At 68.4% G+C, this 47,586-nt stretch carries 37 protein-coding genes and 6 pseudogenes; 20 read left to right on the forward strand and 23 right to left on the reverse strand.

Annotation, left to right across the window (positions count from 1 at the left end):
• Window positions 1-419: 419 nt before the first annotated feature.
• The gene (locus tag ABZ725_RS50320) at window positions 420-947 is read right to left on the reverse strand and encodes a hypothetical protein (RefSeq protein WP_358809095.1); all 528 of its coding nucleotides are present in this window, start codon (window positions 945-947) and stop codon (window positions 420-422) included.
• 44 nt (window positions 948-991) lie between these two features.
• Window positions 992-2,113 (reverse strand): HD domain-containing protein, encoded by a 1,122-nt coding sequence (locus tag ABZ725_RS50325; RefSeq protein WP_358809096.1) that lies wholly within the window; start codon window positions 2,111-2,113, stop codon window positions 992-994.
• A 1,298-nt stretch (window positions 2,114-3,411) separates the two neighbouring features.
• On the opposite strand from ABZ725_RS50325, the gene mauJ reads away from it, so the two are divergent.
• On the forward strand, window positions 3,412-4,284 hold the full coding sequence (gene mauJ, locus ABZ725_RS50330) for a methylamine utilization protein MauJ (RefSeq protein WP_358809097.1): 873 nt from the start codon (window positions 3,412-3,414) through the stop codon (window positions 4,282-4,284).
• A 1,057-nt stretch (window positions 4,285-5,341) separates the two neighbouring features.
• Here the strand turns inward: mauJ and ABZ725_RS50335 are convergent.
• From ABZ725_RS50335 to ABZ725_RS50360, 6 genes are all read right to left on the reverse strand, one after another.
• Window positions 5,342-6,031: a hypothetical protein gene (locus tag ABZ725_RS50335; RefSeq protein WP_358809098.1), complete on the reverse strand. Its 690-nt coding sequence runs from the start codon at window positions 6,029-6,031 to the stop codon at window positions 5,342-5,344.
• 37 nt (window positions 6,032-6,068) lie between these two features.
• Window positions 6,069-8,498 (reverse strand): hypothetical protein, encoded by a 2,430-nt coding sequence (locus ABZ725_RS50340; RefSeq protein WP_358809099.1) that lies wholly within the window; start codon window positions 8,496-8,498, stop codon window positions 6,069-6,071.
• A 61-nt stretch (window positions 8,499-8,559) separates the two neighbouring features.
• On the reverse strand, window positions 8,560-9,105 hold the full coding sequence (locus tag ABZ725_RS50345) for a hypothetical protein (protein WP_358809100.1): 546 nt from the start codon (window positions 9,103-9,105) through the stop codon (window positions 8,560-8,562).
• Window positions 9,106-9,833: 728 nt separating this feature from the next.
• Window positions 9,834-10,016 (reverse strand): hypothetical protein, encoded by a 183-nt coding sequence (locus ABZ725_RS50350; protein WP_358809101.1) that lies wholly within the window; start codon window positions 10,014-10,016, stop codon window positions 9,834-9,836.
• Window positions 10,017-10,953: 937 nt separating this feature from the next.
• On the reverse strand, window positions 10,954-11,286 hold the full coding sequence (locus ABZ725_RS50355) for a hypothetical protein (protein WP_358809102.1): 333 nt from the start codon (window positions 11,284-11,286) through the stop codon (window positions 10,954-10,956).
• A 409-nt stretch (window positions 11,287-11,695) separates the two neighbouring features.
• A complete protein-coding gene (locus ABZ725_RS50360; protein WP_358809103.1) occupies window positions 11,696-11,911 on the reverse strand; it encodes a hypothetical protein in 216 nt (71 codons plus the stop codon).
• Between the two features lie 144 nt (window positions 11,912-12,055).
• On the opposite strand from ABZ725_RS50360, the gene ABZ725_RS50365 reads away from it, so the two are divergent.
• The 4 genes and pseudogenes from ABZ725_RS50365 to ABZ725_RS50380 all read left to right on the forward strand — a co-directional run bounded on the left by ABZ725_RS50365 (window position 12,056) and on the right by ABZ725_RS50380 (window position 18,113).
• Window positions 12,056-12,598, forward strand: a complete 543-nt coding sequence (locus ABZ725_RS50365; protein ID WP_358809104.1) for an SLOG family protein — start codon at window positions 12,056-12,058, stop codon at window positions 12,596-12,598.
• Window positions 12,599-13,605: 1,007 nt separating this feature from the next.
• Window positions 13,606-14,661 carry a hypothetical protein gene (locus tag ABZ725_RS50370; protein WP_358809105.1) on the forward strand — a complete coding sequence of 352 codons (1,056 nt, stop codon included), beginning with the start codon at window positions 13,606-13,608 and terminating at the stop codon, window positions 14,659-14,661.
• Between the two features lie 564 nt (window positions 14,662-15,225).
• Window positions 15,226-17,238 carry a hypothetical protein gene (locus ABZ725_RS50375; RefSeq protein WP_358809106.1) on the forward strand — a complete coding sequence of 671 codons (2,013 nt, stop codon included), beginning with the start codon at window positions 15,226-15,228 and terminating at the stop codon, window positions 17,236-17,238.
• Between the two features lie 324 nt (window positions 17,239-17,562).
• Window positions 17,563-18,113, forward strand: a pseudogene (locus ABZ725_RS50380) (winged helix-turn-helix domain-containing protein).
• Between the two features lie 508 nt (window positions 18,114-18,621).
• Here ABZ725_RS50380 and ABZ725_RS50385 read toward each other — a convergent pair.
• Both ABZ725_RS50385 and ABZ725_RS50390 read right to left on the reverse strand, forming a co-directional pair.
• Entirely contained in the window at window positions 18,622-18,981 is a 360-nt protein-coding gene (locus tag ABZ725_RS50385; RefSeq protein ID WP_358809107.1) for an extradiol dioxygenase, read from the reverse strand.
• A 359-nt stretch (window positions 18,982-19,340) separates the two neighbouring features.
• Window positions 19,341-20,255: a helix-turn-helix transcriptional regulator gene (locus ABZ725_RS50390; protein WP_358809108.1), complete on the reverse strand. Its 915-nt coding sequence runs from the start codon at window positions 20,253-20,255 to the stop codon at window positions 19,341-19,343.
• A 171-nt stretch (window positions 20,256-20,426) separates the two neighbouring features.
• On the opposite strand from ABZ725_RS50390, the pseudogene ABZ725_RS50395 reads away from it, so the two are divergent.
• Window positions 20,427-21,335: pseudogene (locus ABZ725_RS50395) on the forward strand (alpha/beta hydrolase); the annotation flags it as partial.
• Window positions 21,336-21,584: 249 nt separating this feature from the next.
• On the opposite strand, the pseudogene ABZ725_RS50400 reads toward ABZ725_RS50395, so the two are convergent.
• Window positions 21,585-21,939 (reverse strand): annotated as a pseudogene (locus ABZ725_RS50400) (transposase family protein); the annotation flags it as partial.
• Window positions 21,940-22,824: 885 nt separating this feature from the next.
• Between ABZ725_RS50400 and ABZ725_RS50405 the strand changes: the two are divergent.
• Window positions 22,825-23,424 (forward strand): hypothetical protein, encoded by a 600-nt coding sequence (locus ABZ725_RS50405; RefSeq protein ID WP_358809109.1) that lies wholly within the window; start codon window positions 22,825-22,827, stop codon window positions 23,422-23,424.
• A 105-nt stretch (window positions 23,425-23,529) separates the two neighbouring features.
• Here the strand turns inward: ABZ725_RS50405 and ABZ725_RS50410 are convergent, their stop codons facing one another.
• Window positions 23,530-24,243: a TIGR02391 family protein gene (locus tag ABZ725_RS50410; protein ID WP_358809110.1), complete on the reverse strand. Its 714-nt coding sequence runs from the start codon at window positions 24,241-24,243 to the stop codon at window positions 23,530-23,532.
• A gap of 163 nt (window positions 24,244-24,406) precedes the next feature.
• Between ABZ725_RS50410 and ABZ725_RS50415 the strand changes: the two genes are divergently transcribed.
• Window positions 24,407-24,853: a TIGR03618 family F420-dependent PPOX class oxidoreductase gene (locus ABZ725_RS50415; protein ID WP_358809111.1), complete on the forward strand. Its 447-nt coding sequence runs from the start codon at window positions 24,407-24,409 to the stop codon at window positions 24,851-24,853.
• 258 nt (window positions 24,854-25,111) lie between these two features.
• On the opposite strand, the gene ABZ725_RS50420 is transcribed toward ABZ725_RS50415, so the two are convergent.
• The 5 genes from ABZ725_RS50420 to ABZ725_RS50440 form a co-directional block, all read right to left on the reverse strand.
• Window positions 25,112-25,636 carry a hypothetical protein gene (locus ABZ725_RS50420; protein WP_358809112.1) on the reverse strand — a complete coding sequence of 175 codons (525 nt, stop codon included), beginning with the start codon at window positions 25,634-25,636 and terminating at the stop codon, window positions 25,112-25,114.
• A 632-nt stretch (window positions 25,637-26,268) separates the two neighbouring features.
• On the reverse strand, window positions 26,269-27,420 hold the full coding sequence (locus tag ABZ725_RS50425) for a GDSL-type esterase/lipase family protein (RefSeq protein ID WP_358809113.1): 1,152 nt from the start codon (window positions 27,418-27,420) through the stop codon (window positions 26,269-26,271).
• A 58-nt stretch (window positions 27,421-27,478) separates the two neighbouring features.
• Window positions 27,479-28,027 carry a YciI family protein gene (locus ABZ725_RS50430; RefSeq protein WP_358809114.1) on the reverse strand — a complete coding sequence of 183 codons (549 nt, stop codon included), beginning with the start codon at window positions 28,025-28,027 and terminating at the stop codon, window positions 27,479-27,481.
• A 198-nt stretch (window positions 28,028-28,225) separates the two neighbouring features.
• A complete protein-coding gene (locus tag ABZ725_RS50435; RefSeq protein ID WP_358809115.1) occupies window positions 28,226-29,494 on the reverse strand; it encodes an MFS transporter in 1,269 nt (422 codons plus the stop codon).
• Between the two features lie 419 nt (window positions 29,495-29,913).
• Window positions 29,914-30,075, reverse strand: coding sequence for a hypothetical protein (locus tag ABZ725_RS50440; RefSeq protein WP_358809116.1), 162 nt, complete (start codon window positions 30,073-30,075; stop codon window positions 29,914-29,916).
• Between the two features lie 95 nt (window positions 30,076-30,170).
• On the opposite strand from ABZ725_RS50440, the gene ABZ725_RS50445 reads away from it, so the two are divergent.
• The 4 genes and pseudogenes from ABZ725_RS50445 to ABZ725_RS50460 all read left to right on the forward strand — a co-directional run bounded on the left by ABZ725_RS50445 (window position 30,171) and on the right by ABZ725_RS50460 (window position 33,030).
• Window positions 30,171-30,545: a hypothetical protein gene (locus ABZ725_RS50445; protein WP_358809117.1), complete on the forward strand. Its 375-nt coding sequence runs from the start codon at window positions 30,171-30,173 to the stop codon at window positions 30,543-30,545.
• A gap of 338 nt (window positions 30,546-30,883) precedes the next feature.
• Window positions 30,884-31,111, forward strand: a pseudogene (locus ABZ725_RS50450) (transposase family protein); the annotation flags it as partial.
• Between the two features lie 550 nt (window positions 31,112-31,661).
• Complete coding sequence (locus tag ABZ725_RS50455; protein WP_358809118.1) at window positions 31,662-31,889, forward strand: hypothetical protein; 228 nt, start codon at window positions 31,662-31,664, stop codon at window positions 31,887-31,889.
• Window positions 31,890-32,259: 370 nt separating this feature from the next.
• Window positions 32,260-33,030 (forward strand): transposase, encoded by a 771-nt coding sequence (locus ABZ725_RS50460; protein ID WP_358809119.1) that lies wholly within the window; start codon window positions 32,260-32,262, stop codon window positions 33,028-33,030.
• Window positions 33,031-33,083: 53 nt separating this feature from the next.
• Here ABZ725_RS50460 and ABZ725_RS50465 read toward each other — a convergent pair whose 3' ends face one another.
• A complete protein-coding gene (locus tag ABZ725_RS50465; RefSeq protein WP_358809128.1) occupies window positions 33,084-33,509 on the reverse strand; it encodes a helix-turn-helix domain-containing protein in 426 nt (141 codons plus the stop codon).
• Window positions 33,510-33,647: 138 nt separating this feature from the next.
• On the opposite strand from ABZ725_RS50465, the gene ABZ725_RS50470 reads away from it, so the two are divergent.
• Window positions 33,648-34,523, forward strand: coding sequence for an aldo/keto reductase family oxidoreductase (locus tag ABZ725_RS50470; RefSeq protein ID WP_358809120.1), 876 nt, complete (start codon window positions 33,648-33,650; stop codon window positions 34,521-34,523).
• Between the two features lie 916 nt (window positions 34,524-35,439).
• Here ABZ725_RS50470 and arsM read toward each other — a convergent pair.
• Window positions 35,440-36,240 (reverse strand): annotated as a pseudogene (gene arsM / locus ABZ725_RS50475) (arsenite methyltransferase); the annotation flags it as partial.
• 151 nt (window positions 36,241-36,391) lie between these two features.
• Between arsM and ABZ725_RS50480 the strand changes: the two are divergent.
• From ABZ725_RS50480 to ABZ725_RS50495, 4 genes and pseudogenes are all read left to right on the forward strand, one after another.
• A complete protein-coding gene (locus ABZ725_RS50480; protein WP_358809129.1) occupies window positions 36,392-36,754 on the forward strand; it encodes a MarR family transcriptional regulator in 363 nt (120 codons plus the stop codon).
• A complete protein-coding gene (locus ABZ725_RS50485; RefSeq protein ID WP_358809121.1) occupies window positions 36,751-38,184 on the forward strand; it encodes an MFS transporter in 1,434 nt (477 codons plus the stop codon). The genes ABZ725_RS50480 and ABZ725_RS50485 overlap by 4 nt, the downstream gene beginning before the upstream one ends.
• 33 nt (window positions 38,185-38,217) lie before the next feature.
• Window positions 38,218-38,511 carry a DUF1330 domain-containing protein gene (locus ABZ725_RS50490; protein ID WP_351311595.1) on the forward strand — a complete coding sequence of 98 codons (294 nt, stop codon included), beginning with the start codon at window positions 38,218-38,220 and terminating at the stop codon, window positions 38,509-38,511.
• A gap of 76 nt (window positions 38,512-38,587) precedes the next feature.
• Window positions 38,588-39,099 (forward strand): annotated as a pseudogene (locus ABZ725_RS50495) (transposase); the annotation flags it as partial.
• Window positions 39,100-39,220: 121 nt separating this feature from the next.
• Here ABZ725_RS50495 and ABZ725_RS50500 read toward each other — a convergent pair.
• On the reverse strand, window positions 39,221-39,958 hold the full coding sequence (locus ABZ725_RS50500; RefSeq protein WP_358809122.1) for a dienelactone hydrolase family protein: 738 nt from the start codon (window positions 39,956-39,958) through the stop codon (window positions 39,221-39,223).
• Between the two features lie 249 nt (window positions 39,959-40,207).
• Between ABZ725_RS50500 and ABZ725_RS50505 the strand changes: the two genes are divergently transcribed.
• Window positions 40,208-40,627, forward strand: coding sequence for an arsenate reductase ArsC (locus ABZ725_RS50505; RefSeq protein WP_358809123.1), 420 nt, complete (start codon window positions 40,208-40,210; stop codon window positions 40,625-40,627).
• A 36-nt stretch (window positions 40,628-40,663) separates the two neighbouring features.
• Here ABZ725_RS50505 and ABZ725_RS50510 read toward each other — a convergent pair whose 3' ends face one another.
• Together ABZ725_RS50510 and ABZ725_RS50515 are read right to left on the reverse strand one after the other, a co-directional pair.
• A complete protein-coding gene (locus tag ABZ725_RS50510; protein ID WP_358809130.1) occupies window positions 40,664-41,755 on the reverse strand; it encodes an IS630 family transposase in 1,092 nt (363 codons plus the stop codon).
• Between the two features lie 152 nt (window positions 41,756-41,907).
• Complete coding sequence (locus ABZ725_RS50515) at window positions 41,908-42,117, reverse strand: hypothetical protein (RefSeq protein WP_358809124.1); 210 nt, start codon at window positions 42,115-42,117, stop codon at window positions 41,908-41,910.
• A 124-nt stretch (window positions 42,118-42,241) separates the two neighbouring features.
• On the opposite strand from ABZ725_RS50515, the gene ABZ725_RS50520 reads away from it, so the two are divergent.
• Both ABZ725_RS50520 and ABZ725_RS50525 read left to right on the forward strand, forming a co-directional pair.
• A complete protein-coding gene (locus tag ABZ725_RS50520) occupies window positions 42,242-45,271 on the forward strand; it encodes a tetratricopeptide repeat protein (RefSeq protein ID WP_358809125.1) in 3,030 nt (1,009 codons plus the stop codon).
• A 309-nt stretch (window positions 45,272-45,580) separates the two neighbouring features.
• Window positions 45,581-46,300, forward strand: a complete 720-nt coding sequence (locus ABZ725_RS50525; protein WP_358809126.1) for a hypothetical protein — start codon at window positions 45,581-45,583, stop codon at window positions 46,298-46,300.
• Between the two features lie 737 nt (window positions 46,301-47,037).
• Here the strand turns inward: ABZ725_RS50525 and ABZ725_RS50530 are convergent.
• A complete protein-coding gene (locus ABZ725_RS50530) occupies window positions 47,038-47,487 on the reverse strand; it encodes an IS30 family transposase (protein WP_358809127.1) in 450 nt (149 codons plus the stop codon).
• Window positions 47,488-47,586: the final 99 nt, after the last annotated feature.

The raw sequence follows: 47,586 nt of genomic DNA on the forward strand, positions 1-47,586 counted from the left end.
CCAGGCGCTGGCCGGCCTCGGGCTTGAGTGGGCGACGGCGTGACGTCCCGGCCCGCAGCTTCGGGCGGATCCGCCCGAAGCTGCGGGCGCGCGTCCACGTGCTCGCCCGGCTGTGCCGTTCCCGGCCGCGAGCGGGGGCCTGGGGAGGACCCTGGAGGCGTGGCCAGGAAGAAGGTTCGAGGGTGCAGCCAGTGCGGTGCTCCGCTGCCCGAGGACAGTCGGCGTTCCCGTCGGTACTGCTCAGCGGCCTGCCGTACGCGGGCGTACCGGCAGAGGCTTTCCCGTTCAGAAGGCGTCACGGGGTGACGCCTTCACGTGACGCTATCGGGCTCCGGAGACGGGCGCGGTCCATGCCGTGTGTCCGGTGCCGGCGAAGGTTGTGCATGTGTCATCGAAGCTTGATCGACGATGGCAGGTCTTCACAGGTGCCGGAGATCCTGACGGATCTTGTCTCGGAGCGTGTCGACACTCTGACTGAATATCTCTCGATCTTCGGCATATCGCCTGTGATACGCCCCCACGGCTGAGTCTCCGCGCCCAGCCAGCTCCAGCCAGATGTCCACGTCGGCAATGACCTGCTTGGCCCTCGCGAGCAGGTCCGTTACGGCTTCGGCAACCTGGTTGGGCGCTTCCAAATCGACAACCTGCGCTCGTTCCAGGAGGGCCGTCTCCGCGGATCGCAGGTTTTCAGCTCCGTGCTGGACCGGTTCCAGCTGGCTCCCGCCAAGGGATGGCGACACGGAGCGCGCTTCGGCCTGGAAGCGATGAGCCGCATTGAGGAACGCCACGTAGGCATCTCGGCGCAGCTGCCGACGCCACTGTGCGTGCGTCCCGGCCAGTTGGTCTCGTGACTGTCGCCGGAGTGCTGTCGCGGAGACCAAGCCTGAGATCACGGCTCCTAAAACGCCGACACCGGCACCCGCCACGGCGGCCCATCCCTGATCCATGGCGGCATTATCGGCAGGGAAGCGACCCCGCGGTACCTGGCGCGTCAGCGCTCCACGTCGGTCAACGTTCGATGACAACGCTCAGCCTTCGCCGGCGCAGGACACCGTGCCCCGGCTGTGAGCGGCGTCAACACGCCCGCCGAACGCCATCCGGAAGGGTTAAATCCAGAGCTGTTGAAGATGCGGGCGGCCTCCTGTCCCGTGATCGTCTTGCCGGCGCCGGTGGTGTCGGTGACCACCACGATGCCCGCTCCCTGTTCCTTAACCACGGGCTCGAGCCTGCTGATGACCGAGGCCTGCAGATGGTTCGGGCCGGTGGTGTGCGGATGAGCCTGGGTGAAGGGCACGTGTGGCAGGTCGACCCGTTCGAGACCGGACTCGGTCACTACAGCGGCGGCCCATCCCTCCTCGGCGTCGGCGTCAGCGGGGCGGCGGGTGGCGATCCAGTGCTCCAGAGCGCCCGAGGCCGGCGTCATGGCCTTCGGCATCCACACATGGGGCTGGCTCACCAGCCGGTCCGCGACCATGATCAGCCCCGACAGCAGCACGGCAGCCTCGGCGGAGATCCGCGCCGGCGGGGCGGCCGCGCCCGTGAGGTAGCGGATCTGGGCGAGGTAGCGGCGGCGCAGGTCCTGCCACAACGGGCCGCCGAGATCGAGACGGACCCGCTCGGGGTCGGCCGCTCCCCGCACGTCGCACTGCAGATAGCGGCCGTGATGGGCGCCCAGGATCTGGGCCGCGCGTACTGCCGGGCTGGTGTTGCCTCCCAGCCGGTAGCCGAGATCGGCCAGAATTCCCAGGGCCGCGTGCATGGAAGCACGTTCGTGCGGCATCAGCCGCCACGGCCCGGCGTCCGCGCGCAGTTCCTCGCCGACCAGCGCCCACGCCCCCGGCTCGCAACGCTGGAACCGGCTCGCCTTGCCGATGTCGTGGCCCCCGGCCAGGAACATCGCCTCACATCGCGCGGCCGCCTCGTCCAGAGCCAGGCCGCGGCAGACCACCCGGCGCTGCGCGGGCGTGAGGCAGCGGTCCCACAACTCCCCCGTCACCGCGGCCGCGTCCAACTGATGGAACAGCATCGGGTAGGCCAGGCCGTAGCGCAGGCTGTACTTGCCCCACGGCGACAGATCCAGACCGCCCGCACGGCTGTCCTCCGCCACGCCCATCCGGCAGGCCCTCCCCGCTGTCCGAGCCAGGACAGCAGCCGGGGCAGGGTCCTGGCCATCCCCCACACCGGTGAACCGTGGTCCGTGTCCTTGTCGTGGCCCACGTCGAAACGGCGCGTGCCAGTGCTGGCCGGGGGCGCCCGTGTCTCCATCTCCTGAGAGCGCACACCGGGCGGGGGGCCGGCGGGCGGCGGGCGGCGTCTGTGGTTCAGTTTCCTTCGCTTTCGCTCATACCAACTCACAGGCCTGTGACGGGTAGTACCGTCTTCGTGCGAGGCGCTCTTTCGCACACAGCAGTCTCATGTCTCAGGATCCCAGCCACGTTCTCGTTGCTGGCCGGCCGTGGCAGTTCGTGGGGGTCGTACCGTCTTCTCCACGAGTCGGCATCACCCGCACCGTCGTCCCCACGCACAGGCCGCTGCTGAAGCGAACCCGTCCCTCGGACGGCGGACGCCGAGGCGGCACGCACAGCCATCAGAACCCTACGAAAGCGGGCAAGCGTCTCGATGTTGCGGACAGGACATTGCCTCAGCCGAACACACGCCGTAGGCAGCCGCCCGTGCCCGGCCTGCCGCATGTCGTCCTGGCGGCCGTCCGGCGTTTCCTGCATACAGGAGGTCTGCCCAGGGGCGTGGTAGCGACGTCGATGCCGGCATTGCGCTCTCCCAGACGTGGAGGTCCGTCTCCCATACAGCTCGCGCTGTGGCAGGGGCACGGGTTCTCTCTCCACATTCCGTCTGTGGGGGTGTGTCCAGTACGCCGGGCTTGATGGCGGGCAGGATGCCGTTCACTCCCCATGCAGAGCAGAAAGGCCTTCCTTCCCCGCGTGCACGGGGGTCTGTCTCACTCGCGAACCGAGCGGATCTCGATGTGCTGGCGCCATGACTTGGTATCAACCGGGCTTGGTCGTCGCTGCGCTCGGAGCCGGCATCACCGCGATCTTCCCGATGCGCGGATGCCTATCCGCCACGATGCCCATGGCGGTGCTGTGGTCCAGGTTTTCTCCACACCTGGCGTGGAGGTCTGTCCGGCGCCTACCTGTCCGTTCTGAGAACCCACCTGCCTTCCGCGCGCGTGGGGGTCTGTCCTGCGGAGAGCACCGCCGGAGGGCGGAGACTCAGTTTCTCCCTACGCGCGTAGGGGGCAGGGGCTGCGGCCGTAGGTGGCTTCACCCAGGAGTGTGCTGCATGCCGGTCAGGGCCCTGAGAGCGGGAACGCTCATGCCTGCCGCAATCGGGGAACCCCGGGTGAAGGCATCCTGTCGTCAACCGCCCGCACGGGCCGCCTATGCTGACCGCATGGTGCGGGGGGTCGACTGGACGAGACTCGCCTACGGCATTCGCATGCCCGGCATAGGCATCGAAGAGTTCGAGGCCGATGGCAAGTGGGGCATGCAAGAGCTCTCGCCGTTCGGGCTGCTGGTACCCCTTCCGCTCACCACGGAAGGCTTCTACGAGGCGTCCCTGGCAGCGCCCTCTCTCGAGGACGTGCTGTTCATCGCAGACTGCACCGCGTTCGACCACGACTCCCCCACCGCCGTCGCTCCCCTCCACGAACCGGCCGTCGCGCCTTACGCGCCGATCGGGCACGACCGACCGTGGGTCTCGGCCCATCGTACGTATGCCGACGTCCTCGAATCCGTCGCCCAGCAGGCCCACGAGATCCGCTACACCGACGCGCTCCGGCTGCGGTACAGCACGTACGACGATCCGCTGACCCGGTTCAGCCACCGGTTCGCGGGCCGCACCGAACCTCTTGCCCTGTATGCCATGGCCATCCGGCATGTCGATCTGCTCGCCGAGTACTTGGGGCTGTATCGCGTGCTGGAGGCACCGCGAAGCGACAACGGCATAAGCTTCATCAACGACCACCTCGATTCCCTCGAGCTGTACGACTTCGGGAAGCTGCTGACCATTCCGGCGTTCCTCCCGGAACACTCCGAGGAGCCCGTCGAGGTGTTCTCCGTGCTCAAGGAGCGAGCGCTCGGCCGGGTGGAGGCCCTGACCACAGCGGGCGTCGACATCGCCAAGCATCTGTACGCCATCCGCAACGGCCTCGCACATGGCAAGAAGGACCTCATCCTCAACGACTTCGGTAACACCGTCGATGCCGTGGCGGCCGACCTGCCCCTGCTGAAGCTTCTGGCCCGTATCGCCGTCGAGCAACGCTGACCGTCCCTGCCTCATGCATGTGCGCACGGGCGTGCCGCGTCGAGCCCTTCGGCGCACGTAGGCCAACAAACCAGGCCGGCTCCGTGACGGCGTGCCCTCACAATGCCCGCGGCCCCACCGACACAACAGCCGGTCATGGTGATGGTCACACATGCACCCTTCGCGGTTGGCCCGACGGGCAGAGCAAGGAAGGACAAACCCGCTCCGGCAACGGCTACAACGCCCAGTCCGAGCCGGCCCCGCAGCGACGCGACACGGCTGCCGAGGTCGACGCTCATCGAACCGGCAGTGCCGCCGTCATGCTGCACGACGGCCCGCACCCGCTTTCTGGACGGAGGAGCACTCCTCACCGCACGCGACGAGACGGTTCACCAGTTGAATGCCGGCTCGTCCCGATCCCGGAGAACCGACCCGTCTCTGCGACGCCGGAGATGGACTGGGCTGGCTCTTCCATTCCGTGGGCACCGCAGCCGCTCGCACACCTAAGCTGAGCGATAGTCAGGCGGCTCCCTTTTTGAGGCCGCACGGCAGACGCGGTCTTCCCTACAGGAGTGGGGTCTGTCTGCCTGCGCCTCAATCGTCCGGTGCTGGAAGGTGCGTTCCCTACATGCGTGGGGGTCAGTCCGTCATGACAGTACGGAGGTTGTGCGGGGCCGCGTTTCCCCTACGCAAGGGGATCTGCCCCCAGTTCGACCGCCCACCCGGTCAGGTCTTCCCCGCGCGTGGGGGGTGCGTCCTGCGCGGCGGTAAACGTGCAGCGCGTTTACGGGTCTTCCTCACAGCGCGTGGGGGTCTGTCGTCGGCCACCAGCTCGTCGAACGCCGCATCCTGTCCCGTGAGGAGTTTCCTCCCCATCGTGGGGGTCTGCCGCTCAGATGACCGGGGAGTTGAACCACCGCTGCGTCCCTCCCCACGGCCTGGGGTCCGTCCCGGCGGACGGTCTCACTGTGGCTGGCGACCCAGTCCAGCCCCGCCTGTGGGGGTCAGCCCTCCTCCCGCGCCCGCTTGGTCTGCTCGCGCACGTCCAGCCCCTGCGCGTGAGATGTCGGGGAGCGTCTCATTCTGCGGTGGCTGCGGGACTGTCGGGGATGTCCGACCGATGAGCCTTCTCGACTTGTTCGGCCAGGTATTCGCCTCCGAACTCCGCGGCCACCGTGCACAGCCGGTCGATGATGAACCGTTTGGCGTCAGGAGCCATGTCCCTGAACCAGGCGTCGAGCAGGCGCGCGGTCTGTACCCAGGTGGCGCCGGGTGCGTGCGCGGCCACTTGCTCCGCGATGCGCGGGATGAGCGAGATGGTCTGGTCGGTGACCGTCTGCGGTGCGTCGAGGAGCATCTGCGCGAGGACGAGGGTGGGGTCCTCCCGCAGCTGGTCGCGGTAGGCGACTGCCTGGGCCATGCGTAGTTGTTTCGCCTCCCACTCCGCCCGTCTGCGTGCTTCAAGGCGTGTACGGGTGTGGGCTGTGCGAGTGTCCTCGGGGTCGACGTGCACGTGGACTGTGGTCCAGTTCAGGCGTATGCCTGTTCCGGCCAGTCGCCGGGGATGCCCCAGCAGCGCGTTGACCCGATGCTGCAAGATCACCGGAGCGAGAAGGGGGCTGGCGGCCGCCAGCGGGGTGACCTCATCGATGATGTGGAGTGCGGCGACAGCGCCCGGGTCGTGGTGGCGGCCGGCGTCACGCCACTGGCCCTGCGCGCTGATGGCGAAGCAGAGGCCCTGGTCTGCGCTCGGCGCGGTGAAGTCCACTGCGAACAGCTCCTGTTGCCGCGACCAGGGCCAGCGCCTATTCACCGGCAGGCTCGTGGTCTCTTGGGCCGGGGAGACGTCGGGGGTCGGCGGACTGGGTTTGCTGCATCAGCACGGTGTGGATCTTGTTGCAGTGTTCCTGCCGGGAGGGCTGGGTTTGGATGAGCCAGCGCTCGGCGAGCCGGACGAGGTTGAGGAAGCGCAGGCCGCGCAGCCGGTCGCCGGCCGTGTCGTGCACCGCGCGGGCCAGCGTGGTGGTGATCTGCTCGGTTGTATCCGGCAGTGATGCGGCAGTGTCCAGCCAGGCGGAGCTTGCGCGGTGGGCGAGAGGGCTGGGCTGGTCGCTTTCCAGAGCGGTGCGCCATCCTCGGACCACCCAGTCGGGCACCGCGGTCTCGTCCGCCGCGAGCAGCGCGGGGGCCCCGGACGGATCCTTCTGCAGTGCCAGGTGCAGGAAGGCGCTCGATGCGGAGTGCTGAAGGCCCTGGTTGTCGCTCGCGAACCAGAGGCCGAGGGTCTCACGGACCTGGGGGCGGAGTTTGTCGTTGCTCCACAGGACGTCGATGGCTTCCCCGACGGCTTCGGCGACCTCTTCCTTTGCTGAGCGGGCGGAGGAGAGGGCGAGGCCGCCGAGGCGGCGCAGCATCTGTTCGGGGTTCACCGGTGTGAGCGTCTGGTACACCTTGGCCAGTGTCCGCAGGAGGCGGGGGCTGCTGTCGTCGTTGTCGGCCCACCGGTTGGTCGCGTTCCGGGCGAGCTGTCCGATCTGGGGGTCGAGGATGGCCGCGACCAGGATGTCGTGCGTGTGCTGCGCAAGGATGTCGTCTTGCGCCCAGTCGTCGGCCACCAGGCGCAGCAGCCTGGTGGAGCGGGCCGCCTGGGTGTGGTGGAGGATCCAGGGGGCCATGCGCTGGGCCAGCTGTGTGCGTGGGGTCGGTTTGAGTTCCAGGCACAGTCTGGCGGTCCACTTGGTGAAGGCTTCGGTGAGTTCCGGCCGGTCTCTCCAGAAGTAGCGGACGACCGCCTCGGCGTAGGCGGGGCCGGCGAAGCGCAGGGTGCCGTCGGGCAGGGGTTCGGCGTCGATCTGGCGTGCCAGCTGGATCAGTCCCGGGCCCTGCTGGCCGGTGGGCCGTGCTGATCCTTCTTCCTTCTCTTTGAAGGCCACCGCGAGTGAGGCGATCTTCTCGTGCACGTTGTCGATGGCGGCGCCGTCGTAGACGGCGGCCAGAAGGAGGTAGTTGCGGTCGTAGCTGGTGCGGCCCGGCTCGGAGTGCCAGTCGGTGAGGACGTCCATCCAGCCTGATGCTGCCCTGGTGAGGGTCGTGATGACCTTGTCGAACCCGTCGGAGCCTGGTTGTGTGCCCCGGCCGGTGGCGGCCCGGTACTGGGCCTCGGCCTGCACGAGGGTCCTGGCCCAGTCGGCGACCTGTCCGGGGCGCAGGTGGCTCAGGCCTTGGCGGAGGCGGTGGTCGTCCGCCCATGAGCGCGGGTTGTCGATTCCGGCGGAGTGCAGGTAGTGGGTGAACAGGTCGGCCGGCTCGGGGGGTTTGGGGGTGCGGGCGAGATGGCCGGCTCCGAGTCCGGTGCGCTCCCACAGGTCTGTGCCGGCGATGACTATGAGGTAGGAGCCGTCGGCGAGCAGGTCGTCGTGGTGACAGAGTTCGAGGCCGAAGTCGCAGGCGGCGGGGATGTTTTCTGCGGTGTCGCGCAGGTCCAGGATCCATCCGGTGTGCTTTTTGCCTTTGAGTCCCTCGGTGCTGAAGCTGTCACCGGGGTCTCGGCGGATCCGGCGCACGGTCAAGGATTCGCCGGGAACGGTGGTCAGCAGGCGGAGCGCGGTCGTCCAGCGTCCGCTGCCGAGGTGATCCGCGGTCAGGACGAGGACCCGGTGTTCCTCCAGGAGCGCGGCGAGGTCCTTCTCGTTGCCGACCGGCAGGTAGTTGGCCAGTTCGCGCTGCACCCATGCATCGGGCAGAGGTGCGCCGCTGTGGCGCTGCACGGCCTCGAAGAGCTGGCCGATCAGGGTGCCGTGATTGGTGTCGGCGTGGACGCTGGCGTACGGGGCGCGGACCGCCGGTGTCGGAGGCGGTGTTTCGCCGGCGCTCGGGACAACGTCACGGTCGGCGGGTGCGGAGCTGGTGGTGGCGGGGTCGGCCGTGTCCGGGGCTGGCCCGGCTTGTGGTTCTCCTGGGCCTTGTGCCGGGTGGTCATCCGGCGTGGAAGGCGGATGGGCAGTCGTCGCCTCCGTCGGCTGCTCCTCGGGTGTCGCGGTACCGGTGAGGCTGCCGGCTGCCGCTGAAGGGGCTGCATCGGGTCCGAGGTCCCGTTGCGGGCTTTCGGCAGCAGGGGCGGAAAGCGCGGAGGGCGCATATGCGGGCTGCTCGACGGCGGGTTCGCCGCTCGCGCTGTCCTCGTCTCGCGTGGCCGGGGTCGATTCGGTGGGGGCGTCGAGGGCAGGCTCGGCCATGAGGGCTCCTGTGTGTCGTGAACGGACAGATAGCCGTGGCTGAAGGGGCGGTGCCGATCCGTCAGCCGCGGTCTTCGATGACAGGCGCCTTCATGCCGGTGATCCGGCCTTGGGGTTCCACGCGTTCCGCCCTGATCCTGCTCACGACGGAACCGCGGATGGCCTCTCCTGCTGCCAGGCCGGTCACTTCGCCCGCCACCGAGCCGTACTGGTGGTCGGCCAGGGGCCCGGACTTCCCGCGAGTCTCTCCCTGGAAGGTGAAGCGCTGGCCGTAGACGTCCTCCAGTGCTGTGCGTACCCGCGCGAGGGTCTCGAGCAGCTTGGTGTTGTCGCCGGTGATCAGACTGGGCTGTTGTCCGTAGGCCGCCATCGCAAGGGCGAGGATCTCCAGTGCGGGTGCCTGGTCCGCGAGCCTGCCCGTGTCGATGCGCAGCGGCAGCTGAAGGCCGCCCACCAACTCGGCGGGGACGTCGGGCTCACGCTCCGCCTCTGGCTCGATGCCAGAACGCCAGCGATCGAGCGCCACATCCAGCCGCTGGAAGAGGAAGGTGAAAGCGGCGGGCAGAGCGCTGGTGGCGATCATGGAAAGGTCGGCCGTATCAGGCATGGAAATCCCCCGTGTCCTCGGATGGCAAACGCGTCGAGGAAACGAGATTCTTTCATACCCATGCAGGACGTCCGCCTGCCTCTTTTCAGCCGACCGCGTCCCGGTTCGAGCCTTTTCTTCTTGGTGTCCGAAATCGTGTGCGAAAGTATTCGAGCGGCTCACGGCTGATGCCGAACAAAGATGTCAGTGTGACTAGTGCGGTTCACGTGGCGGGCGGGATGCCGGCGCAGCCCGGGGTTCCTGCATACGGGGCGCACGGTGTCCGGCGTTGCGATAGCCCAGCTCATCGGGGTGGGCGGCGATGCGTGAGGCCCTCCAGGCCGCATCGAACGAAAGGGCCCAGCCCGACTTGTGCATCATGCGCACTGCTTTCCAACCGGTAACCGGAGAGAGCAGTAAGCGTATCGTCATCAAATTCACGAAGCGAGTGTGACAGTAGACCCTGAATATCCTGGAAGGGGTTTCCAGTCAACACGCTATGCACATTTAACCCCAGAGGTTTAACGGCATCACACGAGTGACGGTCCAGCATCTGGTTCAGGACACCCCATTCTTTTCCGTCCGGCTCTTCTGCACAGGCCGGTGTTCCTCATCCCGGGGCAACCGCCGCCGGCCCGGCGCGTAGGACATGGCGGCGATCTTCACTCTTCGCCCGTGGCTGTTGAGGGCCGGGGAAGATCCCGCGGGGCCTCTGCCCTGGTTGCACTGCCGTCTGTAGCGGCGGTGGCTCACAGCGGCGGGTGTTGCGCCATGCCCGCCTCAACGATGGCCGTTGCCATCGTCGGTGTGAACCCGTGCTGTTCGGTCAGCAGATGCGTCACCGCCGGGCGAAGCAGGGCCAGGAACTCGTCGGCGGTGGGTAGCTGCACCTCCGGGGTGGGCTGTCTGCTCAGAGTGCGCTGGCGGGACACTGCCTGGCTTCACGTCTCGAGTGCGTTGAGTGCGGCGGGCCGCAGAAGCTGCGTCGGCTCTGGGCGGCGCCGCCTTCGGCAATTCAGCGCCGGACGGCCGCCGCGCCGGGGCCACCCGCCCCCTGCCAGACCACAGCAGCCCCCGCACACAGTCGACGTACCCGTCAGTTCTCTCCTGCAGCCCCAGTACGTGCACAGGATGAGAGAACACCCCCTCACCCCCGCACAAACAACAGTAAAATCGCCTCCGCACGGCAATGACAGTGCGGGTCAACAAGAGTCCAGTCCCCACGCGTGGGGGTCAGTCCCTCGCCCGGTACATCAAGGACGGCACCGTCACGTCCAGTCCCTACGCGTGGGCGTCAGTCCGCCGCCTGAGCCACGCTCCGCTGCCGTACGGGGTCCAGTCCCCACTCGTGAGGGTCCGTCCGGGAAGATGATCGCCATCTGGATGGAGGTGTCGTCCAGTCCCCACGCGTGGGGGTCAGTCCAGAGCCCGGGTGGGAAACCTCCTGCTGGCCGGCTCCCTTCCCACCCCTGGGGGTCCGTCCGCCCCTCACATCCTGGCGGATACGCTCAAGCGGTCCTGACCCAACGGCCTGTCCAGCACCGTAGCGCCCATCCCCATACACGAGGGTCTCTCCAGGGTGTTGATCGAGCCGAAGGTGCACTCGACGCTCTCCCTGTCTGCTTGGGAGAGTCTCCGGGGAAAATCCGGCCTGGTCGGCAGACCGGGGTCTGTCCACGGGCACGATGATCCGCGCGACCTTGGTGGAGGCCCGTCCCCATGCGTGTGTGGGGGATCTCGCCGACTTGGCATCCGGCCTGGTGGAGCGTCGAGCGTCGTCCCCACGGATGGGTGGTGGAGTGGTGTCCTGCCGCATTCCAAGGACGTGAGCGGCAGCGTGCTGACGGTGCTGCAGATGCGGCCACGACGTCAGGCTTGAGAGGAGTCAAGAGCGGCGGCGATCCGCTGGTACAGGCGGTCCTGGGCGTGCGGATCGGCGACGGGGCTCAACGGCGTCGCAGTGAAGCCGTCGGCCGTAAGGGAGTTGAGCTGGTACGGCGCGAGAACACTGGGATCTTTGAGCTCATAGCGGGTGTGCCGGCTGCCGTATTTGCCGACCGTGAGCATGACGATCCGCTGGGCTCCGGCTGCGGTCAGCAGGATGCGGGCCCATTCCAGGGACATGCCGTGGGTCGTGGAGTCGTCGAGGACGACGACGGTCTTCGTGCCGAGTTTGCCGCGGTATCTGGGTCCCAGGTGCACGGTCTGAGCCTGGGTGGCGATGGTGACGGTCTTGGCGGGCTGCCCCTGTCCGGCTTTCCATCGCTCCAGGCTGGTGTCCGGGGCGTCGATGGCGCGGACGAGGAGGTCCTCGCGGTAGTAGCCGTGGAAAAGTTTCGCTGCCTTGTCGAGGTAGGTCTGCAGAGCCGCGACCGAGTTCGGCGGCAGCCACGTTCTCCGGCCCGCTTCGAGCAGCCGCGCGCTACGAGAGGATCACGGACCTGGACGGCGTCAGTCGCCTGCTGAAGGAGCAGAGTTGTTCGCTGACCTTGCCGCTTGTGCTGCTGGGGTAGACACAGAAGAAGCGATTGGCGGGGATCAGGCGCTTCCATGCAGGCGTTGGCGATGACGAAGAGCATGAGAACGCTTCGTGCATCCGCGTCTCCGATGTTCACGGTCCCGTTGCAGGTGAAGATGCGACAGCGCTGTCGAGCAGGATGTGGGCCAGCCGCAGCTGAGGAACCCGTCCGACCTCGATGAGGTGTTTGACCTCTTCAAATTGCACGATTACCAGTTCGAGGCGCTTCATCGCCGTCTGCCTTCCGTATTCCGTTCGGCTCTCGGCCGACGGTTCCTCACGGTAGTGAGCGGGCAACGCGGCCAGCACCTGAGTTTTCCGCGGCTTGTGCCGCCCGTGACGGCGTACGAACTTCGCTCCATGGCCGAGTACGCATCAACGTCCCCAGCTGACCGATGATGAGTACGAACACGCGGACCGACGAGCTGGATCCAAAGCTGGAGGAGCGTGACCGTGGAACTGGCCGAGCCCCGGGTGCTGGTCTGCGGAAGCCGACGGTGGCCGTGGCCGACGACCGTCGCCACGGTGCTGGACCGGCTGGCGAGGCGTCACGGCGACGGACTCGTCGTGATCGAAGGAGCGGCCGCCGGCGCTGATCAAGCTGCTCACCAGTGGTGTGACGAACATGGCCTCGGGGCTGATCGTCACCGCTGCCATCCGGTGGACTGGCAGGCCGAGCGACGGGCCCGGCCCAACCAGTGGCGGATGGCCGGGCCTGAGCGGAACACCCGGATGCTTCTCCAGGAACGTCCGCGCCTGATCGTGGCCTTCCACGACCACTTCGACGGGGGGTCCGGCGGGACGTCCGACATGTGCCTGCGGGGCCTGCTGAAGAACGTGCCCGTGTGGCTCGTTCCCGACGAGGATGCCGGGACGGGCTTCTGGCTGCGGCTGGGGATCTTCCCGCAGACGAGAGTGGACCGGGTCCGGCGAGAGCTCGGGATCGGCCCGGCCCTGCCCGACACCCCGGGACTGTTCGACGCGCCCGCAGGGTGACCGCGTACCGGTTCGCGACGCCGACTCCTCGTCAGCGGGCGGACATTGCCCGGAAGACCCTCGATCTGCTCCTTGAGCTGTTGGTTCTCCCGGGCAAGCTCGTTGATCGCGTGAGCATAAGTCTGGACGAGCTCTTCGGGGCCCGCGCAGTGGCGTCGCAGTTTGCCGTGGTCCTTCTTGAGCTTCTCGTGCGCGTCGTGGGTCCTGCGGGCAGCAGCGGGGATGTTCTGGGCCCCCGGATCAGCCGCTGGAAGTGTTCCCGCACATCGGTGTGCTTCTACGCGACCACCCGCTACCTCACCCCGGCCTCGACGGCCAGTTGGACGGTGGACAGCTGGCGGCTGGACTTGCGCGGTGTGCCCACCAGGAGCCGTCGGCCGCGGCGAGGATCGCCCGCCGTTGCCGGTCGGTCTCCTACAGAGGCCAGGTCTCGGTCGCGGTGCCCATGTGACGTGTCATTGGCGACCGCTGGTGCGCGTGCATGATGGCGCGGTTGATCCGGCCAGAGCTTCTGGCGGGTCCGGCGGGCGGAGCCCCCGGGGAAAACGTTTCGCGGTGAACAGCTGTCGGGGCTCGGGCTCTCGTGGGAGTCTTTTCATGGAAAAGATGACTGGCCTGCACCCGCACGCGTTCCGTCCCCACACGTGGGGGTTTCTCCCTTCCGCCGTTCCTCCCGTACCGCGGGGAGCTCACCTGTCCATACACGTGGGGGTCTGTCCCAGCCACACCAGGCCGGGTTGGTCAACCCCTGGCCTTCCCCGCACGTGCGGGGGTCTCTCCTGCGGTCATTGCAGCGAGCCGACCGGGGTGCCGCGCTCCCCACGCGTGGGGCAGTCGTTCATTGCGTGGATACGCAGGGCGATGGCCCGGGCCGGCGTCACCAAGACGCCGGCCCGGTCTCGAAGGGCGCGCCTTAACGGCGCCCGTCATTGTTCGGGGCAGGCGTCGTGTATGGCCCCCGCAGCGGCTGGGGCCGGACACGACGGCCTCGACGCTAGCGTCCTGTCATGCCACGAACTGCACCTAGTCGCGCCGACCTGGCGCTCATGGCCCAGGCTGCGGCGTCCGGTTTCCCGGTCAGCGCCAGCCAGTTGGAGCGCTGGCGCCGTCACGGCCTCATCCCGCGCCCGGACATCCGGCGCACGGGACATGGAGGAAGCCAAGCCTGTTATCCGGAGGGGACCGGGGATCTGGTGTGCGCCCTGGCCCGGCACGCCGGCCCCGGACGCTCCTATGACGACGTGGCGCTGCTCGCCTTCTTCTCCGGGGCCGACGTCCCGGAGCTTGCGCTCAAGATCGCCCTCGCCCGCACCTACTTCACACGCCGTGCAGAGCACGAGGACGAGGTCCAGCGGGTACAGACGCAGGTTCCCCCCGAGTGGGCCGCCGAGATGGACAGCGAGTACGAAGCGGCCGAGGCCGAAGCGAAGATCTCCCTGGCCGAGAACGGCAGGGCGATACGCCAGATGCGCGTCAATCTGCGCCGCCTGCCCGACCTGGCCCGCTCGACGCGGGAAGAGGTCGACGCACGGCTGCTGGGCGTGCTGGTCGGCCTGGAGATGCGGAAACTGCCGCAAGAGGACCGGGCGTTCATGACCGACCTCACGGCAGCCCTGCATCTCGACTGCAACGCGGCCGAGGACTGCCTTGCGGTCTGGGACTACGCGGCCGCCTGCCACGTCTCGCAGATGGCCCGGCAGCAGGAGACGTCGCCCGAGGAGCGCATCGACAAGCTGGCACGCCTCAGCGGAGCGGAGTTGGCAGCCCTGCGCGAGGAAGTGCGCGAGAGTCACGACCAGATCTGGACCCGGGCGACCGGAGGCCGCCAGACGCACAGCGCGATGGACCAGCCGTGGGAGGCACGCAATGCCGCCGGCGTCCTGATGGAGTGGGTCAGCACGCGGGAGGCGCACCCGCCCGGATCCGTTCTAGCGGGCCGCCACTTCATCGAAAGCCTCGCAGACCTGACACTGCGATGCCTGATCTCCCAGACACAAGCCCGCATCGGCGACAAGCCGGGAGAGGGCCGAGCCGCGTTCGTCGCACGCACCAGCCGGCAGTGACCCCTTGAGGCCGGATTCCTGCGAAGGGCTCGACGCAGGTCTTGTCCGGGCCGGCAAGGCGTGCCGGGGCCCGGCCGTACGATTCTCACACGAAGCGCTGCTCGTATGCGTGGTGGAAGGGGCCGGGCGCCGTGGCGGAAACGGGCTCCGAGATGCCGTGATCTGCTGCGCGTGAGCGCTGGCCCTTGGTGGTTCCGACGCGTCTCCTCGTCGTCAAGGCAGGCACAGGACTGCACCGTCCCAGGCCGCGTTTCCCCGGTCGGGGCCTTGCCGGTGTCGTGGTTACGGATCGCTGGAGCGGGGCGGCGGCGCCCGACCGGCAAGGTGCGCCTGCGTCAAGCGTGTCGTTCTTCGGCCGGACCGCCAGCCCACGAAGCCGCCCGTTCCGCATGCACGGAAGACAGTAAGACTGACCCAAACGAAGGGAAAGCGCACGCAGTTCAACCAGGGTCCCGTTCACACTCCTGAGGGTCTCTCTCCTGCTGCTCGTCGTCACCGCAGACCTGGCGCAGGACCCCGTCCCCCCACGTGGGAGGTCTGCCCGTCCCGGCCGTCATCCGGCGTGTGGGGCCGCGCACTGTGTTGTGGCTCAATGAAGCCCAGCACTATCTGGGTGACGCCCAAAAGGGTCCGGACATCGCCGCCGCGGTCCGCTCCTTGCTCACCGACCCGGGTGTCGGGCCGGTCTTGGTGCTGGGAACCCTCTGGCCCGAATACGACCGCGCCTACACAACGCTCCCTTTTCCGGGAGAGCCGGACCGCTACGCGCAGGTCCGTGCGTTGCTGGCAGGACGGACCGTCCCCGTGCCCGATGCATTCGACGACGCCGAGCAGTCGGCGGCCCGTGACCTTGCAGCGGCCGGTGACCGGGTGCTCTCTGCCGCATTGCAACGTGCCGAAGCAGGGCGCATCACGCAGGACCTGGCCGGTGCGCCCGAGCTGCTGCACCGCTTCCGCACCGCCAGTGCGCCGGCGCGTGCCGTTCTTCATGCCGCGATGGACGCCCGTCGGTTTGGCGTCGTCCTCCACCTTCCGCTGGCGTTTCTCACCGACGCCGCCGACTACCTCACCGACCGCGAGTACGACGCACTGAGTCCGGACTGGGCGGAGAAGGCTCTGGCGGAACTCGCGGCACCCGTGCACGGACGGCTCGCCCCTTTGCAGCGTGCCCGGCGGCGTCCCTCCCGCCGCGCTCCCGGTGCTCCTCGGGATCGGGACACCACTCACGGCGTCGTCTACCGGCTGGCCGACTATCTCGAACAGCACGGCCGCGCAGAACGCCGCTGCCTGTGCCCGCCCGCCTCCTTCTGGGAGGCCGCGCACCACCACCTCACCGATGTCCAGGACCTCGGCAGGCTCGCCCACGCCGCGGAAACGCGGCACCGGCTTCAATGGGCCTATCACCTCTACGAGCGCGTGGATCCCTGGTTCGCGCTCAAGCGGCAGGTCGGCTTCCGCCAGGGTGCAGGCGACAGGGAAGGGGCGGCAGAACTGCTCAGCGAAGCCGCCGAGCAGGGAAGCCGTGATGCCCTGTTCGAGCTCGTCGATCTCCGTCTGGGCTCCGGTGACCGGCACGGTGCCGAGGTGCTCCTGGCCCAGCCCGCCGCCAGCGGTGACCCGCGCGCGCTCAGGGAACTCGCGGCGCTCCGTGAGAAAGCGGGAGACGTCACGACTGCCGAGCAGCTGTTGACCACGGCCGCCGATGCCGGCGATACGCCAGCCCTCATCGACCTTGCGGGCCTTCGCCGTGCGGCCGGTGATGTGGAGGGTGCCGAACGCCTGTTGAGCCAGGCTGCCGACGCCGGGGATGCCATAGCCCAAGAGATCCTGAGCAGCGAGCGCATGCGGCGTGTCCGCCGGAAGGTGAGAGGCCCGCTCCCCCGTCCCGCTGAGGTCTCGGCCGAGGCGGATGCTGCACCGCTTCCCCGCCGGCCGGGAGCCCGGGACGATCCGGCGGCAGACCGGCTCTCCCAAGCTGCCGAGGCTGGCAAGCCATGGGCCGTTGTCGAACTCGCCCGTCGCCGGCAGCAGGCCGGGGACCTTCAAGGCGCTGAGCGGTTCCTCACCAATGCGGCTGCGGCTGGTCATCAGTGGGCCGTCATCCAGCTTGCCCGTCTCCGCCACACTGCCGGAGACCGCGAGGGCGCCGAGCAACTCCTGGCAGAAGGCGCTGGCAGAGGCGAGCCGACCGCCTTTTTCGAGATGGCCCGGATCCGCCGAGCGACCGGTGATCTACCCGGCGCGGAACAGGCGCTCAACCAGGCCGACGAGACCGGTCATCCGCAAGCCCTCATCGAACTCTTCCTGCTCCTGACAGCGGCCGGAGACGATGCCCGCGCCGAAGACACCGTCAAACGCGCCCTCAACGCCGGGAAAGCCTGGGGCGGAACCGCAAGAGACGTCTTCAGCATGTGGAGCTACGGGCTTGACCCGGACGGAACCCCCACGGCATCCGGCCAGCCGATGACTGCGTGCAGTGTCATCGAGCTCAGCAGCCCCACGATCATGAAGCCAATGACCGAACGCCGTCTCCAGCCCTTATCGGGCCATGCGTTGCTGTCGCCACCACGCCAGTAGACGCAGGACTCGTTGTCCATGTCGTCCGGGTAGCCGAGACGACGGAGTGCCTTGCGCAGGTCGCGGAGGGACCATGCGCTGCCCACCATGCTGCCGTTGATAGTGATCTTACGAAGGCCGCGGCTGTCAGGCGGCTCGACTATCACCCAAGGCCGAATGTCCATGGGATCACATTCGGCCTTCAGTCAGCCCAGGTCGCGCCGAACTACTGTGGTCGAGTGAATCGGCGAAATAGTTGAAGCTACGGCAACGCTAACTACTGACTTGTAATGCATGATGTCGTGGGGTGCTGACAGGTCGTGATCGTCGCGGTACACCGCGGTCATGAGGTACGCGCAGGGTGGTGGGCTGACTGCCGAGCGGAGGGCATTTCGCGAGCAGATCCGTCTGGACGCGCGCGGCCGGTAGTGACAACGCCGAGGTGGCGAAGGTGCTGCGGGTGCATGTGCGCTCGGTGCAGCGCTGGCGGCGCGAGTGGGCCGGGCGGGGTGAGGCGGGACTGGTCTCGAAGGGGCTGGCGTCCCTGCCCGAGCTCAGCGACGAGCTGTTCGTGAAGCTGGAGGCGGCGCTGGCGTTGGGGGCGGTGGCGCACGGCTGGCCTGACGAGCGCTGGACGCTCGCGCGGATCCGGACGCTGATCGGGCGGATGTTCCACAGGAGCTACACCAGGCCTGGGGTGTGCCTGTTGCTGCACCGGCACGGCTGGTCCGCCCCAGGTCCCGGCTCGCAGGGCGGTGCAGTGCGACGACAACTCGGTCGCGACGTGGGTGAAGGAAACCTGGCCGGTCGTGGAACCACCGCGGCGGCGCTCGGCGCCTGGACCGTCTTCGCCGACGAGGCCGGGTTCTCGATGGGTTCTGCCAAGATTTTCGTGAAGCGGTAACGGAGTGTCATGCGCCGTCGATGTGCTTGGTCTGTGCTGCGCTGCGCCGGTGACGCGCCAGTGGAGGCAGCAGGACGCTGCGATCGTGTCGAGGACCGAGGAGTCGTAACGGTGAGTGATCGGCTGCCCGTGTGCTCCTGCACAAGCGCCACTGACTTGCCCGCGCCCCGCTCTCCGAACAGGGCGAGCACCGGCACGTCCCGTAGCTCCTCCAGCCGCCTGCCGTGGTCTCCTTCCGCGGCAGGCGCGCTGCTCTGGTCTCGGCCAGGTGCCCAGTCTCCCAGCGGTACCGTCTGCCGCGCCCAGGGGTAGACCGCTCCGGACAATGCTGCTGTCGTCACAGGTCCAGAGCGTAGAGGGATGCACTGACATCGCCAGTGACGGAGCTGGTTGGCCATCACCGAGAAGCCGCCGTGCGGGGCCGCGGATCGCGCACCCCACCGTCGGCAGAGCCGGCAACGCCGAGCGGCTGAGCCTCTTCATGTTCGACGTCACAACCTTCAGGCGGACCAGGGGCTGTGGGCGATGGGGTGTAGCAGTTCGTACAGCGGGAGTTCGGCGCCGCCGGGGAGCCGGATCGCAGTCAGTCTGCCCCAGCGCCGCTCGCTGACCGGACAGGTGATCTCGACACCCTGCGCGCGGAACTCGCCGAGCCGGGCATCAAGGCCGTCGCACATCAGGAAGAACTCGTGCTGCGGCGGACCGTCGGTCGGGTGCACGGCCACCTCGGCCGGGGGCAGTTTGAAGATGAGCCAGCCGCCGCCCGCGTCGACGCTGGGAAAGCCGAGGACGTCACGGAGAAAGGCGCGGTCCGCCTCGGCGTCCTGGCTGTAGAGGATGACATGTGCACCACCGATCATGGCCGGCTCCTGCCCCGTCGACATGCCGGCGGTCGTGCCCCCGGCATCCTGGCACGCCCAGGTCCAAGAAGACCTTCGACTGCATTCGACGACACGACGACTGCATTGCATGACAAGGGACATTGAGTGTCCTGACTCCAAGGATCTGGTCCCCGTCTCGGGTGATCTGGTCCTATTCGCTCGTGCGCTCAGGGGATCTGGTTCGCCGACGTGTTCGAAGCGGGCTGTCGCTCGTTGAGTGATGCCTTCCGCGTACAGGCCCTCATGCTCCGCGACGTGTCCGCCCCCTCAGCGCAGGGCCGAGAGCGGCGGGGGGGCGAGCTCGCGGCGGTTGCACTGCCCAGGGGCGCACCGCCCGATCACTTCCTGCGGTGACTGTCTTGTGCGGCTGGCCCGTCGTCCGCCCGGTCGGGACGAGCCGCCCACTGGAGGAGGAAGCGCAGTGCTTCCCGGGAGGGAGAGCCGGATGGGGCTGTGTATGCGACCAGTTGCTGGTCAGGTTGCGTGTCGACGGAGAACTGCTGGACGTCCAGGGTGATGCTGCCCGCGACGGGGTGGAGGTAGGTCTTGGTGAGCTGCCGCGGCCCGCGGACCCGGTGGCCGGCCCACCAGGTGCGGAAGTCCGGGTCGCGCATGCTCAACTCGCCGACCAGCGCGGCGAGGGCCTGATCCTTGGGGTGGCGGCCGGCTTCCATGCGGAGAACGGCCACGCACTCGTGTGCGGCTCGCGGCCAGTCCGCGTACAGCGCCCGGTAGGCGTCGTCGAGGAAGGTCAGCCGGATCAAGTTGCGTTCGGCCGGGGCGAGCGCGCCGAAGTCGGTGAGCAGGGCGGCCGCGCCCCGGTTCCAGGCCAGGACGTCCAGGCGCCGGTTGAGAACCATGGCCGGGATGTCGTGCATGGTCGAGAGCAGTTGCTGCAGCTGCGGGTCGACCTGCGGCCTGCCCGGTCCCGGCGTGGGAGCGCCGGGGGTGACGTCGGCGACGGTGAAGAGGTAGGCGCGTTCGTCCGGAGCGAGTTGCAGTGCGTCGGCGAGCGCGTCGAGGACCGGGCGGGAGACCCGGCGGGTGCGCCCCTGCTCCAGGCGGACGATGTAGTCGATGCTCACGTGTGCGAGCTGGGCCAGCTCCTCGCGGCGCAAACCCGGTACCCGGCGCGGACGGCCGTCGTCGGGAAGGCCGACCTGGTGCGGATCGAGGGCGGCACGGCGGGAGCGCAGGAAGTCGCCGAGCTCGTTGCCGCCGGAAGCGTCGTCCTGGAGTTCCTGGAGTTCCATGGCTCAAGTGTCCGCAGGCGTACAGCCGCGCGCCTGGTACCGGCGTGCATAGGCAGCACCCTCCCTGGTACCCCCCCACGCGCCGAGGCCACCGTGGATGTGCGGCCGCCGGCAGGAGGCCACCGGAGCCCGCCCGTCGCGAGCCTGTCCCTTTGCGACTGGAGCACCGCCGTGAGGACCGACGTCACCTTTCCCAGTGCCGGCCTGAAGCTCGCCGGCCACCTGTACACGCCGGACGACGGGGCCGCCGGCCCGCGCCCGGCGATCGTCGTCAGCCACCCCGGCAGCGGTGTGAAGGAGCAGGCCGCCGGCCTGTACGCGCAGCGCCTGGCCGAGCAGGGCTTCGTCGCCCTCGCGTTCGACGCCGCCTACCAAGGCGAGAGCGAGGGCGAGCCGCGTGGCCTGGAGGACCCAGCCCAGCGCGTCGAGGACGTCAAGGCCGCAGTCTCATTCCTTGCCACCTGCGACGATGTCGACGCCGACCGTATCGGGGCGTTGGGCATCTGCGCCTCCGGCGGCTACGTCCTCGCCTCGACGGCGTCCGACCACCGGATCAAGGCCGTCGGCGCCGTCAGCACCGTAGACATCGCCCGCCAGTTCCGCGACGGCGCCGACGGCGCCCAGGACCCGGCAGTCTTCCCGCGCATGCTCGCCACGGCCGCGGCCGCACGCACTGCCGAGGCCCGCGGTGAGAGAGTCCAGACCTTCCCGCTCTTCCCCGACACGGCCGAGCAGGCCCGCGCTCTGGGAGGCCCCCATGCCGTGGAGGGCTACAAGTACTACTGCTCCGACCGCGCCCAGCACCCACGCTCGGCGAAGTCCTTCACCTGGTCCAGCGTCGACCGCATGGCCTTCTTCGACGCCTTCCGCTTCGTCCACCTGATCGCGCCGCGCCCGCTTCTCATGATCGTCGGACGCGAGGCGGTGACCTCCTGGATGAGCGTGGAAGCGTTCCAGAACGCCCGCCCGCCGAAGGAACTCCACTGGATCCACGGCGCCAGCCACGTCGATCTCTACGACAAGGAGCCGTACGTCGGGCCCGCGGCCGAAAAACTGACCGACTTCTTCCGGACCCACCTCGCCGACGCCGAGCAGACGTCAGAGCGGGACTGCCGACCCGGGCGCTCTACCAACCAGCCCCGACCGCCTGCCGAACCGGACCAGATCACCCAAGACAGCACCCGGCACCCACTCACCCGGAACCACACCAACCGAGATGCCCAGCACCCCCACATCTCAACTGAAGTGACCGCCGCACACCACCGGACCTGAAGCGTCCGACAGAAGGCCGTGAATTCGCAGGCCATGGCCCGGCCGCGGCTGTGCTGATCACACGGCCAGGGCGAGGTCGTGCATGCGCGCGACGGCTCGGACCGCGCGGTGGAGACCTTCACCGTGCCGTCGGCAATCACGCAGGATCCTGTAGTTCTTCAGCCGGCCGACCGCATCCTCGACCCGTGCGCGGACCCGGCGACGCTCCGCGTTGTCGGCTTCCTCGCCGGCCAGCAGGGACCTGCCGGTGCGTTTGCGCTGCGCGACGACAAGGCCCGTGTCGATGTAGGCGCCGTCGCCGAGCACGGTGACGCCCCGGCACTGGTCCGGCGGGCCGCAGTCGCGCCACACAAGGGGCATCGGCCCAGTTGCCGGGAGCCGGGCGGGCGGCAGCCACGACCAGGCGTGTGTCAACAGCCAGGTCTCGGTGTGCCCGTCGCGGAAGTGACATTCAAAGGGCGTCCAGTTGCCGGGACGCTTGACATCCCGCCAGGCCAGGGCATGGGCGGCCTCAGCAGGAGTGCACAGCTGATCGACCGGGGCCCAACACCGTTGGGACGCCTGAGCACCACCCGCAAAGGCCAGACCTGCCTCGCTCAGTGCCAGACACCAGTCGTCGTCGACCGAGTAGGCGCAGTCGCCAGCCACCGCAGACAGTAGAAGCCGGCCTCCTTCCCACGGGCCACGAGAGCAGCGGCCAGCTGCGGGTTCCCTGCGAAAGACCGGATCGGACCGGCCGCAGGCGAAATGGTCGGCGGGGGTGTGAGGAGGCGCGTGCAGCAGGCTGCACGCGCCGGATTCAACGAACTACCGGCAACCGCCCTCACAGTGTCAGCAACATGCCGCCAACGGCGGCGAGCCGCGCGCCCAGAGCGAACGCTCCTTGGGAGCGAGGTCCGCGCCGGGCGCCCGGATGCTACGGGTCTGTCTCGGCGTTCACCTGAGTCACCCGCACCCCAGAGATCCCCAGAGATCCCCAGAGCCTCAACGATCCGAGCGGCGTCGCCCTCGGAGAAGAGCCCCCTGGTCACGCTGACGCCGAACCGAGGCGTAGGAGGACGGTCCGCTTCCCGCTGCAGGAAGAAGGCTTCCCCTTCTGCGGGAGAGAAGGCGAAGCAGATCCACTCCGCAAGGTCGTCGTGGACGGTCTGCGGACTGCCCCAGCGCTCCTCCAGCGCCGCACGACCGATATCGACCTCAGCGAGCCACCTGATAGCGCGCAGACTGACATCCCGTTCGGGAATCCTCTTCAGTCCGGCCGGGCCCAGGGCTTTAGGATCCATACCATCGCACCTCCGTGACGATGATCGGAACGGAAGCCCACTCATCGCCACCGCTGCACACGCACCTGGACGTGCTGCGCGACGCCCTGGAGCGGGCCGCAACCGACGGCATCTACGCCACGCCGGTGCCCGGCAGCCGGGCCCTGTTCGTCGTCGACCAGTACGGATGCGTCCAGCAGGGCATGTCCTCCAAGCAGTTCAACGAGCGTCTTCAGCACGCCGCCGACAGCCCCCTGCAACGGGCAGGGATCGCGGCCGGCCGGGAGGACTACAACATCAACGCCACCAGTCTGGACAGCACGGCACGCGACCCGCTGCGGGTGCCCTGGGCGAACTACCCGCTGCATCCGGTGGCCTGCGCCCGGCTGATCGGCGACTACGCCGTGGCGACCGTGGAGACCTCCGGTCCCGTACTGACCCGCCTGCTACAGGCCGCCGGCCTGGACGCGCTGGGTCCGCCCGTCGGGCAATGCGGACCTCCAGCAGGGCGAGGTCATCATGGAGATCCACCAGCAGGAACAGCTGCGGTCCATGGCCCTTCAGGGCGGTCTGACGATGACGCCGGGATGGACGCTGCAGATGCGCCGATCCGAGCTGGACCGCTATCTGATTGAGCTACTGCAACCAGGCTCATGGGCCGCGGGCATCAAACACGTCCTCGCCACACGGCAGGCCGGGCGGCCGTGGCCTCACCACCGCAACGAGCACGAGATTTGGCTCTAGGCGGCGCGCTCCACAGTGCACTGCTCGATCCAGCGGGCGAGGACGCTCAAGGTCGCCAGGTGCTCCAACGCCTCCTGTTCGGTCCAGGTCACCTCATCCTCGTGAGCGGCAACGTTCCGCAGGGCGAGGAAGGCACCGGCCGCGAGGTACTTGGCGCCTTCCTGGCGGGCACGCCACGTAGGTGTGTTGCGGTCGCCGTCGAACCGCAGGCGCGGTTTCCCTGCGACAGGGTCCTTCATGTCGAAGGCCTGCATGCACAAGTCCATCTCGCCGATGTCGTGGCGCCCCAGCTTCTGCTGGAGTCGGCGGTTGACCGTGCGGGCAGCAGCCAGGACGGCGTCCTGCCGGGCCTCTGCGCCCCACAGGGGGGCGGCCGGCTCCCACACCCAGGGTTGGAACTGGTCGGCGGGCAGAGTGGGTGCATCTGGTACGAGACGGGCGGCCCATTCGTCCATGTCGGCCAGAATGCCCAGGCCCCGGTGAACCTCATGGCGGGCCATGGCTTCGCCCGCCATCTGATCGAGGTTGATCTTTTCGGCAAGCTGCGGGTCCAGGAGCCGCAGGATCTGCTTGACCGTGGGCTCTGCGCGGTGCAGCTGCTCATACAGCGCCGGATCACCCACGTAGTCGCCCGGCCTTGTACTGCGCTCGTAGCGCAGGGCCAGGTCGCCAAACGCCTCAAGCGGCTGTCGCATCCAGTCTCGATCCACGGGCCGCATCCTAGGAGCGGGGTCTGGCAGTCCCTGTCTCACAGGCTCGGCAAAGCCAGGAGCAGCAGCAAGGGCCCGAACCTGGAAGTGTGACTGAGCGCTCCAGTTGGCGGATCCACGGCTCCCCGAGACGCCCGCTGATCACGGTTGTTAGCCTCTCGGGATGACTGCGATATTTGACGAGGCCGTCCGCGCCCGGCTGCAAGCCGCCAACATCTGGTACGTCGGCACCGTGTTCGCCGACGGAGCGCCGCAAGTCAGCCCGATGTGGGTGGACCTGGAGGGCGAGGGGGAGCTGACGTTCAACACCTCGGTGGGCCGGGTGAAGGAGGAGAACCTGCGCCGCGACCCCCGCGTCTACCTCTCCCATGCGGACGCCGCCAATCCCTTCGACCGGGTGCAGATCAGCGGGGAGGTGACCCGCTTCATCGAGGGCGAGGAGGCGCACCACCGGATGGACCGGCTGGCCCGCAAGTACCTGGGCAGCGAGCGGTTCGAGTGGGTCATGCCGGGGGAGCAGCGGGTCGCGGTGATCGTGCGCCCGGTCAAGGTGCGGCACATCGTCGGGGTGGAGCGGTTCCGGCCGGGCGGTCCCGTCCCCGCTCCCTGACCGAGCCCGCCAACTGGCACGCTCAGCCCCGCCAACTCAAGCGCTGACTCGCTGCTGAGGATTAATGCGTGATGTCGGGCTCATGGCGAGGCCGGTGCCCATGAGGCAGCCAGTGATGATGGTGGGCCGGTACTGGATCTGGCGTAGGCCCCGGCGGACTCGGTCTCCGCACAACCCCCGCAAGGTCGCCGACGCCCCATGGAACCGAGGCCTGGCCGCGCCGAGCAGGCGTTCGGCTGGTCGGGCGGTAGCGATCCGTCAAACGCGCTCCGCAGTGATGACCAATGGGCCGTCGTAGTTGTTGAACACCAGCACCAGCTTCTTGCCATCCCAGGTGATGGGGACCTGGCTTTGGTCGGTGTCGTAGCTCCACTGGACGGTGGAGGACTCCGAGCCTGAAACCTGGGAGGGCAGTGACGTCCCGACCCCGCGCTTGGGTCCGGCGTCGTTCTCACGCTCCTGTGCCGAGACCTCCAGGACGCCGCCGGTGAGAGCGTAGGTCCCGTACAGTTCCCGCGTGAGCGGGCCGTCCTCGCCGGGTAGATCCGTTCCCTCCGACAGGTCCCACTTGCCATCGGCGACGGTGAGAGTGCACTCGCTCCCCTGCGCGGCGAGCTTCCATTTGCCCTTGGCGAAGGCTTCGACCGTGTTCCCGGCGACTCCTGAACGGCCCTCGTCGCCCCCGCACGCGCTGAGCACCGCTGCGACCAAACCCAAGCCGGCGTACTTCAGGGCCGATCGGCGTCCCACTACGGACGCCAACTGCCGCACTTCCCCGATCACGATGAACTCCCTGCGATGCCTGACAGAGCATGGACATGACGAAAGGTGGATGCCCAGCAGCCTGACACGCCAGCACGTGATCACGCTACGGTGAAGCGCTCATCGGTCACCGCCCGGCCGGCGACACGGCGCGTGTGAAGAGCGGTTCCAGGGAACGGCGCCCCACACCTTGATCACGACACGAAAACCAGCGATTGCACTCTCCGTGACCGAACACCGTAGACAGCAGAGCCGATATCTACGCCATCACGCCAACCCGCGCCGCCGAGACCCTCGTTGCCCACCGACCGGCCGAACGGCAATTCCAGGCCCGCGCACAGCTCCTGGCCGACGAGTTGCTCCGGTACGCGTAGAGGCGCCGGTAAGAACACTGCCAGTGCGCCACGAAGCGCCGGGTCTGTTCGGCCCGGGCGGCCGTCTTGCGGTGGCCGGGGGGCTTGGTGCGCCCCGGCGGCGGGAACTCGACGTCCCAGATCGGCAGCCGTCCGAAGGCCCGGCTGATCAGGTGGCGGGACTCAAGGACCAGCAGCCGGTCCCCGGGAAGGCGGATCACGGGCCACCGCCGGAGGGGCTCGAAGGACCATTCGTCGATGAAGCTCCACCCCTGGTGCAGGGTGTGGAGCCCAGCTCACTCAGCGGAAGGGACCGTCGGTCGCGAAGGCGTGGGCTGCGAAGCGCTTGCCCATGCGCCGGTATGCGGCGGCGGTGGGGTGAAGGCCGTCGGCCAGGTCATCTGCCTCGTCCGGGCCGAGCAGCTCGCGTCCGTCGAGATAGTGGAGGCGGGCATCGGACGCCTGTCGTGCCGCAGCTATCCGGGCCAGCTCGGCACGGACCACCGCCAGCGACAATGCCCCGCCGGCCACATCGGCCGGGTCGCCCAGGGCGGCGAGCCTGCCGTCCGGGCCGGTCGCGGTCGGACCGGGGGCCTCCTCCAGGGCCGGACAGCTCACCGGAGAGATCAACAGCAGCGGGGTGTCCGGGTGTCCCTCTCGGATCGTGTCCAGGAATCCGTGTACCGCCGGGCCGAACGTCCGCAGCCGGAAGGCGGACAGGCTCACGATGTTGATGCCCACCTTGAGGCTGATCAGGTCGGCGGGCGTATCGCGGATCGTCCGGGCGACATAGGGATCCAGCAGCGCGTTGCCCGCCTGGCTGAGGTTGATCACCTCCACTGCTGCGAGCGCAGCTGCCACCACCGGCCAGGTTCCGGTCGGGCCGTCAGCCCCGATGCAGTGGCTGATGGAACTGCCGTGGTGCACCCAGCGGCGCCGCCCGTCCGGCAGCGGTGCCAGCACGTCGCCGTCAGCGCGCAGTGCCACCAGTTCCGTCGGGGTCTGCTGCGGCAGCCACAGCTCGACGTCCTTCATGCCGGCCGGCAGCCCGGCGAACCGTACGGTTGCCGGCTCGCCCGGGATGAGTCGCTGTACGGCTCCGGGGCCCGCCATCCGCAGCACGTTGCCCACCGGCGCCTGCTGACGCCCGGCCAGGGCGCCGTCCACCAGCAACTCCAGCATCCCGGTCGGGCGAGGGCGGGAGTCGCAGTCGAGCTGGCCGGTGGAGGTGAGTACCTCAAACTCCAATGCGTGCGCATCGGTGCGGAACACCAGCCGCACCCCCGACGGCATCACGCTCACCCCGTAGACCGACGGGTCCTGGTACTGCTCCTTGGTCCACGCGGGCAACCGGCGCGGCATCACCCCCGCCTGTGTGGTCTCCAGGTCCAGCGCGCCCCGCAACTCCACCGGCCCGCCCACCAGTGGAACCGCCCGCAGCGCCACCCTCACCGCTCCTGTCCCAGGTCAATGTGGTCCGCAGACGACATCAACCCGGCGCCTTCGTTGCTCATCGACGCCCGCCGAACTCCCAGTCGTGGACCTCGACGTCCGCGTACCGGTCCACTGTCAGGACGGCTCGTGCCGTGTCCGGATCCGGGGCTGTGAGCAGCACCGCCGTACCCAGCCAGGTGTCGCCGTCGTCGGACAGCAGCGGCCCGTACGCGACCAGATCGTCCCCATCGAGCGGCAGGGCAAGGTCGGCGGCCGGGCCCTCGCCCAGGCCGAGCACCAGGTACCGGCTGCCACCGGTCGGGCCGCCGGGGAAATCCCACATGGTGCGCCCCAGCACGTTGCGCCACCGGCGCAGCAGCACGTCCCGGTACGCGCCGGCCTGGTAGTTGGGCTCGTCGAAGGCGAACGCGCGGGCGGCGGCGGGATCGGGCAGGTCGACGATGTGCACGCTGCCGGTGGGTGTTTCACCGTCATCGGCGAAGGTCGGGCCGCGAGCGATCAGCTCCTTGGCGTACCGGTCCATGTAGGACCAGTGCTCCTCCAGCAACTCCTCGCGTAACGCGAGGGAGCCGGGCCGATCACGGTGATAGCAGAAGAACTCCATGACCACAGACCCTTCCCCATCAAGGGCACCAACTCAACTGGCTTTCGGCGACGCTGACCCCGCGCCCCGAACCAGGCAGCATTCCGCCATCCCGTTCGGCGCTGATCGTCGCGATGACAGCTCCGTCGCCGACTGGGAGCGGCCCTCAACGAGCAGCGCCCCTGCCATCGGGCAGGGCGTTGCGCGAGACGGTCTGTTTCAGGATGCCTTCTGGTCGGCGGGCTTCTCTATCTCGGGGGCCACCCGTGCCCCTCGGAAGAGCACCGGGAGCCACAGCAGACATGCCAGCAGAGGGACCGCGGCGTAGGTGGCCATGCCCACACTGGAGCCCAGCCCGTCCATGAGCGCGCCGAGGACGAGATAGCCGATGCCGATGAGCGCCGACTCCACGAATGCGATCATCGACAGCAGGCTCGCCCGGTGGCGCGACGGCACTGCCTCGTTGAACACGTTGTCCACGATCACGGCGGTGATCTCGGGAATCCCGACCAGGACCAGGAACGCGGCGATGGTGACCCGGACAAGGCCGAGGCCGCTCAGGCCGAGTGCCGCGGCGAGCGTCAGGAGGGACACCGGGACGATGACCCGATACCCGATGCGCCGGTCCGCGCGGTCCGACAGCAATGGAGTGAGCCCGCCGGCGAAGAATCCCGCCGCTATGACCACGCTGACCCATGCGGTGCCCGCTCCCTGATCGGAGAGGGTCTTCTGCGTAAAGATGATGTACGGCGTCAAAGTCGCATGCATCAATCCGGACACCACGACAAGCGTCACGAGCGCCGGCGTGGCGACCCGAAGCATCGCCCGCCATGCTGTGGCGTCGCCATGCTCCTCGGCCCCGTCCTGCTCGTCCACCGCGTCCGCGCCGCGGATCTCGGGCACCCCTGACATCAGCACCACCACGGCCAGAACGAGGCACGCCGCCGAACCGACGTAGACGACTCCCCAGGAAATCTCCTGCAGTTGGCCGCCGAGGACGATGGCGGCTCCCGAAGTGACCGTCCCGAGCGTGGTGAACCGGGACTTGATCTTGACGTACTTGGCCGTTGCACCACGACGCACGAGCAGGTCGTACAGCAGGGCGGTGTCCGAACCGGACACACACGCCATGCCCACGCCCTGCCCGATGAACAGCGCCAGGAACACCCAGTAGTTGGAGAACGCCACCTGACCGAGCAGACATCCAGCTATCAGCACCTGGCCGATCACGATGCTGGCACGCCTGCCGATTCGATCGGCGATGACTCCCGTCGGCAACTCCGCAAGTCCGCTGACCAGGTAGAGCAGCGTCTGCAGCAGGGCCACTTGCCCGACGGAGAAGCCGCGCTGATAAAGGAAGAGGACGAATACGCCGCGCTGGAACAGCGTGTTGGCGAGCACGGCGTATACGTAGAACGAGCGCGTGACACTTCGTGCTGCATCGTCGACTGCAGCCGACCCGCCAAGGGCCTGCGTGGTGCCGGTCATGCTGCGGGCTCCCCCTGGTGACTCCGGCGATCATTGGTGCTGGGCCTCCGCCGCCGACCGGAACCTCCAGTCCATACTTCGCACAGGATATCGGGCCGGCCATCCGGGAACCGTTGCCAGCGCCGGACACACCCATCGCAGTCCGCCCGCCACCATGCTGAACAGCAGCACAGCCGCCACTACGAACAACACGCCCTGCACCACCAAGCCGGTGTCCATGACCGCGCGGAGCGGCGAACAGACCGTCCGGCCGTCGACCCCGCCCCCGCAGGAGGGCACCCCCAGGCCGCTGACCAAGTCGAAGGAGCAGCGACACCGCGGAGCCTTCCAGGACGACGCCGCCACCGCATCGGTGACCACGCACCGATCCGCGGCAACGATCAGCGCGACGACTGCCGCATTCCGCGCGAGCGGCCCGATCACGACAGGATCGACCGGAAGAACTCAAGCAGGACAACGCGCTGCCGCTCGACCGAATCCTCAGGACAGACGGTTCCGACGGCGCCGACCCAGCGGTCGGCCGGCAAGCCGAACGGCTCGATCAACTGCGGCGCGATGACCTGCATATCGGTGAACCTCATGTGCCCCAGCGCCTTCAGGGCACGGCGGATCGCCTGGGTCCCTTCTGGTGTCTCCAGAACAGGCCCCACGTCGGGTCGTAACAGGTGAAGGGCGAGTGCTCCACGGTCTTGCCCGGCTCGACCTCCTGCCTGCCATACAGGAAGACCGGGCGGTCAAGGCCGCGTTCCGCGACTTTCCCGAGGCCGGTGAAGAGATGGCCGTGCATGTTCACACCCGCGTCGATCCGCTGATCGTCCAGCATGGCCTCAGCGACGGTGAAGCCGCCAAAGGACTAGCCGAACATGCCGACCTTGTCGAGATTCCACCCGCGCCTTCCCAGGCCGTCGAGGACGAACCGGGCATCGCCGAGGCACGCTTCGGCCGCCTTGCCCAGCCGGCCCCTGGAGATCTCAACGGGATTCTCGACCCGTCCGCCCGGAAACTCCACGGCGGCCTCAAAGCCCTCCCTCTCAACTGCCACTGGAAGTAATCTTCAGTGAGAAAACCTCAATGAGCTCCGAGGCGTTGCTGCCGAGGGCCTGGTTTATGAACGTCGACCACTCAGAAGCTGTCCTAGGTTTTAGGCGCGGGCATCAGCCGATGGGGCAGGACCGTCCGGCGGCCGAAGCCCGAGGTGAGTAACGGATCGGCGTATGACATTTGAGAAGTCTGCCGCCCTCGTTGCGTTGACGCGCAAAGCACAGACGGGGAGCGTGCCCCGATCGCAGTGACCTCGGGGTGACGCCGTCTCTGCACCGCCGCCGCTGACAGAAGTACCGATACCGGGCTACGCACGTCGCTGTGTTGGCCGGGTGGCTGTGCCGCTGGTATCCGGACACCGGGCTCCTCATGCCTCACCGCCGCACTCCGGGCGAGGAGTTGTCCGACTGGAAGCGGGAACACAACCGCTCGCACAAACAGGTCCGCGCCCGTGTCGAGCACGCCTTCGCCCGCATGAAGACCTGGAAGATCCTCCGCGACTGTCGCCTACATGGCGACGGCGTTCATCACGCCATGCTCGGCATCGCCCGCCTGCACAACCTCAACCTTGCCGGACAGACACCGGGCCCGACTGCAGCCGGCCCCACCCCGAACACCTCAAAGATCATTTACGGGACAGCCCTTATATACGCGGCTTCGCCCATGAGCCCAGATAGCAATGACGGCGAGCCCTGGCCGGGGGGTGATCGACGAGGTCCCTGAGCTGTTCAAGCCCTTTGTCGAGGAGCCGGCGCTCACTGACGAGGACGGCGTGCCCGTCACGACGGCCCGCTTGTGGCGGGAAGCGACGGATGATCGGTGGCACCACGGGACGATCGGCTTCCCTGCGGGCGCTGTCGATCCCGCCGCAGATTCCGACGCCCGGGCTCGCGGTGACAAACGGCCATGACGGCCATATCGACGTATTGGGCAAATCTGCTTCTTCCACCAGGTCGTCATTACCGTCCAGGCGAGCGTGCGCGCAAAACCCGGGCACAGAACGAGGCGATATCGAAGCAACCATTCTGCGATGGTCGCCGTCTCCACAGCACGACAGTGGTGTCGTGATCCTCACGGCTTTGCGGTGGCGTCAACCGCCCGCTGTCCTACCCAATGGGGAGAAAAATTGAAGAACATACGTCGCGTTCTGACTGTTTCCGCTGCAGGCGCCATCGCCGCTTCGTCTCTGGCGCTGGGAGCCGGTTCGGCCTCCGCCGCCACCGCCAAGCCTCGCCTCTTCAGCAGCGCCGTCGCCTGTCAGACCGCGGGCAACACCTGGGCACAGCAGGGGAAGATCACGGGCTTCCGATGTGCCCAGACCAAGGACAACGCGTGGGCCCTCTACACCTGGTAGACCCTGCCCGGTAAGGGGAGGGGGCGCGGACGCACCCCCTCCCCTTCATCAGGAAGGCGGCACCGGACCGCTCGCCGCATTCGTGAAACATCCGGATGCATCCGGCTACATCCACTATGCGAATATCTCGGCGCCTCGCGAATGACGGCATGTGACCCCGCTCGCCCATCCGCCGGGAATTACGGGACAGCCAGAGGGCACGCCGAGCCTGCTGGCGTTCAACAAGGCGTCGACCGGCTGACCATCTCCCCACAGAAGGCCTCGGCACTCAAGGCCAGGCACAGTTCAGCCTGCAGAGCCGAGACGGGAGAACTCCGTCGTCGCTAAGGGTTGTCCCGTAACTGCTGGTCACGGGTGAGATGATCTTGATGTGGCTGGTGTGATCACGGCGTCGGAGCCGTCCTGGACAGCCCCGTTTACGGGGCTGAGTCCGCGTCAGTTCGGCAAGCTGATCACAGCGTTGCGGCGCGAGGGCGCGGACCCGGTGCGCAAGGGCCCGCCCTGGAGCCTGCCGCTGGAGGACCGGGTCCTGCTGGTCGCCGCGTACTGGCGGACCAATCTCACGCTGCGGCAGTTGGCGCCGTTGTTCGGGGTGTCCAAGTCCGCCGCCGACCGCATCATCGACCACCTCGGGCCGCAGCTCGCCCTCCAGCAGCGCAAGCGGTTCCGCAAGGACACCGTCCTGATCGTGGACGGCACTCTGGTCCCCACCCGCGACCACACCATCGCCGAGCAGTCGAAGAACTACCGCTACTCCACCAACCACCAGGTCGTCATCGACGCCGACACCCGGCTTGTCGTCGCCGTCGGCCGCCCGCTGCCCGGCAATCGCAACGACTGCAAGGCGTGGGAACTGTCCGGCGCGAAAGCCACCGTCGGCAAGACCACGGTGATCGCGGACGGCGGCTACCGGGGCACCGGCCTCGCCATCCCGCACCGCCGCGAACCCGGCCAGACAAAACTCCCGGCCTGGAAAGAGGAACACAACACCTCCCACCGCAAGGTCCGCGCCCGCGTCGAGCACGCCTTCGCCCGCATGAAGACCTGGAAGATCCTCCGCGACTGCCGCCTGAAGGGCGACGGCGTCCACCACGCCATGCTCGGCATCGCCCGCCTGCACAACCTCACTCTCGCCGGGTGACGAAGAAACGAGCAGGTCATCCAGCACGTCGGAGATCATTTACGGGACAGCCCTTAGCAAGCTCGTGCGTCGTGCTTCTCGCGGTTGGCGAGGACTTGGTCCATGTGGGTCTGCGCCCACTGACGGAGCCCACGCGTCATGTGGTGGAGTGAGAGGCCGAGGTCAGTCAGCTCGTAGGTAACGGTGACGGGGACCGTCGGCGTCACAGTGCGGGTGAGCAAGCCGTCGCGTTCGAGGGCTCGTAGGGTCTGAGTCAGCATCTTCTGGCTGACGCCGGCCAGTAGCCGGGCAAGCTCCGAGTAGCGCATCGCCTTTGGGGCGTGCGACGCGCCGGACTGGTCGGACGCGTCACCGCCCAGCGCGCACAGGATCAGGACGACCCACTTGTCCGAGATCCGGTCGAGAAGCTGACGACTGGGGCATATCGCTAGAAACGCGTTGTACTCCGCCTTGGCCTGCGCCTTCTTGTCGGCCTTCATCGTCGTCACCGAGGTCGCCTCTCACTCTCTGGGTGGTTACGCACTTCATAGTGCCTACTTCCAGTAAGGAAGTAACTCCCCAACACTGATGCAAGGGGTCGGAGACACCACCCCTGGCAAGAAGCGAAAGGCACTGGGATGAACACGCCCTCCACATCATCTCTTCCGGGCGGAATCTGGACGCTGGGTGACTCGACCGTCACCCGGTTCGGATACGGCGCGATGCAGCTCGCCGGCCCGTGGGTCATGGGTCCGCCCGCCGACCACGACGGCGCCCTGGCCGTCCTGCGCGAGGCAGTCAGTCTCGGGATCACCCACATCGACACCAGCGACGCCTACGGACCACGCATCACGAATGAGCTGATCCGCGAAGCACTGCACCCGTACCCGGAGTCGCTGTTCATCGCCACCAAAGTGGGCGCGACCCGCGACGCACAGGGCGGCTGGCCCACGGCCCGGCGCCCCGAGGACCTGCACAAGCAGGTCCACGAGAACCTCGAATCCCTCGGCGTCGAGGCTCTCGACCTGGTCAACATGCGCATGGGCGATGCTCAGGGCCCCCAGCCCGGCTCGATCACCGAAGCATTCGAGACGCTTGTCGACCTCCAACGGGAGGGCCTGATCCAACACCTCGGCGTCAGCAATGTCACGCCGGAGCAGGTCGCCGAGGCACGCGGTATCGCCCCGATCGTGTGCGTGCAGAACATGTACAACCTCGCCCACCGCCATGACGACGATCTCGTAGACCGCCTCGCCGCCGATGGCATCGCCTATGTGCCGTTCTTCCCCTTGGGAGGCTTCACGCCGCTACAGTCCGAGGCCCTTTCGAAGGTCGCGAGCCGGCTGGGGACGACGCCGATGTCGGTCGCGCTGGCCTGGCTGATGCAACGCTCGCCGAACATCCTGCTCATCCCCGGTACGTCGTCCACCGCCCACCTGCGCGAAAACATCGCAGGCGCCGGACTCTCTCTTTCCGACGAGAATCTGGCCGAACTGGACAGCATCGGCCACTGAGTAACACACAGGTCACCGACCGGGACCAGGCTGTTCCTTCCACTCGGACTATCAGGTGCCTGGACCTCGTCGTAGGTCAGAGGCCGACGTCGGGGATCGCCTTCATACTCCACCGAGTGCGGGACAGAGTTGCCCTCGTGAAAGATCACCTGCGGTGACAGGCCGAACCGTTCCTGGCAGGTCTCGACCCACCCATACCGGCGGTCCAGCAGGTACTCCACGAACAGCTCGATCACCACCTCGTACGACCGAGCCGTAGACAACTGGATCGGCTTGGTCCCGCTGCGAAGGCGGACGATGAACGCCTCGCCATCGGCGGGAGGCCATTGCCACGGGTACAACCCCGTGAACTCCTCGAACCGTTGGATCAGACGCAGCCGGGGCTGGATCGTCGAAGCCTGGAGAAACCGCGCGCACTGCCGCCGAGCCCAGCCCTCCTTCATTGCAGAGGAAACCGCTGGCTCCGGGTTCAGAAGGACAACGTTCGGAGCCAGGGCAAGACGCACCGAACCGGGTGCCTCAGCGACCATGCCCGCCGTTGCATCAAACGCATCATTGTTGTGTCCATACCGATCGACGCTGGTCAGTCGCGCAAGGGCGCTCCAGATATTCCCGCATCAGGGTCTCTGATCAGCCAGGACGTTCGTACCGAGGCTCTACGAACTGTTGCAACCAATGCAATTCATTCTATTTCTTACCTTTTTTCAGATCTGCCCTGCTTTGTGTGCTTAGTTGGTCGGCTTACAGACGATGCCCTCGACGCCGTGCTTGTTCGCGCGGTGGGTGGGTCCCGCGCTGGTCGCGTCTCTTTGAGTTGGATCAGCGCGGGATCCGATGTCCCGTTGAGGAGGGCGTTCGTGTCGCTCTCAGGGGCTGCGGGAGGCCACCCTGAGGTGGGTGTCGAACCGGCGTGCTGTCAGCCGCAGTTGCAGCCGGATGCGCTCTTGACCTCGGCGACCGTGCTGTTCGGGTCGTCGGCCTGTTCAGCGGGAGTGCAGCAGGAGTCGCTGCCCGTGCTCGCCTCAGCCTTGTTGCTGGTGGTGGGCTTCGTGGCGCGGACGATGGCGGAGTGCATGCCGTCGGCGACCGCGTGGGTGGGGCTGAGTTCGATGTTGGTGAACCCGACGGCTTCGAGGCCCTGGCGGTACTCGGCGAGGGAGAGGGCCCCGGCGATACAGCCGACGTAGTCGCCGCGCTCGGCACGCTGATCGGGGATGAGGGTGTCGTCGGCGACGACGTCGGAGATTCCGATCCGGCCGCCGGGCTTGAGGACCCGGATCATCTCGGCGAAGACGGCGGGCTTGTCGGTGGACAGGTTGATGACGCAGTTGGAGATGACGACGTCGATGGTGTTCGCGGGCAGCGGGATGGCCTCGATGGTGCCCTTGAGGAACTCGGCGTTGGTAGCGCCGGCCTTCTGCTGATTCTCGAGCGCGAGGGCGAGGGCGAGCATCTCCTCGGTCATGTCGAGCCCGTACGCCTTGCCGGTGGGGCCGACGCGGCGAGCGGAAAGCAGTACGTCGATGCCGCCGCCGGAGCCGAGGTCCAGGACGCGTTCGCCTTCGTGGAGGTCGGCCACCGCGGTCGGGTTGCCGCAGCCGAGGGAGGCGGCGAGGGCCTCAGCGGGCAGGGTGTCGCGCTCGTCTTCGGCGTACAGGGTGGAGCCGAAGTTGTCGTCGATCTCGATGGCCTCGGGTCCGCAACAGGCGTTGCCGCCCGCGCCAGTCGACCATTTCCATAACCTATGAATATAAAAACGCTATGCTTCGAGCATGAGTCGTCAAGACACCGCTCCTGGCGCGTCCGCCGCCATCGGGGCAGCCCTCTACGGCCTGGCCACCAGGGCCGCGAGACGCCTGCCCCGGGACATGAGCCTGACGTCCGCCGCCACCCTGGCCACCCTGGACCGGACCGGCCCGCGGCGCATCACCGATCTGGCCGCGGTCGAGGGCGTCACCCAGCCCGCGATGACCACCCTGGTCCGGGTGATGGAGGAGTCCGGCCTGGTCGAGCGGCAGGGCGACGCGTCCGACAAGCGGGTCACGCTGGTGTGCCTGACCGAGGCCGGCGCCTCCTATGTCCGGACGCGGCGCCAGGCGGGCGTCCACGCGTTCGAGCGGTTGATCGGCGAGCTCACCGGCGACGAGGTCGAGGCGCTGGTGGCGGCCCTTCCGGCGCTGAAGCATCTGGCAGAGCTCGAAAGCCAGGACCGCGAAGGGCCGAAGCAGTGACCGGGCAGCCGGCCGGCGGGGTCGCGGTGAAGGCGTTCCCGGTGGCGCGTTCCGAGGCGCGGCTGCTGGTCCCCGCCCTGATGTTCATCGCTCTGGTCGTGGCGGCGGTCGCCAGCCTCGGGACGCCGCTCATCACCAGCGTGGCGACCTCGTTCCACGTCTCGCTCGGCAGCGCGCAGTGGACGCTGACCGTCGCGCTGCTCAGCGGCGCCGTCGCCACGCCGGTCCTGGGCCGGCTCGGAGCCGGCCCGCACCGGCGGGCCACGATCCTCGCCACGCTGGCGGTCGTCGTCGCCGGCAGCGCGCTCACCGTGCTGCCGCTGCCGTTCGCGTGGCTGCTGGCCGGCAGGGCGGCCCAGGGCGTCGGGCTCGGGCTGACGGCGCTGATGATGGGCGTGGCCCGGGACCACCTCCCCGAGGAGCGCAGCCCGGCCGTGATCGCCCTGATCTCGGTGGTCTCGATCATCGGGGCCGGCGTCGGCTACCCGCTGGCCGCACTGCTCGCCGAGCTCGGCGGGGTACGGGCCGCCTACGGCCTCGGCCTGGTCGTCACCGCCGCCGCCCTCCTGACCGCGTGGCGCTCCATGCCCGAAGCCCCCGAAGGCCGCTCCGCCCACGTGGACGTGGCAGGCGCGGTCGTCCTGGCCGCTGCGCTGCTCCTGGTGCTGTTCCTCGCCGGCGAACGGAATCTGTGGAGCCGGCACCTCGCCGTGGCGGCGGGCCTCGCCGTCGTCGCGGTGGTGCTGCTCTGCGTCTGGGCCGTCATCGAGTTGCGCAGCACGACGCCCCTGGTCGATGTGCGGGCGGTGCGGCACCCGGCGGTCGCCGGGGCGAACCTCGCCATGTTCGTCGGCGGGATCGGCATGTACCTCCTGCTCACGCTCATCACCCGCTACGCGCAGACGCCGCACGGCGCCGGCTACGGCTTCGGACTGACGACCTTCGTCGCCGGGCTGGTCCTCATCCCGTTCTCGGTGCTGGGGTTCGTCGCCGGCAAGCTCACGCCGCGGGTCCGGACGCGGATCGCCGACCCCCTGCTCCTGGCCGGCAGCGCCGTCGTGGTCGGCGGCGGGTTCGCCCTGTTCGCGGCGGCCCGGTCGAACCTGGCCGAACTGTTCGCGGCGATGGGCGTGCTCGGCTTCGGCGTCGGCGGCTTCTCGGCCGCGATGCCCGGCGTCATCCTGGCCGTCACCCCCAAGAGCGAGACGTCGAGCGCCATGAGCTTCAACTACGTCGTCCGCAGCGTCGGGTACTCCCTGGGCAGCGCCATCGGCGGCCTGATCCTCGCCGCGGGCACCGGCCCCGGCCACCTCTTCCCCGACGACAGCGCCTACACCACCGCGGCGCTGGCCGGCATCGGCGCCATGGCGATCACGACGCTGACAAGCCTCGCTCTCGCCCGCCGACGCTCGTCCGAGACCAACTCGTAAGTCAGATGCACTCATCCCCACACTGGAGGTTCCATGCCCAAGGGCTACTGGGTCAGCGCCTACCGCACCATTTCAGACCCTGAGAAGCTGGCTGCCTACAACAAGCTGGCCGCTCCGGCCGTCAAGGCCGGGGGCGGTCGGGTCCTCGTCCGTGGCGGTCGGGTCGTGGCGCATGACGCCGGAATCGCGGAGCGCACCGTCCTGATCGAGTTCGACAGCTTCGAGCAGGCCGTCGCGGCGCACGAGAGTGCGGCCTACCAGGAGGCGCTGGTCGCCCTCTCCGACGGCGTCGAGCGCGACTTCCGCATCGTCGAAGGCATCGACTGACCGAGGTCCAGTCGGATCTTCATTGAAGATCCACCATCTTGGTTTTCGCTGGTGCGGCTGCTGGTGTGGCGGGGTTCGGATCCGTCGCACGATGGGCACGTCACCGAACCCGGTGGCGGCGGTGATCGACTCCCAGTCCGTCAAGGTCGCCGCCACCGTCCCGCGCTCCACGTCCGGATACGACGCCGGAAAAAGACGCCGGGCCGGAAGAGGCACATAATCGTGGACCTCAAAGGACTCCCGCTGTTCGTGATGGTCACTCCGGCCGACATGCACGACAGCGTCGCCACCCGTGAAGCCTTCTTCCGGCTCCGGCTGATGCACCCCGAAATCACCATCGTCTGGGCCGACTTGGCCTACGCGGGCACCCTCGTGGCCTGGGCCAAGTCCTTCCTCCACCTGACGATCAAGACCGTGAGCAGGCCCAAGGGCGCCAAGGGCTTCGTGATCCTGTCGAGGCGTTGGGTGGTAGAGAGGTCACTGGCTTGGTTGTCGCATGCGCGTCGGAACGTGCGCGACTACGAGACCCGGCCTGAGCACTCCGAGGCGGTGCTTACCCTCGCCTCGATCACGCTTATGACCCGCAGGCCCACCCGGCCCGCCGTCCAGCCCGACGCATCCATGCCCCGATCTGCCGAACCCGTCCACGCTGCTTGAGGCGTCCCAGGCATGACGCCGACCACGCCTGGTGCCAGCATGTTCGCCTGGGTCATGCCCCCAGATCCTCCGTCACGGGCAGGCACTCGGTGAGCAGGTCGACGACGTCGCGCCAGGCTCGCTGCGCGTGCCGCGGGTGGTAGCCGACGCCGGGGACAACGGGGTGGTCGACCGGCGGGTGGTGGAAGGCGTGCAATGCGCCGCCGTAGACCGCGAGGCGCCAGTCGACGCCCGCGGCCTGCATCTCAGCGGTGAACGCGTTTCGTTGCGCGGGCGGCATGATCGGGTCTTCCGACCCGACCCCGGCCCACACCGGGCAGCGAATGCGCGCTGCCTCGCCCGGTCGGCCCGTGGTCAGTGCGTTGACTGTACCGATCGCGCGCAGGTTGACGCCGTCGCGCCCGAGTTCCAGCCCGACGGCGCCCCCGGTGCCGTAGCCGACGGCGGCGATCCGGTCGGAATCGGTCCGCGGTTCGGTGCGCAACACGTCGAGCGCTGCATGGCCGATTCCCCGCATCCGGTCGGGATCAGCGAGCAGTGGCATGCAACGGGCCAGCATCTCCTCGGGGTCGCTCAAATAGCGCCCGCCGTGGAGGTCGAAGGCCAGCGCTATGTATCCCAACTCGGCGAGAGCATCGGCCCGGCGGCGCTCGACGTCGCTGAGCCCCGTGCCCTCTGGTCCGAGCAGCACCGCGGGCCGGCGGTCGACACCGGCCGGGAGCGCGAGGTGCCCGATCATCGTCAGACCATCGGCCGGGTACTCGACCGTACGCGTCGTAATCGTCGTCATGAGACTGGACTGTAGTGATCGTCGAGCCCGGTCCGGCCGCTGTTCTGCCGTTGGCAGAGCAGCGCGGGTGTCCCCCTGAAATACGGCGAGGGCTCACAAGAACCGTCACAAACCTCGTCCCCACGGCAGCTATCCATCCCGTTGCCCCTTTGACCCGTATCTCGGTCAGACCTCTCACCGGTTTGAAGATGGGTTCTCAACCCGCCCCGGTGACCGGCCAGTCGGCTGCCCTCGAAGAAGGAACCGCTCGTGTGTGAAACCGTCTCCGGCAAGCCGTCCGTGCTGTTCGTGTGCGTGCACAACGCCGCACGCTCCCAGATGGCCGCCGCCTTCCTCACGCACCTGTCCGCCGGCCGGGTGGAGGTCCGCTCGGCCGGGTCCGCCCCGGCCGAGACCGTGAACCCGGCGGTCATCGAGGCGATGGCCGAGGCCGGGATCGATCTGTCCGCCGAGGTGCCCAAGGTGCTGACCATCGAGGCGGTCCAGGCGTCCGACGTGGTGATCACGATGGGGTGCGGGGATGCCTGCCCGGTCTTCCCGGGCAAGCAGTATCGGGACTGGAAGCTCGACGACCCGGCTGGTCAGGGCGTCGAGGCGGTCCGCTCGATCTGGGACGAGATCGAGGCGCGCGTCCGCACTCTGCTCGCCGATCTCCTTCCCGTGCAGTGACGCCTCGCCGGTACGTCGGCTGCAGGAGCCGATGGTCTAGTGACCTGAGTCGGAGATTCTCTGGCAGTAGGCGGCGACTTTGTCGAGGATCTCGTCGGCGGTCTTCGTCCAGACGAAAGGTCCGGGGTGTTCGTTCCAGTCGGCGAGCCAGGCTCGCATGTCGCGCTCGAGGGCCTGGACGGAGCGGTGGACACCGCGGCGGAGCTTCTTCGAGGTCAGCTCGCCGAACCATCGCTCCACCAGGTTGAGCCACGATGAGCCGGTGGGCGTGAAGTGCAGGTGGAAGCGGGCATGTGCCAGCAGCCACTTTTTGACGGCAGGCGTCTTGTGGGTGGCGTGGTTGTCCAGGATCAGATGCACGTCCAGGTCTGCGGGCACTTCCTTGTCGATCCTGGTGAGGAACCTCTTGAACTCGGCGGCCCGGTGCCTGCGATGGATCGAGCCGATCACCTTGCCGGTGGCCACTTCCAGAGCCGCGAACAGGGTGGTGGTGCCGGCGCGGACGTAGTCGTGGCTGCGGCGATCGGGGACGCCTGGCATTGTCGGCAGCACCGGCTGCGAACGGTCCAGGGCCTGGATCTGCGACTTCTCGTCCACAGACAGCACCAGGGCCTTCTCCGGCGGGTCGAGGTAGAGGCCGACGACATCGCGGACTTTGTCGATGAACAGCGGGTCTGTGGACAGCTTGAACGTCTCGCAGCGGTGCGGGGCCAGGGCGAAGGCACGCCAGATCCTTGAGACGGCCGACTGGGACATCCCGGTCGCCGCTGCCGTCGACCGGGTCGACCAGTGTGTGGCGTTCGCCGGTTTCTCCTCCAACGTCTTGACGATGACCCGTTCTACGTCGGCGTCGGTGATCTTCCTGGAGACACCCGGTCTGGGATCGTCGGACAGGCCGTCCAGAGCGCGGTCGAGAAAGCGCCGTCGCCAGGTGCGGACCGTGTCCGGAGCGACCTTGAGCCGTCGCGACACCTCCATGATCGAGTGTCCCTGGGCGCACTCCAGCACGATCCGCAACCGCAAGGCCAGAGCCTGAGCCGTCGAGCGGCGGCGCACCCACCCTTCAAGCACAGCCCGCTGGGCATCCGTTACCGACAATGGCGGGATCTTCGGTCCACGACGTTCCACCAAACCAACGACGAACCTCTGACTCAGGTCACTAGATAGCAGAGACCTCACGATCGACACGCTCGTCCTGGCCGGGCTTCCCCGGCATCCACCGACCGACGGTCGTCGCCCTCCACACTCCTTGCCTGCCGAGGGACAAGACATCGGTCGATTCACTGCGCCGTGAGAACGAAAGTCAGCACTGCCAGCGACAGGGTGGCACTGCCCGCGAAGGCCAGGGCACCCCGTAGCAGGGCAGTGGCGTAGGTGGCTCCGTCGATCCGGGCAAGCAGACCGGCCGCTGCTCCTACGAGAGTGCAGAAGAGCGCGACGACTGCCAGGAGCAGGACCAGAAGCATCAAGTGGGTGGATGAGGTGTTCATGGCTTCTTCCCGGAACGTTCGACGACGGTGACTCCGGGGAATTTCGCGGTTTCCGTGTTCACCGGGGTTCAGCCTGAACAAGGATGAACGAAGACGGTCGCCCCGGGGGATGGAGAAGCCGGACATGGGGGACGTGCACGAGGATCCGTTGGCTGAACTCGCGCTGCGGCTGCGCACCCTCAGGGCGCAGCGGGGTCTACAGATGGGCGGGGTGCAGCAGCGAACCGGGCTGGGACGGACAACGCTCAGCCAGGCGCTGAACGGCCAAGTGGTGCCCTCCGAAGCCACGCTGGTGGCCCTGGCGAAGGCACTGGGTACGGATATTGAGCCGCTGCTGGCCCTACGCCACGCCGCCGCGCGCACACGGCAGTTGGGCGAGGAGCCTCCAAGGAGGGTTGTTCGCAGGTCGGGGCAGCCGGCGGTGCAGCCTTCGTTCGAGGAGCGGTACCTCGTCGACCGGGACGACCAAGGCACGATGACCACCCACGTCACGGTGCTCCCGCCGACCGCGATCCGCTCGGCTGCCGACACCGAGGCTCGCGGCGAATCCCACCTGCGCCCCCCGAAGACGACCTTCACCGGCCGGGCGGTGGAGGTGGCCGCGATCCGGACCGAGCTGCTCCGGCTCGCCGGTGGCGTCCACATCCCGGTCGTGGTGGTGCATGGCCTGGGCGGCGTCGGCAAGACCGAGCTGGCCGTGCAGTACGCCCAGACCCACCGACACACCTACGATCTGGCCTGGTGGATCGACGCCGCCGTCCCCGGGGCCATCGACGCGGCCCTCGCCAACATCGCGGTCCGGCTGAGTCCGTTCTGGGTCGGCACCCGGCCGTCCGAGCGCGCGCTCACCGCCTGGGCCCTGTCCTGGCTCCAGCGGCACGACAACTGGCTGCTGGTCTATAACAACGTCGAGGACCCGAACCTGCTCTGGCAGCACCTGGGCGACCTCGGGCGCGGGCACCATCTGATCACCAGCCGCCACGCCACCGGGTGGAACCGCCGGGTGGCGTTGATCGGCCTGGACGTCCTGCCGCGCACCGACTCCGTCGCGCTACTCAACGCCTGGGAGCCCTTCAGCTCCCTGGAGGAGAAGTGGCATGCAGGCCAACTGGCGAAGGAGCTGGGCGACTTGCCACTGGCCCTGGAACAGGCCGCCGCCTACATGGCCCAGACCGTGACCAGCATCCAGTTCTACCGCGACAGCCTCGCCGAGCAGTTGGACGAGGCCGCCCAGGACCACTCCGGCGAGGAGCAGACGGTGGCCCGGGTCTGGAAGCTCACCCTCGCCACGCTGGACGAGACCGACCCGCTGGCCGTCGAGCTGCTCCACGTCCTGGCCTGGCTTGACCCCGACGGCTGCCCCCGGCCCCTGCTGGCCCCGCTCGCCCCTGGCAAGCTCCGGGTGGTCAGTGCCCTGGGGTGGCTGAACGCCTTCAGCATGGTCACCCTCACCCACGAGACGGTCTCCGTTCACCGCCTGGTACAGACCGTGGTGCGCGACGGGGCGGTCCGGCGGGCCGGTCGCGTCGCGGCCGAGGGCAGCGCCCCTCCGCCGCCACGCGGCCGGCCCCAGGCCGAGCGCGTCCTGCTCGAAGCCGTGTATCCCGACGGGAGCGACGCCGCCCCGGACCAGGCCCAACTCGCCCTACTCGCACCGCATGTGATCGCCCTCTCCGGCACCGACCCTGGGGCCTACCGCCCGGACCTGGCCAGGCTCTTCGCCGAGACCGCGCTGCACCTGCGCGGCCAGGGCCAGACCGTCCGGGCCCTACCAGTCCTCCGGGCGTACTCGCGGCAGGTCGTGGCGGGTTTCGGCCCCGACCACCGGACCGCCCTGATCGGCCGCAACGCGCTCGCCTCCGCCCTAACGGCGGCCGGCGAGCTCGGCGACGCGGTCGATGTCCTGGAGGAACTCCGCGAGCGGAGCATCCGGGTGCTCGGCCCGGGCGACCTTTCCGCCCTGAACATCCGGGCCAACCTTGCCTCCGCCTACCACGACAGCGGCCGATTCGATTCCGCCGTGGAGGAGTTCATCGATGCCACCGCCGTCGCCGCCGAGCACCTGGGCCCGGAGCACGCCCGGACCCTGACCCTGCGCAACGGCCTGGCCCGGGCGTACGAGGACAGCGGCCGGTACGAGCAGGCGATCGAGACCTACGAGGACCTGCTCCGCCACGAGGAGCGCCTGGTCCGCTGGGAGCCCGACTCGACCCCGCTGACACCGAACGCGGCCCGGGTGCGGAACAACCTCGCCGGGGCGTACGAGAGCGTCGGCCGGTACGAGGAGTCGGTCGCGCACTACCGTGCGGCACTCGCCGAGCTGACCGGCCTCCTCGGGCCCGGGCACCCGACCACCGTGGACTGCCTCGGCAACCTGGGCTACGCCCTGGAGTCGGCCGGTCGGCTCGACGAGGCGTCCGGCATCTACCGGGACGTGCTGGAGCGGCGGGTGACGACCCTGGGCGAGGACCACCCCGACACCCTGCTGAGCCAGAGCAACCTCGCCTACCTGCACCTAACGAAGGGTGAGGTCGACACCGGGCTGCAGCTGTGCCGCCGGACGCTGGTCCAACGCGAGCAGATCCTGGGCCGGACCCACGTCGACACTCTGCTGAGCCGGAACATGCTGGCCGCGGCCCACGAGTCCGCCGGGGAGCTGGAGCGGGCGGCCGACCTGTTCGAGACCACCCTCGGGCAGCGCCGGGAGGTCCTCGGGAGCGAGCACCCCGCGACCCTGCTCACCCTGGCCAACCTGGCGGTCTGCCGCCTCCGGCTGGGGGACGCCGCGGCGGCTGTCCCGCTGCTCGAGGAGGCGCTCACCCGCCAGCAGCGGCTCTCCGGGCCGAAAAGCCCCGATGCCCTGCGCCACCTCCACAACTTGGCCGCCGCCTGCCGGGAGGCCGGAGACCTCGACCGGGCCCGGGAGCTGTTCACCACCGCGCTGGACCGGCGCACCCAGGTGCTGGGCGCGAACCACTTCGAGACCCTCACCACGCTCAGCGGCCTGGCCCGGCTGCACCAGGCCGACGGGGACCTGGACCGCGCCATCCCCTTCTACGAGGCTGCGATCGCCGGTCTCACCAAGGCGCTCGGCCCCGACCACCCCACCACCCGGGCCGTCTCCGGCCACCTCGCTGAGGCCCGCACCCCCTGACCGCCGCGCCCTGGGCCCCGCCGACCGTCATCGGCGGGGCCCAGGCCGGCTCACCGCCGACCGGCGGCATCGCGGCAGCTCCCCTCCTGCAGGCCAGCAGGCGAGGCAGCCGCGTACCCCGTCGGCCACCCGTCCCGATCCGGGAGGCAGCCCCTACTAGGGCGCGTATCGAGAGGCCGGCGTCATGGCCAACTGACCTTACTGAGCTTCTAGTTGTGATTGACAGCCCTGCCTATCTGACGCAAGAACCACTCGGCTGGTCTGGTTGGGAGACTCAGTCGGAATGTGACGATCTAAGGAGTACAAGGCATGGCAGCAGATGCCCCCGACGGACTGGTTCCGGCAGCAGCCGCACGTGGGCGGCAGGCCCTCGACCGCCTCGATCAGGCGATCAACGCCCAGCGCCCACTGGCGCGCAGGAGCATCGCCCGGGCCCGCCGGCGGAACACGGAGGCGACACCAGCACAGGTCATCCGCGACCTGGAGTGGAAGTACATCAGGGACTTCGCCGGGAGAGGGGCCGTAGTCGGAGCCGTTGCGGCCGCGCCCGGCTTCAGCACGGGATCTGCGTCGGCAGGCGAGGCCCTCTCATCTCTTCAGCTGAGGACCCTCTTCGCGCTCTCGATCGCCGAAATCCACGGAGTCCCCGACGACGAGGACGAGGGCCTGCGATTGATCGTCGGCGGAATCGTGCTTGACGGGATCGGCTCCGCCGCGATTCCCAGGATCGCCGCACGTACCGGAACACACTGGGGACGTCAGGCGGTCGCCAGGGTTTCTGTCGCGACGCTGCATCAGATCAACGGGGTCGTGGGGAGGAACTTCTTCACGAAATACGGGACCAAGGAGGGAATCGTTGTGCTCGGCCAAGTAGCACCGCTCGGTTTCGGCGCCGCGATTGGCGGTGGTGCCAACGCCGCCCTCGCCGCTCTGCACGTGCGGGCCGCTCGCCGCGCATTCGGCCCGCCCCCGACGTCGTGGCCATCGCCGACGTGCACGCCGCTCACGTCCGAGGACTCGCTTGGCTGATCCTCGGTGCGCTTGAAGTGTGCCGTGCGCACCGCCCGCTGGCGCGTCGTACGCAGTGTTGGCCGGCCCGGGAGCTCAGTCATCGTCCGGAGCGGTCCCCACCCAGGCCACGGGCTGCCCTTCGGAGTTGGTCGGCGGTGTGGGGTACGTCTCGCCCTACCCCTTCAGGCAGGCTCACGTCCGGCGGGTGTCAGGCGCCAGGCTGGTCCGCCTCTGTCGGGCCGCAGTGCAATAGGCCGTGATCCGGACGCCTCCCGCAGCCATGGAGAACTGCCCGGCCAGGTCCGCGCCATGGAAGTCATCGATGCCGTCGCGGACGCGTTCCGAGAGACTCAGCGCGCCAACGTCACCTCCCCCCGGGCGCGTGATGCAGAGGCACCGCAACGGCCCCGGCTTCCCTACGTCACCTGAGCACCGGAGTAGCCCCCTGACCTGTGGGTCTGTGCAGCTCAGACTGTGCGTTCTCCGGCGCTCGGTGGCGGCTCAACGACCCGCCCGTGCTCCCAGGCCGTGAGCACGCGTTCGCGCCCCTCGGTCTCCTCGGCGAGCCGGCGGTGGTTTCGTCGGCCACTCCCCAGTGACCCCGGGCCGTCGACCTCGAACTGAAGCCGGGCCAGGCACTTCGTCTCCATCGTGCGTTCCTCTGGCTTCATCGACGGACGCGGCGTCCGGCGGGGGTAGCGGGCAGCACCGCGTCGGTACCGAAGCGACGGCGGGCTCGGTCTGCGGCGGCGAGCTCAAGCGGTCAGCGCATCACCGCTGTTCAGAAGGTCAGCGTAGACCTCTGCCGGAGTGCGGTAGCCGTGGGTCTTGCGCGGACGGTGGTTGAGTTCGTGGGCGATGGCGTCCAGGTCGGCCTGGCTGAACGTGCGGAGGTCCGCGCCCTTGGGGAGGTACTGCCGAAGGAGCCGGTTGATGTTCTCGTTGGTGCCGCGCTGCCACGGGCTCCGCGGCTTACAGAGGTAGACCGGCATCCCTGTCCCGACGGTGATGGTCTGGTGCTCGGCCATCTCCCGGCCCCAGTCCCAGGTGAGCGTCCGCCGCAGTCGGGGCGGGATGCCGAGGAGACTCCGGGTGAGGTGCGAAGTGACCTGCCCAGCCTTGATGCCGTCCGGCAGCGCGACGATGGCCGTGTAGCGGCTGGTGCGCTCGACGAGCGTGGCGACCGCCGAGGGCCGGGTGCCCATCACGAGTCGGGTAGCGGGGACGCATTACTGCGTCCCCGCCCCCTCAGAACCGTGCAAGCAGCTTTCACCGCACACGGCTCAAGCAAGCCCCAAAGGCTC

Source organism: Streptomyces sp. NPDC006872 (assembly GCF_040635845.1).
Lineage (GTDB): Bacteria > Actinomycetota > Actinomycetes > Streptomycetales > Streptomycetaceae > Streptomyces.

Bases quoted from the DNA above. Each gene is read 5' to 3' on its own strand.
- ABZ725_RS50325 (WP_358809096.1), bottom strand. From the start codon at position 2,113: ATGGGCGTGGCGGAGGACAGCCGTGCGGGCGGTCTGGATCTGTCGCCG.
- ABZ725_RS50470 (WP_358809120.1), top strand. From the start codon at position 33,648: ATGAACACGCCCTCCACATCATCTCTTCCGGGCGGAATCTGGACGCTG.
- ABZ725_RS50465 (WP_358809128.1), bottom strand. From the start codon at position 33,509: ATGAAGGCCGACAAGAAGGCGCAGGCCAAGGCGGAGTACAACGCGTTT.
- ABZ725_RS50435 (WP_358809115.1), bottom strand. From the start codon at position 29,494: ATGACCGGCACCACGCAGGCCCTTGGCGGGTCGGCTGCAGTCGACGAT.
- ABZ725_RS50320 (WP_358809095.1), bottom strand. From the start codon at position 947: ATGGATCAGGGATGGGCCGCCGTGGCGGGTGCCGGTGTCGGCGTTTTA.
- ABZ725_RS50415 (WP_358809111.1), top strand. From the start codon at position 24,407: ATGACTGCGATATTTGACGAGGCCGTCCGCGCCCGGCTGCAAGCCGCC.
- ABZ725_RS50440 (WP_358809116.1), bottom strand. From the start codon at position 30,075: ATGAGGTTCACCGATATGCAGGTCATCGCGCCGCAGTTGATCGAGCCG.
- ABZ725_RS50525 (WP_358809126.1), top strand. From the start codon at position 45,581: ATGGCAGCAGATGCCCCCGACGGACTGGTTCCGGCAGCAGCCGCACGT.
- ABZ725_RS50370 (WP_358809105.1), top strand. From the start codon at position 13,606: ATGCCACGAACTGCACCTAGTCGCGCCGACCTGGCGCTCATGGCCCAG.
- ABZ725_RS50345 (WP_358809100.1), bottom strand. From the start codon at position 9,105: ATGCCTGATACGGCCGACCTTTCCATGATCGCCACCAGCGCTCTGCCC.
- ABZ725_RS50480 (WP_358809129.1), top strand. From the start codon at position 36,392: ATGAGCCTGACGTCCGCCGCCACCCTGGCCACCCTGGACCGGACCGGC.
- ABZ725_RS50490 (WP_351311595.1), top strand. From the start codon at position 38,218: ATGCCCAAGGGCTACTGGGTCAGCGCCTACCGCACCATTTCAGACCCT.
- ABZ725_RS50530 (WP_358809127.1), bottom strand. From the start codon at position 47,487: ATGGGCACCCGGCCCTCGGCGGTCGCCACGCTCGTCGAGCGCACCAGC.
- ABZ725_RS50385 (WP_358809107.1), bottom strand. From the start codon at position 18,981: ATGATCGGTGGTGCACATGTCATCCTCTACAGCCAGGACGCCGAGGCG.
- ABZ725_RS50340 (WP_358809099.1), bottom strand. From the start codon at position 8,498: ATGGCCGAGCCTGCCCTCGACGCCCCCACCGAATCGACCCCGGCCACG.
- ABZ725_RS50390 (WP_358809108.1), bottom strand. From the start codon at position 20,255: ATGGAACTCCAGGAACTCCAGGACGACGCTTCCGGCGGCAACGAGCTC.
- ABZ725_RS50500 (WP_358809122.1), bottom strand. From the start codon at position 39,958: ATGACGACGATTACGACGCGTACGGTCGAGTACCCGGCCGATGGTCTG.
- ABZ725_RS50430 (WP_358809114.1), bottom strand. From the start codon at position 28,027: ATGGAGTTCTTCTGCTATCACCGTGATCGGCCCGGCTCCCTCGCGTTA.
- ABZ725_RS50520 (WP_358809125.1), top strand. From the start codon at position 42,242: ATGGGGGACGTGCACGAGGATCCGTTGGCTGAACTCGCGCTGCGGCTG.
- ABZ725_RS50515 (WP_358809124.1), bottom strand. From the start codon at position 42,117: ATGAACACCTCATCCACCCACTTGATGCTTCTGGTCCTGCTCCTGGCA.
- mauJ (WP_358809097.1), top strand. From the start codon at position 3,412: ATGGTGCGGGGGGTCGACTGGACGAGACTCGCCTACGGCATTCGCATG.